Annotated in this window: 39 protein-coding genes and 3 tRNA genes; 15 read left to right on the top strand and 27 right to left on the bottom strand. The window is 65.4% G+C overall.

The features are described from left to right. Positions 1–169: 169 nt before the first annotated feature. From K1Y73_RS11300 to K1Y73_RS11260, 9 genes are all read right to left on the bottom strand, one after another. Complete coding sequence (locus K1Y73_RS11300) at positions 170–5,110, bottom strand: ATP-binding protein (RefSeq protein WP_225028399.1); 4,941 nt, start codon at positions 5,108–5,110, stop codon at positions 170–172. Continuing rightward, positions 5,107–6,921 (bottom strand): hypothetical protein, encoded by a 1,815-nt coding sequence (locus K1Y73_RS11295; protein WP_225028398.1) that lies wholly within the window; start codon positions 6,919–6,921, stop codon positions 5,107–5,109. The genes K1Y73_RS11300 and K1Y73_RS11295 overlap by 4 nt, the downstream gene beginning before the upstream one ends. Continuing rightward, positions 6,921–10,817 (bottom strand): protein kinase domain-containing protein, encoded by a 3,897-nt coding sequence (locus tag K1Y73_RS11290; protein WP_225028401.1) that lies wholly within the window; start codon positions 10,815–10,817, stop codon positions 6,921–6,923. The genes K1Y73_RS11295 and K1Y73_RS11290 overlap by 1 nt, the downstream gene beginning before the upstream one ends. 376 nt (positions 10,818–11,193) lie before the next feature. Then, on the bottom strand, positions 11,194–13,851 hold the full coding sequence (locus tag K1Y73_RS11285; RefSeq protein WP_225028397.1) for a DEAD/DEAH box helicase: 2,658 nt from the start codon (positions 13,849–13,851) through the stop codon (positions 11,194–11,196). Continuing rightward, complete coding sequence (locus tag K1Y73_RS11280) at positions 13,848–15,353, bottom strand: site-specific DNA-methyltransferase (protein WP_225028396.1); 1,506 nt, start codon at positions 15,351–15,353, stop codon at positions 13,848–13,850. The genes K1Y73_RS11285 and K1Y73_RS11280 overlap by 4 nt, the downstream gene beginning before the upstream one ends. A gap of 103 nt (positions 15,354–15,456) precedes the next feature. Continuing rightward, complete coding sequence (locus tag K1Y73_RS11275; RefSeq protein ID WP_225028395.1) at positions 15,457–15,879, bottom strand: type II toxin-antitoxin system VapC family toxin; 423 nt, start codon at positions 15,877–15,879, stop codon at positions 15,457–15,459. A gap of 3 nt (positions 15,880–15,882) precedes the next feature. Beyond that, complete coding sequence (locus K1Y73_RS11270) at positions 15,883–16,125, bottom strand: FitA-like ribbon-helix-helix domain-containing protein (RefSeq protein ID WP_225028394.1); 243 nt, start codon at positions 16,123–16,125, stop codon at positions 15,883–15,885. Further along, entirely contained in the window at positions 16,097–16,510 is a 414-nt protein-coding gene (locus K1Y73_RS11265; protein WP_225028393.1) for a hypothetical protein, read from the bottom strand. The genes K1Y73_RS11270 and K1Y73_RS11265 overlap by 29 nt, the downstream gene beginning before the upstream one ends. Before the next feature lie 5 nt (positions 16,511–16,515). After that, entirely contained in the window at positions 16,516–16,938 is a 423-nt protein-coding gene (locus K1Y73_RS11260; protein ID WP_164627909.1) for a helix-turn-helix domain-containing protein, read from the bottom strand. A 140-nt stretch (positions 16,939–17,078) separates the two neighbouring features. Between K1Y73_RS11260 and K1Y73_RS11255 the strand changes: the two genes are divergently transcribed. The 3 genes from K1Y73_RS11255 to K1Y73_RS11245 are packed head-to-tail and all read left to right on the top strand — an operon-like array spanning position 17,079 to position 18,710. After that, positions 17,079–17,351 carry a hypothetical protein gene (locus K1Y73_RS11255; RefSeq protein WP_225028392.1) on the top strand — a complete coding sequence of 91 codons (273 nt, stop codon included), beginning with the start codon at positions 17,079–17,081 and terminating at the stop codon, positions 17,349–17,351. A gap of 10 nt (positions 17,352–17,361) precedes the next feature. Continuing rightward, entirely contained in the window at positions 17,362–17,598 is a 237-nt protein-coding gene (locus K1Y73_RS11250; RefSeq protein ID WP_225028391.1) for a hypothetical protein, read from the top strand. Beyond that, positions 17,598–18,710, top strand: coding sequence for a tyrosine-type recombinase/integrase (locus K1Y73_RS11245; RefSeq protein WP_225028390.1), 1,113 nt, complete (start codon positions 17,598–17,600; stop codon positions 18,708–18,710). The genes K1Y73_RS11250 and K1Y73_RS11245 overlap by 1 nt, the downstream gene beginning before the upstream one ends. Before the next feature lie 31 nt (positions 18,711–18,741). On the opposite strand, the gene K1Y73_RS11240 is transcribed toward K1Y73_RS11245, so the two are convergent. The 8 genes from K1Y73_RS11240 to K1Y73_RS11205 all read right to left on the bottom strand — a co-directional run bounded on the left by K1Y73_RS11240 (position 18,742) and on the right by K1Y73_RS11205 (position 23,022). After that, positions 18,742–18,817, bottom strand: a tRNA-Phe gene (locus tag K1Y73_RS11240). 58 nt (positions 18,818–18,875) lie between these two features. Continuing rightward, positions 18,876–19,061 carry a DNA gyrase inhibitor YacG gene (locus K1Y73_RS11235; RefSeq protein ID WP_225028389.1) on the bottom strand — a complete coding sequence of 62 codons (186 nt, stop codon included), beginning with the start codon at positions 19,059–19,061 and terminating at the stop codon, positions 18,876–18,878. Further along, positions 19,058–20,110, bottom strand: coding sequence for a ribonuclease E/G (locus tag K1Y73_RS11230; RefSeq protein ID WP_225028388.1), 1,053 nt, complete (start codon positions 20,108–20,110; stop codon positions 19,058–19,060). Before K1Y73_RS11230 ends, K1Y73_RS11235 begins: the two co-directional genes overlap by 4 nt. Next, positions 20,107–20,682 (bottom strand): Maf family protein, encoded by a 576-nt coding sequence (locus K1Y73_RS11225; protein WP_225028387.1) that lies wholly within the window; start codon positions 20,680–20,682, stop codon positions 20,107–20,109. The genes K1Y73_RS11230 and K1Y73_RS11225 overlap by 4 nt, the downstream gene beginning before the upstream one ends. A 9-nt stretch (positions 20,683–20,691) precedes the next feature. Continuing rightward, on the bottom strand, positions 20,692–20,910 hold the full coding sequence (gene infA / locus K1Y73_RS11220) for a translation initiation factor IF-1 (RefSeq protein WP_045389309.1): 219 nt from the start codon (positions 20,908–20,910) through the stop codon (positions 20,692–20,694). Positions 20,911–21,066: 156 nt separating this feature from the next. Continuing rightward, on the bottom strand, positions 21,067–21,675 hold the full coding sequence (locus tag K1Y73_RS11215; protein WP_225028386.1) for a GNAT family N-acetyltransferase: 609 nt from the start codon (positions 21,673–21,675) through the stop codon (positions 21,067–21,069). Further along, a complete protein-coding gene (locus K1Y73_RS11210) occupies positions 21,672–22,082 on the bottom strand; it encodes a ketosteroid isomerase-related protein (protein WP_225028385.1) in 411 nt (136 codons plus the stop codon). Before K1Y73_RS11210 ends, K1Y73_RS11215 begins: the two co-directional genes overlap by 4 nt. Positions 22,083–22,179: 97 nt before the next feature. Then, positions 22,180–23,022 carry an SDR family oxidoreductase gene (locus K1Y73_RS11205; RefSeq protein ID WP_225028384.1) on the bottom strand — a complete coding sequence of 281 codons (843 nt, stop codon included), beginning with the start codon at positions 23,020–23,022 and terminating at the stop codon, positions 22,180–22,182. Positions 23,023–23,150: 128 nt separating this feature from the next. On the opposite strand from K1Y73_RS11205, the gene K1Y73_RS11200 reads away from it, so the two are divergent. Then, on the top strand, positions 23,151–23,555 hold the full coding sequence (locus tag K1Y73_RS11200) for a winged helix-turn-helix transcriptional regulator (RefSeq protein ID WP_225028383.1): 405 nt from the start codon (positions 23,151–23,153) through the stop codon (positions 23,553–23,555). Between the two features lie 19 nt (positions 23,556–23,574). Here K1Y73_RS11200 and K1Y73_RS11195 read toward each other — a convergent pair whose 3' ends face one another. The 7 genes from K1Y73_RS11195 to K1Y73_RS11165 all read right to left on the bottom strand — a co-directional run bounded on the left by K1Y73_RS11195 (position 23,575) and on the right by K1Y73_RS11165 (position 28,404). Then, entirely contained in the window at positions 23,575–24,054 is a 480-nt protein-coding gene (locus K1Y73_RS11195; RefSeq protein WP_225028400.1) for an arsenate-mycothiol transferase ArsC, read from the bottom strand. A gap of 1 nt (position 24,055) precedes the next feature. Further along, positions 24,056–24,535, bottom strand: coding sequence for a UPF0262 family protein (locus K1Y73_RS11190; RefSeq protein WP_225028382.1), 480 nt, complete (start codon positions 24,533–24,535; stop codon positions 24,056–24,058). Positions 24,536–24,644: 109 nt separating this feature from the next. Beyond that, entirely contained in the window at positions 24,645–24,977 is a 333-nt protein-coding gene (locus tag K1Y73_RS11185; RefSeq protein WP_225028381.1) for a hypothetical protein, read from the bottom strand. A 114-nt stretch (positions 24,978–25,091) separates the two neighbouring features. Further along, a complete protein-coding gene (hisD, locus tag K1Y73_RS11180) occupies positions 25,092–26,393 on the bottom strand; it encodes a histidinol dehydrogenase (RefSeq protein ID WP_225028380.1) in 1,302 nt (433 codons plus the stop codon). 69 nt (positions 26,394–26,462) lie between these two features. Next, positions 26,463–26,939: a DUF2948 family protein gene (locus tag K1Y73_RS11175; protein WP_225028379.1), complete on the bottom strand. Its 477-nt coding sequence runs from the start codon at positions 26,937–26,939 to the stop codon at positions 26,463–26,465. Next, complete coding sequence (murA, locus tag K1Y73_RS11170) at positions 26,939–28,207, bottom strand: UDP-N-acetylglucosamine 1-carboxyvinyltransferase (RefSeq protein WP_225028378.1); 1,269 nt, start codon at positions 28,205–28,207, stop codon at positions 26,939–26,941. The genes K1Y73_RS11175 and murA overlap by 1 nt, the downstream gene beginning before the upstream one ends. Before the next feature lie 8 nt (positions 28,208–28,215). Beyond that, entirely contained in the window at positions 28,216–28,404 is a 189-nt protein-coding gene (locus K1Y73_RS11165; protein ID WP_225028377.1) for a hypothetical protein, read from the bottom strand. Positions 28,405–28,504: 100 nt separating this feature from the next. Here K1Y73_RS11165 and K1Y73_RS11160 point away from each other — a divergent pair. The 11 genes from K1Y73_RS11160 to K1Y73_RS11110 all read left to right on the top strand — a co-directional run bounded on the left by K1Y73_RS11160 (position 28,505) and on the right by K1Y73_RS11110 (position 39,916). After that, positions 28,505–28,579 (top strand) — tRNA-Thr (locus K1Y73_RS11160). A gap of 274 nt (positions 28,580–28,853) precedes the next feature. Continuing rightward, positions 28,854–29,192 carry an STAS domain-containing protein gene (locus tag K1Y73_RS11155; RefSeq protein WP_225028376.1) on the top strand — a complete coding sequence of 113 codons (339 nt, stop codon included), beginning with the start codon at positions 28,854–28,856 and terminating at the stop codon, positions 29,190–29,192. Between the two features lie 29 nt (positions 29,193–29,221). Beyond that, entirely contained in the window at positions 29,222–30,763 is a 1,542-nt protein-coding gene (locus K1Y73_RS11150) for a DUF3131 domain-containing protein (RefSeq protein WP_225028375.1), read from the top strand. Between the two features lie 5 nt (positions 30,764–30,768). Further along, positions 30,769–31,920, top strand: coding sequence for an acyltransferase (locus tag K1Y73_RS11145; RefSeq protein WP_225028374.1), 1,152 nt, complete (start codon positions 30,769–30,771; stop codon positions 31,918–31,920). A 3-nt stretch (positions 31,921–31,923) separates the two neighbouring features. Next, positions 31,924–32,541 carry a glycosyltransferase gene (locus tag K1Y73_RS11140; protein WP_225028373.1) on the top strand — a complete coding sequence of 206 codons (618 nt, stop codon included), beginning with the start codon at positions 31,924–31,926 and terminating at the stop codon, positions 32,539–32,541. 32 nt (positions 32,542–32,573) lie between these two features. After that, entirely contained in the window at positions 32,574–33,746 is a 1,173-nt protein-coding gene (locus K1Y73_RS11135; protein ID WP_225028372.1) for a glycosyltransferase family 2 protein, read from the top strand. Continuing rightward, entirely contained in the window at positions 33,743–35,113 is a 1,371-nt protein-coding gene (locus K1Y73_RS11130) for a DUF3131 domain-containing protein (RefSeq protein WP_225028371.1), read from the top strand. Before K1Y73_RS11135 ends, K1Y73_RS11130 begins: the two co-directional genes overlap by 4 nt. A 1-nt stretch (position 35,114) precedes the next feature. Further along, positions 35,115–36,041, top strand: coding sequence for a hypothetical protein (locus K1Y73_RS11125; protein WP_225028370.1), 927 nt, complete (start codon positions 35,115–35,117; stop codon positions 36,039–36,041). An 89-nt stretch (positions 36,042–36,130) separates the two neighbouring features. Continuing rightward, positions 36,131–36,751 carry a response regulator transcription factor gene (locus K1Y73_RS11120; protein ID WP_225028369.1) on the top strand — a complete coding sequence of 207 codons (621 nt, stop codon included), beginning with the start codon at positions 36,131–36,133 and terminating at the stop codon, positions 36,749–36,751. Positions 36,752–36,852: 101 nt separating this feature from the next. Next, on the top strand, positions 36,853–37,368 hold the full coding sequence (locus tag K1Y73_RS11115; protein ID WP_225028368.1) for a molybdopterin-dependent oxidoreductase: 516 nt from the start codon (positions 36,853–36,855) through the stop codon (positions 37,366–37,368). A 10-nt stretch (positions 37,369–37,378) separates the two neighbouring features. Next, positions 37,379–39,916, top strand: a complete 2,538-nt coding sequence (locus tag K1Y73_RS11110) for an ATP-binding protein (RefSeq protein ID WP_225028367.1) — start codon at positions 37,379–37,381, stop codon at positions 39,914–39,916. 46 nt (positions 39,917–39,962) lie between these two features. Here K1Y73_RS11110 and K1Y73_RS11105 read toward each other — a convergent pair. The 3 genes from K1Y73_RS11105 to K1Y73_RS11095 all read right to left on the bottom strand — a co-directional run. Further along, positions 39,963–40,036: transfer RNA gene (locus K1Y73_RS11105), tRNA-Gly, on the bottom strand. A gap of 91 nt (positions 40,037–40,127) precedes the next feature. Beyond that, positions 40,128–40,817 (bottom strand): SGNH/GDSL hydrolase family protein, encoded by a 690-nt coding sequence (locus tag K1Y73_RS11100; RefSeq protein ID WP_225028366.1) that lies wholly within the window; start codon positions 40,815–40,817, stop codon positions 40,128–40,130. 135 nt (positions 40,818–40,952) lie between these two features. Next, positions 40,953–41,230 (bottom strand): TOBE domain-containing protein (locus K1Y73_RS11095; RefSeq protein WP_225028365.1); only part of this gene is annotated, 278 nt, incomplete at its 5' end.

Below are 41,230 nucleotides of genomic sequence, written 5' to 3'. Positions count from 1 at the left end.
TTCTCATTCGAATCTCCTCAGCTCACGCTACGAGAAAATTCTACTTATGCAGCCCCTTAACCATGGGGAGGATTACCCACTTGATCTGTCGGCGGCAAGAATGGCTCTGTGCCTCCCATAAGCCGGAGAGGCCGTTGGGAACGTTTCCGAACTCGTTTAAGAACCCCAGCTAGCCGGACAGACGTACAAAGTTTGGACGGCCTGCCGCCATGCTAAAGAACATAGCCGTGTAGGGTTCCAGGCCCTTCATGCGGTCGGTGATGCGGGTTTGATCTGCAGTTGAGGCGGCGTTGCGCGCGAGCGCTCTGGCGTCGGCATCCGTAACGCGCAGCGCCAGGTAGCTGCCCACCGCCTCGTACAGCGTCGGACTGAAGTCCTTGGCGCCTTGTGAGGCGAGCGCCAGTGCCACGCCGTACTTGCGGCATTCTTTTGCAAACTGCGGGATGAGCTTCAGCTTTGCGGCCCGATGCGCTTCGTCGAAGATGATCGCATGGGTCAGACGGCTCTGCACACCGCGACGGAACATATCCTTGTATAGGCTGTAAAGGACAAAGGAGCTGAAGGCGTTCTGCAGGATGTTGTTGGTGGTGGTGTGGACGCGCACCAGTGTGGGGCGGGGTTCTGCCAGCAGACTAGCGCGATCGCCCGCCGCGTCGAAGAAGCCGTAGTCGGCGAGTTCCTGCAACCTGGCCAAAAGGTTTGCGTTAGGCTTCTGCTTGGATCTGAGGATGTCGAAGAAGGCGCGGAAAGCAGGAGGGCCGGGCCGCTCGCCACCGTCCCGTGCTATTGCCCAGCCCTTGTCGTCGTAGCTTTGTTTGATGGCTTGGCGCATCTCCTCGAGCTGGATGTCGCCGAGGTCGGGAAAGATCGAGGCGAAGATGTCTCGCAGCGTGCCCGCCACGTCGACGTAGGCAGTTGGCCCAGCCCCATCCACCCGCAGCGGATTGAAGCCGAGGCCCGCGAAGTCTGTTGTGTGCAGGGGGCCGAGCACCTGGGTGAGCTTCTCGTCAATGTCGTCATGGAACGAGAAGACTATCGGCGCGACGCCAGCCTCAGCGAGCTGGCGGCAGATGTTGATGAGCGCGGTGGTTTTTCCCATGCCAGGTAGGCCAACCATCATTAGATGCGGATTCGAATTGATCGAAACACGCCACTCCACCGGCTCACCCCCCGGAGTAACGCCGAGCATGACATCGACGGCCTCCGCCGCTGGCGGTTCGTTAGGCGCGTTGCCCGGGGACTCATCACCCGTCTCAAGGGTTGTAGACTGGAGTGGTGGAACCGGCCTGGGCTGTTGCGAACGATCCGCATCGGGAAGGCTTGACACTCCTGTCGCGGGCGCACGGTTTGACGAGACATGCGGCACGTCACCGTCGGGCAGCAATCCGGGCCCGAAAAGGTAAAACCGGGCATCCTCGCCTCCGGGTGCGTATATCGGCTCGACCGTGCCCAAGCGATGCTCGGGGCAGAAAACGTAACCGATGTCGGGGCGTTCGACGTCTCCGAGTGCATAGACATCCTTGACGACGAGCGCATCGATCTCAGCGAGCAGACGCGCGTGGGCCTTTTCGCTCAAGCGGTGGCGCGCGGCGCGGTCGGCGTAGAAGCGCAGGAGCCGCGCAAGTTGCGAGCGGCGCGTCACGCGCTCAAGTCGAGCAAGTTTGGGGCCGAAGAACCAGTCGGTCCATCGCCGCCTGAGTTCGCTAGTCTGCCTGAGCATCTGCTCCAAGAGTCCGGCGTCGCGAGCAGAGCGAAGGTGTAGGCGATGCTTGACCTCCACGAAGCGGAACTCGAGCGGCCCCTTGGGAGGTACGAAGACGTGGATGAAATCGGCACGATGGTTGGTACCCTCACCGTCGGCTGCACGATCAGCGATAGGCGCGAAGTCGGCGATCTCGTCCACCGGCACAAGGAATCCTTGGGCGAGGTCGAGCCATGGACCGTCAAGGCCGCTGGCTCCTGCGCAGTTGGCTTGAACAAGCGCGAGCGCGATCAACTCGCCAGTTCGGCCCTGCGCATTGGCCAGGCGGATCGCCAGACGCCCACTCAAGCCCTTAAGATGGCCGATCAGGAAGCGGCTGTTGCGCGCACTGCCGCTCAGACCCATTGCGTTTAGCGCGTCGTCAACGAGGTCGCGGACAGCGTCGAGATTGGTGGTAGAAGTGACCAGTTGTAGCGAACCCATGTCAGCCCGCTCAGGTACCGCGTCAATGACGAAGCGCTCGTAAGCCTCGCTCCGGCTGCGCGGCGCATCAAAGTATTCAATGCCAGCGTTCCGATCGACCGTGATCACCCAGTCGGAGCGCTCGTGCAGGAGGTCTATCCGGTTCTGGCCGTCGGGAGATAGGCGAGTGACGAGCACTGGCCAGCTTTCAGCCCCGCCCCCGAGAGCCCGCGCTGTAAGCCTTGACACTGCGACATCCATCTTGCGCAGTCGGTCGCTAAGAGTTTGGCCGTCCGGCGCCCGTTCACCGGAGAGCTCGGGCGGCGACCAGACCATCCATTCCGGCTCACCTGAGAAGTTTGCGCGACGCTCCAGTACTTTCGCCAAGCCATATGCGTGCAAAGGACGCGCTTTGCCGAGTTCGGCGGTGGGCCGCGTTTCCAGCCGGGCTTCGAACACGTCGAAGATCATGCCAAGATGAGTTGCACGTACACCGGTCCAGCTGTCCTTGTCGTTTGACGTGGGCTCTGGCCGCTTAGCCCAACGCAGGCGCGGGACAAGAACGCCGCCCGAACGCGCGGCGGTCTCGACCATCCAGCGGTCGCCGACCTCCACGCCGCCACCCAAGCGCCGCCGCTGCCCAAGCATCGACAGAAACCGTCCCGACCCGCTCGACGTGCCGGGGTGGTATAGATCCAGCGTGAAGCAGAGCTGCGAGCCCGCCCCGCGCTCTTCGTCCTCCTCGCCACTTTCCGCGCTCAAGACTTGGCCCAAGGCGCGTGCGACGGTCATGCCGTCTCCGGGGCGCCAAGCCTGAATATTGACAAGGTCGGGCCGATCACCTGTTGCGCCTTCATGACAGCGCAGGAAATGGCGCACCTCGCGCGCGAGCACGGCCGCGCTCTCGGTGCCGATCGAAGGCGCCACCTCGCGCGCACCGCCGCCAAGACAAGCACCTAGCACGGCCACCGCGCCCTTCGGTTCAGGTTCGCCGTCGAGCGTCATGGCAACGGCGTGGAAGCCGAGCAGGTCCCCGAACAAGAAGGGCGGACCGCCGTCAATGCCAGGAAGAGCGAAGGGAAACTGTGACGAATCGATGGCCTTCAGCGCCTTCTGCAGGCGCGCGGGCTCCAAGCCGTCCTCGTAGCGAGCATAGGCCGCTAAGTTATCATAGAGCGCGCTCCAAGCGAAGCGAAGTGGATGAAGCGGCGTGACAAGCAGGCCGAGTGTGCGGCCACCGAGCGAACGCACCTCCACCGTGCCGTGAAGCGCTAGGTCGGGGTCTCCACCTTCCAATGCGGCCAACCAGCCGTTTACGTACTCGTCGGCGCGGCGCCACCCCGAGCCCTTAACGCGCCCAAGAAGGCCGAGTCGGCCGAGGTCTTCGGCAAGCCGCCGCGACACCTCGCAGACACGCCTCCACACCTCGACGCCGCAACTGCCCTGATCCAGAGCGACGAACTCGATCGAGCCCGCTGGCGTGCCGTCTGCGCGTACACTCTGCACCCATCGGCCGGGTGCGCCGCCCCGCGCCATCCAATCTTCCTCGACCTTGCGGATCAGGATCGGTCGTGCCACGCGTACTGCGCGGGCGCCGCCTTCACCCTTCCAGATGATGAAGCCCTTTTTGTCCTCGCTCCCTCGGTCTGCCTCTAGAACAGCCTTGTCGAAAGCCGTTCGCTCCTTGAGCGCCAACGCGCCTTCCACAAGCGTACGAACGATTTGGCCGGAGCCGGCAGCCGTCTCGGCGTCGGTAGTCACGCCAAATTCCAGCACGAACTCCTCGGTACGGACAGCCTCGACGCCCTCGGTGGCCACGGGAGCAATCTGAACCAGAGTCTCGAACTTCTCAGTGCCCAGCATCTCATCAAAATCATCGAGCGAGAACATTGCCTGTTGCTGCGGCTTGTCGCGGTGCACGACCGTTTGCTCTGCCAACTCTTCATCGCCCGCTAGCAAACTGACCCGGTATTCAACGCCGCTACCGGCAAGGGACGAAGGCTCGGTGGTCCAACGCACTGTGAGTTTCGCCTGATCCTTGGCAGGGGCCTGGCGATCCAAGAGCAACACCGGCTTGAGCGCCTCCTCGCTGGGCAGCTTGAGGCCGGACCAGGAATGCATGCCTCCGCTCGGCTTACGCCAAGACGCCAACTCAATCTTGAGCAACCCTTCGCCGGAGAAGCGTGGCTTAAGCGGCCCAAGCCAGAGTTCGGCACGATCAACCACGGCCGCTGCGACTTCTTCGGGCCTGCGGCCGGCGAGCGAACGCAGGAAGCGCTCGAGGGTCGCCACCTCTTCTGGCGAGTTGTCCAGCATCAGCGCACGGATCCGCTCACTCACGGTGCCAGAATCCTGTGGAAAGAGCAGTCGATCAGCCATCGCGGTGGAGAGATCAAGCTCAGCGGTGGTCGGAGCGCCCTCGCCCTCGACGGGCCACATGCCAATTCGCGCGAGCGCGCGGCGCTCGCCCTCAGTCGCCGCGGCGACTGCAAAGTCGAATTCCTGCCACGGCGTGAGTTTGCGCCGTCGGCCCAGCCGCTCGGCGCGCTTCATGGCTGCGTCTATTGTCGGCAGCCTACCCCACAGTGCTCTACGCGCATGGCGCTGCGCCGCCCTAAACAGCTCGACTTCACCGATCTCGCGGGCGGCACTGTAGATGCCGTCAAGGCCGGCGCCCGCACGTATCGTGTCGATAAGGAACACCATAGCATCAGCCTTGTCCTCGCGCCGCTCCACCGCTTGGTCCGCCGTGACCCGGCGATGGCCAGACATGTCCACCACGGCGTTGACCGTCCAGCCCGGAACGGCGAAGTGCTCCGCGTCGGCCAGCGCTTCGACCTGCTCAGATGGCAGGCAGCGCAGAAAGGCAACAGCACCCTCAATGGGCTCACCCAACAGCTCAGCGAGGGCAGCGGAAAAATGCTTCTGGTGCTCCGGCCCGATCATGCCTCTTCAGCCTCTTCCTTGACGTCGAACGCACTACCAAAACGCGCTTTGAGCTTCTTCATTCGCTCCGCGTCATTGACGCCGACGAGCAAGCCGAGGTCGCGAAGTCGCCGTTCCAGCATTCGCCGGTTGCGTGCAAGCGCCTCATTTGGCACGGTCATGTTTGGCGGCGAGCGGTCAACGTAGAAACCGTAACGCTCGCGAAGGATGTCCAGGAACTGCGGAAAAGAGAGCGGCTTGGGCTTACGGCCCTTGCCGTTTTGGCGAAGGTGCCGATGGACGAGATATTCGAGAACTGTGTTTGTGAGAACGAAGGAGAGGGCGTCCACTGTACGCCGCTGGCCCTTAGCCCGCTTGCCGCTCAAGACGATTTTGCGGCGGCGAGCCAACCCATTGATTTCGTCTGTCATCAAAGCTGAAGTAAGCGCCCCATATAGCTTATCGCCCCCGACCTCCTTCTGGGCAGCCTTGCTAAGCACTTCGGCAAGGAACCGTCCCCCTTGCCCCTTCTCTACCGAGGGCGCAACCATCTCACTGAACTCGGCTAGGTCTGCCTCCTCAACGCTGGCGGCACGAAGTTCAGAAACATAGCTGCGGAATGCTTTGTCTGCGTCGCGTGCCTCCTCGTGAACGCCACTGACGAATTCACCCAAGAGCCGTAGCCAATCCGATGCGTCAGGAGTGCGAGGTGGCAACCCGCCATCTTTCGCATCAGACTTATGCCGGACCCAGAAATCCAGTAGGCGGGCTTGCATGAGGATTGTTGGCAATCGGGTGAATGTCTGTCGTACGAGGTTGCCGGACTGCTCCGAAATATCGCGCAAGCCCGCGTCTGTTCCATTAGAGCAATCGCAGAAAATCGCGAGTGCTGCGTCTCCATCAATCTCGCCATCCTCGCCCCAGCGGGACATGATCGCCGCGGTGGAAAGCATTATCGCGCTCAGACCCACAGCAAAGCACGACTCCATCATCGCCAAGAGCGAGGCGCGCGGCGTTACATTGTTGCGCCCGTAGCAGTCAAAGAAGACGAGCAAATCTTCCCGGAACCGACCCGCCGCTATAGTCGCAATTGATCGCTGATTAGGGATCGTTCCAGGTTGACCCTTGCCAACTGCCTTAGCAGGGGCCTCGCCGCAGATTTGCGCCAAGCGCACCATCACAAGCTGGTCGATCCCCAATAGAACGGCCTCATCGAACTGATCGGACGTCGAACTGTTCTTAAACTCGCCGACCGTTGTCACACCTGGCGCGAAGGCTTTCAGTAGTTCGTTATCCTGAATTCGGGATCCGACCCTATGTCGACCGCGATCGCCGAATGACTCAACAGTATCGCCGTCAATTTGGTCATTTATCAACGCGGCGATCATTTCAGGAACGCCGCGCAGATTCCCTGTATCCCGTGGAAGATCGATCCAAGAAGCGAAATAGTGGTTAGGGAAACACCTTTGCACCTGCTCGCTGTGACCGTCCCGACGCCGCTGGTTTTCAAGAGCGGAAGTAAGCAACACATCTCCAAGGATTGATCGCGTGGTCTCGTCCTCGAAACCGGACAGCAATGGCTCCTGTGCCAAGCGGTCGGCTACACTGCGGATGGTTGGCGCGCCCTGCGGCGATGCGAAGGCGGAAGCAAACTTGCCCCGGCCGCGACGATGGCCCCAACGAAACAGATAGAGCACCATCGGCAATAGCGCGCCAACAGAAAATCCTTGCGGAGTGAAGGGAAAGACCGGCGTATAGGTGCTCGTCCAAACCTGCGAAGTCATGTGTCCGCCGAGCACGCTTTCTACTACTTTACGAGCGTCGCTTGCCACTATGCCTCCTGCCTAGTCATCACGATGGTCTGGCCCGCGCTGCGTTGCTCGATGCCAATCGCGAACACCGTGTCTTCCTCTGCCGGATTCCAGGCGCGGAGGGCGCGCTCGTCTTCCTGCGCGAGGCGCTGCGTGAACACGCCGAGGTTGGCGAAGACGTCGTCGGAGAATGCGTCCATGATCTGCACGCCATCGGCAAGGTCGATGAGGAGCGCGAAGAGTTCGAGGGAGACGTCTAGCCGCTCGGTGGGGCCGACGGCCGGGCTATAGCTCAGCCGAAGAAAGCGGTGCAGCGTTTCGAGCCCTTCGGGCGCAGCAACGCGCTCGGGCTCCAGCGTGAACCGCTCCAACGGCTTACTTACCCAAAACGCCGTTTCGGTCGGCGTGCGCGGCACGATGCGGACAGGAACCGTGTCCGAGGCGCGGAACGCAGCGTCGGGCAGTGTTTCCAGCCGCGACAGGCCCTCGCATAGCTTTGCCTTGATCCGAGTCTGCTCGGTTTCAGGCAGGAGTGGGAACTCGCGGAAGGTGGTGAAATGGCGTCCATCCTTAAGGGTGAGCGCGTTTCTGTCGCCACCCACCGCCTCAATCTGCCCGTCCGTCCAGCCGAAGTAGGCGCGGCGGCGCGCCATGCGCAATTGCGCAGGGTTGTGATGGGAGTCACGGAAACGGCGGGCTCCATGCGCAGGGTCAGGCGCTCCACGGCCACGCAGGTAGCGATCAACTTTGGCGTGAGCCTCGAGACCTGGGTCTAGCCGCGCCAGTTCACGCAAGAGCTCTCCCTGGCGCAAGGGAGATTCTGCGTCGAAAGCGTGGTCAGCAGGGTGGTGGAGAGAAAGACTAGGGTCGGAATGCAAATCCTCGCAGGAGTAAAGGCCGAACAGGATATAGCTCAGCGCTGCCTTCAACTCGCGCGCGGTAATGTGGACCTCGTTGCGCTGGTGTACGGCCTGCAGCGCCGCCGTGAGCCGCTGGCGCAGGAGTCGACCCTCATCCAGAATGTGCGGATCGCGGCTCGCGCCCATGAGAAGCGCGGAGCGCCGCATCGGGCAGCGCTCCTTTGCGGTGCACGTCTCGCACGGCAGCCAGATTTCTTGCGCGCGCTCAGCTCCGATCAGTCGACCAATCAGCTTGTCTACGAACTCGGCTTGAACACGCCCCGCCCTTTGATCCAAGCCGCCCACCAGCGAGCGCTCGTTTAGCACGATTAGGCGGACGTGGGGATCGAGGGCCGTACCGTTGCCGTCTAGCGCGGCGGTCAGTTGCTCTGTTAAGGGGCTGGACCGTCCGTCACGGGCAGCATCACTGTGGTCGATCCACTCAAGCAGCCGACCGTCGTTGACAGCAACCAAATGCGCGCGGCCGTCCGCCGGGGCGCCATCATGAAACGGCGCGAACAGCTCGTCGAGCAGCTCGTCGGCAGAGCGGCCGTTCCAGCTTGCGGCTCCGTCAAGGTTGATCTTTACCTCACGCCCAGCGAGTCGCCCATCCCAGACACGTTCTCGAGAAGGCACCTCACCCAATCCGAGCTTGCCCGCCAAGTGCTGGAGGAATGCTGTTTTACCGTCGCCGGCGTTTCCGCAAAGAATGACGAGCGAAACTTCGCCCTCTCGCACCGCTTCCTGCAGGGTCTCATCGAGACCGGTCTCGACATAGGTGTCAAGGGCGAACTCAGAGTCGAGGCCGCGCGTTTCCGCGTTTCCGAAGCGCGAGCCGGGGTACGCACAAAGGATATCCTTAACGCGGGGCACTACGTTTGGACGTAACGGTTCCAGTTCAACAGCTGGCAGGGGCCTCGATACCGATGCTCCGGAGGAAAGATCAGTCGTCTCGGCAATCCGCGACAGGGCATCCCGGGCGTCGACGAAGCGACGCTTCGGATCGGGATGGACGGCGGTATCGAGAAGCACCACTAATGAAGGCCAGCGCTCCCGCTCGTCGGTGGACCAGGGTAAGCTGGACTCTCCAACACTCAGCGGTGAACGTCCGGTGAGTGCATAGAATAAGCTGGCAGCAAGAGAGAACACGTCGTCAGACGGTCGCAGCGGGCCACCGTTGCGACGCTCTGGCGAAGCATAGACCACCGTTCCGGGCGAAGCGGCCGGAGCGCCAACCTGGCCGGTCAGATCATAGTCGATCAGGCACACGCGGCCATCATCCACTAAGATGTTACCAGGGCTCACATCGCCATGCACCCAGCCTTGAGCATGAAGCGATGCGAGCGCCGCGCAAAGGTCTTCAAACCAGCGTAATGCAAGCGTCGCCGCATCGCTCTCGCCAAAGAGCTCGGCCAAAAAGTCAAGTTCGCCTCGCCAAGCATCCAGCGGCTCGCCTCGTGTCCAGCGCAAGAGCGCCATCAACTCGTCCGCTTGCCACTCCGTACTGGTTTCGAGGACGTCCGATAACCCCTCGTGGGGCGCAAGCGAACGAACTTTCTTGTACGCCAGAAGCGCCTGTCGGCCAAGCTCAGGGTTGAAGGCCGTCTTGCCAACGAAGGTGCCGACCGGATCGGAACTCGATGTGTCGAGTTCTTCGAGCTTGAACGTTCGACCAACGCCGCCTTGTCCCAACGCCGCAACGACGCGGTAACGTTTGCCGCGCCAATCGAATTCGTGGCCTTCGTCCCACCGCGACGGCGGAACCTGCGCCGACTTGGGTTCCACCGAAAGCGCCATCCACACTTGTATTTCATCTGCGATCGTGTCGGCTGCGGGCCGCATGGCAGGGTCGGCTTCTAAACCACGGACCAAGGCTGCGCGTATCTCATCGGCCACGTCTGTTTCGTCCAAGGCCTCCGACAGTACCTTGCATAAGCTCCAAACATCAGAGGCCGGAGTTGCAGCCGCCATGCCGCCATGCCGCACTTCAGGGGCCGCGTATGGGCTGTCGATGAGTGCAGTTCCCAGCCCGATGGTCAACGCAAGCGGCAGGCGCGCCCATCCCCAGCCTGCAAAGAGCGGCGTTCCATCGCCGCGCACGCGGACATTAAGAGGATCGAGGCTGCGATGCACCAGCACCTCACCCGCAGGGTTGTCCAGCCTCTGAAGGTCGGCAAGCGCTTTAAGTGCCCTGACAGAAAAAGCGAGGCGGTCCGCGCTACTCCAGCCGACATCCTTTGCGAGCATCCCTACAGAGACGGCAGAGCTATCGGCGAGGGTGAAGAAAAAAACTTCCCCATCGTAGTTTGGTAGGGGCTGCCAGCTATCGACCAGACTTGGCAGGTGCGGTGACTTCTGGAAGCGTTGTACCACATCAAACTCACGCCTAGCATGGCGCAAAGTTGCTTCGGATTGCTCTAGCGCAGGAGCCGCAGAAAGGTCGTAGGTGTGAAGGACGACCCGGTCGCCGCTCGCTGGATCACGTGCGGAGAATACGCGCGCGAAGCGCTCATCAGGCGGAGAAAGCGGCTTCAGCTCGTCAAAGCGCGCCAGGCGGCGCGGCAAAGCGCTTACGACGTCCGATTGGCGTGGCGCCAGACCGCGGGCCAGACGCTCCGCCGACGTGCCGCTGCCGAACGCCACGTCCCTTACTAAGTCATCGATGTCCTTCACCGCGTAGGCGCGCACCCCAAGCCGCTCTGCCTGCTTCCCCCCGCGGCGCAGCGACCCAGCCTCGCGCGTGAACAAAAACGCACCAGGGATGAAACCGAGCGTCGGATCCATTGCCTTAAGGCGGCCAGCGACGCGCTTTGCCTTGGATGTTAGCAGCTCTGCATGACTGTCAGCGCCGCGCAGGGCTGCCCCGTCCCAGTGTTTGACCTCCACCACGACGCCGCCGCCGGGACCAAGCACGACCATGTCAATCTCGTCAGCTTGCCCGCGCGGATTAGGGTGCGTCAGGTTTGTGAGGACATAGGCCGTCCCCGTCCCATCTATTTTCGCGAGCGCGGCCTGCACAGCTCTTAATGCACGCTTTTCGCTTTCATTGGCGAAAGCCCCGCAAGGAATATGTGTGACCCGCAACTCCTACTCCCGCCTCAACCCATAAAAACAGTAGAACAGCCGATCTGTGCAGCGCAAGCCGGTGCGAGTTGCTGTCCGACAAAATGCCGCTGATACTCTTCCGCGCTCTATCCCGGCCGCATCCATGGTACACCCTGCATCTAACTCTAGTGGAGCCATTCTGAATTTCGCAAACGTGCTACCTTTGGGGGGATCAGGTTGGTCACTTGCGAAGTCCACGCTCATTGCCGGGGTGTTAGGAGCCGCAAGTCCGCTGTCGGACCCAAATCGGCAGTCGGTTGACCCTGCGGCGAGCAACCGACTGCCGCCTTTACCTTTCGCAAGCTTGCAGAATTTCCCGCCTAATCTCCCCTGGATCACCGTGCTCCATAGTCGCTATCAGGAACACCGCCTTACCGGTTGACGCACTTGCCCAAGCTTGGCCGATCCGCTCTTTCTCAGCGCTGTCTCGGCTTTCTTCGGGAGAACGGTCCTTGCCCTTGTACTCGACAACAAGCAGCCGCCCGTCCTCCAGCACGGCGACGAAGTCGGGAAAGAACCGGTCGGTCGATGTCGGCAGCGAGAAGGAGTTGCGGTGCTTCATCACGTTGCGCGTCCAGTACTTCAGGCCGGGCAGGCCATCGAGCACCAACGCGCATTGCTCTTCTTCGCCACCGTCTTTGCCGTCGAAGGCCGGCACCTCGTCTGGCCCCATGAAGTGTTTCTTGAACTTGAACTTTGTTCCCCGGTGCTTCGGAACATCGGCATACATGTCGTCGAAGAAGCGGAAGCCCTGTTCAAACGACACCTCTACCCTCGCGGCTGGGCCGAACAGGTTCAGCTGATAGACCTTATCCCGCTCCTTTTGCCGAAAGCCCCGGATCTTCTCGGCCAGCTTGCGCGCCAAGATGAACTTGCACCGCATCAGTTGCGAAAGCGCGATCCCCCGATCCCGCATCAGATGGGTCACCACATCGCCCGACCATGCCAGCAGTTCGGCCTGCGAAATCCACGGATCGCGTACCTTGCGGTCCAGCCATTGCACCAGGCCACCCGGCGTCCAGCCATCCACGTCCACATCCAGAAGCATTTGCTCGGACGTATCCCCGGCCGAGATCAGTAGGCGGTTGCCGTCCAGATCGATCTCGAACGTGTTCGTCGTCTCGACGATGCTGAACTCGGCCGGGCTCAGGCGGGCCGGATGATCGGCCAGCCGCCAGTCGTGATACTCCATGAAGACATCGGTATCGCCAAAGACCAGCTCCCCCTGCACATGCGCCATCAGACGGGGGATCACGAAGACCTCGCCGCGATGGGCGGGCGCGATCTCATGCGCATGCTTTGCCTCATACTCGGCGATCTTGTCGCGGAAGGCACCGTGGAACCGCTCCGGCGCCTGCGCGAACAGGGCCTCTTTCTCGCGCGGCTTCAGGAACCCGGTCAGCTGCAGCGTCGCGCGACCAGAGGCATCGGGCGTCACACTGATCTTGCCCGGCGCGGCGCGGGCGATGCCCTTGGCCTCTTCGGCCGTCGCCTCGATCTCGACTGTCAGGGTCGGGCGCGGGCGCTCCTGCCGCCCGAAGAGGCCATCCCCCAGCCCCGGCCGCTCGGCCTCGATGTTCGCCTCGGCCTCGGCCTCTTCGAACCCCATCTCGACCAGCTTGTCGCGCAGCGTGTTCGCTGCCTCCGCGAAACGTTTCGACACCAACCGCGCATAGGACTTGTTCAGCGCCGGTTCCTTGCGCCGCGTCGCATAGGGCATCCGCAGCACCCGGCCCAGAAGCTGCTCGGCATCTGTCGAAGACCGGATATTCGCCACCGAACAGAACACATAGGCAAAGGAACAGTCCCAGCCTTCCTTCAGCGCCTCGATGGTGATGACATATTCAATCTCGCAGGCCGGATCGAACAGATTGATCCCGTCCAGGTCCCGCTGCGACCCCGTCGCCACGGCGATCTTGCGTGGGTCGATGCCCTCGCTCTCGATCAGGTGCGCCTTCAGCACCTCGACCGTCACCTCCTCGCCCTTCTTCTGCGCCTGAAACAGCACGATCGGGCGGATATACCCCTCGCGGTCGCGGTCCGCGTATTCCTGCAATTCGGCCCGCTTCAGAATAGCCGAGTTCACGGCCCCCTGCCAGGTATCCGCCTCGTCCAGCATCACGGGCATCTTGATCATCTCTTCGTCCTTCAGCTCCTGCGCGGAAACCGAATGAAGGATGTTGTTGAACCCCCGGGGCGTCGCCGTGAACTCGATCAGCGCGGTCGGGTTGATCCGCTCATAGACCTCCTGGCTCAGATCCGATCCGGCCTTGTGCGCCTCGTCCATGATGACCAGCGGGCGGTGCAGGTGGCACAGGTTGGCGAAACTGAACCGGATGTCGCCCTTCATCGGGCCGTCGTCATTGCGCTGCAACCCCGGCGCATTGGGCGAGACGGTCGAGAAATGCGGCTCCAGCATCTCGTTATGGGCATAGACCTTGCGGCCATCGGTGTTCGTCACCCGCAGGGTCTGGATCGTGCCCACCACCACGCACAGGTTTGATCGCAGGTCCTGCGGCGTCAGCGCCGTGAAATCGCCGATGTCGAACACCCGCACGCGGCCGTCAAACGCCTCGTCCAGCACGCGGCGATAGGGGTGGCGGGGGTTCTTCAAGGCCTCGGCCGTCTGCGCCCGGATCGTGTTCGTCGGCACCAACCACAGGACCAGCGGAAAGTCCTTTTCCACCCAGGCATCCTTGGCCACCGTGATCGCGTGGGCCGCGAGGATCGTCTTGCCACCCCCCGTCGGCAGTCGCAAACAGACATAGGGCACATCCGGCAAAGCCTTGATCGGCCTATACCCCGCCGCATAGCCGCGCAGGCGGGCGGCAAGCTCCGGCTCGGCGGTCAGCGTCTCATAAGCCGCCTTCGGCCCGGTAATCCGCGCCTCTTCGAAAAACCGCCGCAACGTGGCAAGCGACGCGTCCTGATATTTCTTCAGCATCATTTGCGCGCCCTCACGTCATAGGGGGTCTGCTTGAAGGTGATGCCCTCGGTCCGCAAACTGGCCTCGGACAGGGCGGTGCGCTCGCCGTAAACCGTCAGCGAGCCTGCAAAGCCAGCCATCCCCTCGCGGATGCGGGCTAGAGTGGAGCGTGTCAACACGTTCCCGCCCGACACCGACTTGTCCCCCAGAATGCCGTTGTAAAGCAGCGCATATCCCCGCCCATCATGTGCCCCCAGGAACGGCTGCGGCATGGGTGGCGCGGTCCAGGGCGTGCCGGTTTCCGCAAACCAGACATGGGCGGCCAGGGTGGAAAAGCGGATATCGGGGCTGATCTGGCCATCTTCGTCAAAGACCGGCGGCCCAAGGCGATAGAAGCGGAAACCCCCACCGCCCTGCCAGTTCTGCGCCTTGGAGATACCGCCCTGTTCGCCGTCGATCACCTTTTGCAGACGCGGTACGCAATGGGTTACGGCATGATCCCCCATCTCGATCCCGATATAGCGCCGCCCCATTTTCTGCGCGACCGCCGCCGTAGTGCCCGAGCCGAGGAAGCTATCGAGCACAAGGTCGCCGGGGTTAGAAGAGATATGAATTATCCTGCCAATAAGTGGTTCCGGCTTGGGTGTGTCAAATGGCTGAATTCCAGAAAGGAGCTTGTTAAGGTGATCGCGTTTGGCTGACTGGTTCGTGCCCACCTCATCGCCCGCCAACCAAGTCCTAGGAGCAACACCTTCTCGGACGATTTCCTGATAGCGCTTGATGATCGGTAGGCGATTGCCATCTTTCCCAAAGTAAGTCCTGCCTTCGGCCCGCGCGAGAGCAAAGGTCTCCTCAGAAAACGCCCAGTATCGACCCTGCTTTGGAGTAACGACACGGCCGGAGGGTAAGGTAATAGGGAACCGTTGCTTTTCGGTTCCGCTCTTTGCCGTCCCGTCGTCCCCTTGGCGCCACGGGCCACGTGGATCGTTGTCTGGGTTGCGAAACCGCCCCGCCTGCACAGCGGTTCGCTCAATAAGGTTCCGCGTTGCACTCCATAGTTTGCGACTTTTTGCGAACAAGAGGATATGGTCGTGGCTTAGTGAAACGTCTGCGTCCCCTCGGCCGCCCTTGTCTTTTTCCCAAACGAAGTTAGCGACGAAGTTCCCTCTCCCGAATACCTCATCCATCATGACCTTCAGGTAGTGCCCTTCGCGGTCGTCAATGTTGACCCAGATCGAGCCATCCTCGGCCAGCAGCTCCCGTAGCAGTTCCAGCCGGGGCCACATCATGGCCAGCCATTGCGAATGCTCCAGATTGTCGTCGTAATGTTCAAATGCCGATCCGGTGTTGTAGGGCGGGTCGATGTAGATGCATTTCACCGCGCCTGCGTAATAGGGCAGCAGGGCCTTCAGCGCCTGCAGGTTGTCCCCCTGGATCAGCATGTTGCCCGCATCCCGGTCCCCCGCGCCCAGGTCGGGCACCTCTTCCAGCAGGCGATAGGGCACGCGTTCCGCCGCGCGCACAGCGTCATCCCGGGTCAACCATCGTAGGGTGGGCATTCTTCGCGGCCTTCTTCAAACGTTCAGGGACTAGGGCACTGAAATGGTTGGCTGTTCAGAGTCTGGCTTAAGGCGCATCCCACGGATTGATCACCGTCACACCGCACCCTTCGAAATCCTTTACGTTGCGCGTCGCGATCTGGGCACCCAGCCCATGCGCAATTGCCGCAATCTGACAATCCGCATCCGCAATAGGCCGCCCCGCCGCACGGCGCGCGGCGGCGATACCCGCATAGGCCTTGGCGGCCTGACTGTCGAAAGGCAGTACCCGGTCAGCAAAGTCTTCGTCGATCACAGCGTCAATCGCCGCCATCAGCCGTTCACGCCGCTGACCCGTGGGAAGGATGCTTACACCGGTGCGCAGTTCTGCTTCGGTGATGGCAGAGAGGAAGAGGGCGGAAGGGTCTTGGGTGCCGAACCACGAAAGGACGAGAGGGGAAGGTTCGGTTCGCATCAGCTCGGAAATCACATTGGTATCGACAAGGATCATGGATCACTCAAGCTCTGGCACAGCGCGCGGTGCGGTCCGCGTCACAGGCGGCAGGTCAAAGCCGCCAATCGCCGCGAACCGGTCATGGACCTGTTGGCCCAGATTCCGCGCCGGAAGCGGGCGCCCCACCACCTGGCGCAGGATTTCCCGCACCTCTTCTTCCATCGACCGCCCATGCTCGGCCGCCCGCACGCGCAGGCGGCGCTTCACGTCGTCGTCAAGGTTTCTGATGGTGATGCTGCCCATGCGTGACTCCCACTGCTTCCTGCAAGTTAGGCAATGATTGCACTGCAATCAAGCGATGCTTTCCGGTTGCGTGGGCCGTCTTGTCGAGTTGGCGCATCCGCCGCTGTAATCTGCGCTCGACACCAAGGGCCAGAGCGATCGCAGGGAGCAGCAGGGCAAAGAGCGCTCCCGCGACGACAGACAGTCCAACGGTCAGGACGGACTGATAGGTAAAAGGGGCAACAGGCAGCTCCATCAGATTGAGCCGAAGCCAACCAGCCATATAGATGCCGGCACTAGTCGCCGAAACCAAGTACAGCACCGAAAACACGCGCTTCAGGTCAAAATCGACGGCTTCCAGAACCGCCAGTCGTTGGCGGTTCCACCGCGGGGAGGCTTCCAGCACTCGTTTCACTCCGTGAGTAATTCTATCCAGGTATGGACGTCGTCCATCTCGATCGGCTTCCCCTGCAGGAACGACCGATACCAGCGAGCGGCGATCGCCCCCCGCTTTTCCGTCTTCAGCTTGATGCCCTGCTTGGCAAGGTAGGTGTCGAGCGCTACCTCGAACTCTTCCAGCGCCTTCAGGTCATGCTCGACCCGCGCCGAACGGTTGCCCAGCAGGATCCACATAAGGTCAACCTGAAACCGATCGTGCAGCGCTACCAGCGTCTCGACCGGCAGGCCGCGCTGGCCCTTTTCATAGCTGTGATAGGCCCGGTGCGACACACCCAGCGCCTCGGCCATTCCCGCCTGGGACAGGCCGATCTCGTTCCGCGTGATGGCGAGCCGCGCCCCCATGCTGGCAAACAGCTCGGATGTTTTCTGCGACATCCGCGTTACCCGGTTGACGTCGATGCAACTTCGCGCAAGTATCGCACAAAATGACGTATTCGACATGTTTCCACATTCTGACCACGTCAGAATGTGCATGGCAAGCGATTCCGTGCGTAACCCCACAGGAGACCGCCTCTATGGCCCAAGAACCCCTGCTTTCACCCAAGGAACTCAGCCAGGCCGTCGGCATCAGTGTCACGCAGATTCGTGCGCTGATGAACGAGGGGCGGCTCGAATACCTCGCGATATCCCCAAAGACCCGCCTTCTGACCATGAGCGGATGGGAGAAGTTCCGGCAAACTGCCACGCGGTCAGCGGGGCACACAGGCAACGATGCAAACAATCAGACTGCTGCCCATGCCGACGGTCAACCGGTCAGGCAGGCAGACATGCAAACCGGCAAAGAATGAGGCAAGGCCCATGTCCACGACCAACCTCAACATCAGCGTGATCGAAAAGCGCATGTTCAAGGAGACGGAGGCGGCCAGCTACGCGGGCCTGCCCGTCAAACACTTCAAGATCGCCTGTCCGGTTCAGCCGATCCAACTGCGGCAGGGCGTGATGCTTTGGGACAAGCGCGACCTCGATCTCTGGATCGACGATGTGAAGACCGGCACACAGGCCACCACGCACGACGCGATCCTGGCGCGCCTCTGATGACAGTAGTGCGCATTAAGGGCTTCAAGATCTTCAAGGATCGCTACGGTCGGATGCGCTGCTACCACCGCGAGACCGGCCAGAAGATTGACCTCGTGAAAGCCCCGCTCGGGTCGGCCGCCTTCTTCACCGAATGCGAGAAAATCACGGCCAGTGCAGAGGCGAACAAGGCCAAGGCACCGAAGGTCGGCACGCTGGGCGGGCTGATCCAGTCCTACTACGAGACCGAGCATTTCAAGAACCTCGCCCCCGCGACGCGGCGCGACTATCGGCAGTGCGCCGATTTTCTGGAGCCCATCCGCGACACCTCTATCCACACGATCGACACGCCGCTGGTCGCAGGCATCCACGACAAGGCCGCCCAAAAGATCGGCTGGCGGCGCGCGAACATGCTGCGGACCTTCCTGAGCGAAGTCTTCCGTTTCGCCATCCCCAAGGGCCTGATCTCCGCCAACTTCGCCACGGGCGTGATCCCGAAACCCCGTCCCGCCAAACTCGCCTATGCCAACCGGCCGTGGGAGCTGGAGGAGTGCGACATCGTTCTCGAACACGCGCCGCCGCATGTGAAGGTGGTTTTGGCCGTGCTGATGAACACCGGCCTCGATCCCTCCGACGCGCTGAACCTAAGGCGGGACCAGATCGATGGCGAAACCATCTGGGGCGTGCGGGGCAAGACCGGCGTCGAAGTCGCCATTCCCATCGGCCCGACGTTGCATGCGGCCCTGAAACAGGCGCCGCAGCACGATGCGCCCGCCCTGTTGGCCAACTCACGCGGCGAGCAATGGACCTACAACGGATTCTCCACCGTCTGGCACCGCTTCAAGACGGGGTTGGAGGCCGAGGGGCTGATCCAGCCCGGCCTCACCCTCAAAGGCCTGCGTCACACCGTGGCCACCACGCTGCGCGAGGCGGGGCTCGATGAACGCCGCATTGCCGACCTCTTGGGGCAGAAAACCCTGTCCATGGCGCGGCACTATTCGCGCTCCGCCAACCTTGCGGCGAAGAACCGCGAGACGATGGCGACTCTCGAAACCGAAAACGCGCGGCGGGCGCGGATTGTCAAACCTTCCGCCAAAAGCGTCAAACCCGAACCGAAAGGGAAATCGGAATGAAAACAAAAACTAGCGATTTCAGGGATTTAAGTGGTGCCCAGAGCCGGAATCGAACCAGCGACACGCGGATTTTCAATCCGCTGCTCTACCAACTGAGCTATCTGGGCACCGTTTGGTGGGCGGGTGATACTGAATGCCCGGGGGGCTGTCCAGAGGGAAATCGCCCTATTGTCGCGGGTTTGTCACAGGCGGCGCGGCAAAGGCATCTGCGGGCGCGTCCGGGTCTTCGGCATCGCCCGGAATCGCATAGCCGCCGCCCAGCCAGCGCGCCAGATCCACATCGGCACAGCGCCGCGAGCAGAAGGGGCGGTAGCGCTGTTCGGGCTCTTTGCCGCAGATCGGGCAGGTCATGACAACACCCCCTCCAGCAGCGCGGCCAGCGGCAGGCGGTCGCGGCGGCGGGTCAGTTCGTAAAGGCCAATCGCGGTCCAGCCGGCCAGCGTCACCTCGCCCTCGGCCTTGAAGGCGGCCTTCATCACCTGGTCCAGGATATGGCGGTCGCGCTTCGGCAGGGGGGCGAAATCCACCACCACCTGACCGCCCAGGCCCCGCAGCCGCAATTGCCGCGACAATTCCCGCGCGGCCGCGACATTCACCTTCAGCGCCGCCGCAGGCGAGGTGTCGGGGCCGGTGTTCACATCGACCGCCACCAGCGCCCGCGTGGGTTCGATCCACATATGGCCGCCGCCCGGCAGATCGACGCGCGGCGCGGCCAGCGCCTCCAGCGCCTCGGTCACGCCATGCGCCTCGAAGGCGCCCTCACCCTCGGCCAATTCGTCGGGGGCGGGATCGGTCCAGTCGCGTTCGGCCAGGGTATGGGCCGAGGGCCCATCCAGCAGCAATTCCGGCGGGCCCTGCAGATCGGTCAGCAGCGCCTCGGTCAGCGCGCGCAGATCCTGCAGTTCGGCCGCGATCTCGTCTTCGCCGGCGGCATCGCAGGCCGAGCGCAGGATCAGCCCCAGCGTCGGGTCGGCGCCCGCCATCAGCCGCTCGGCCAGGGCCGACAGATCGGCGCGCGCGGCCTCGTCGCGGATCCGGCGCGAGATGTTCAGGCCGGGCGCGCCCGGCGTCAGGATGGCAAGGCGGGACTTGAACAGAAGCCGGGTGGTGACGGGCAGCGCCTTGCCGGGCTCGGCCGGGCCGGTCACCTGCACCAGCAGCCGCTGGCCCGGTGCCACGCCCGAGATCTGGCGCAGAAAGCCCGAGGCCCCGCCAGGCAGTTTCACGAAAATGCCACCCTGCCCCTTCATCGGCCGGTCGGCGATGGCGCGGTAGATCGCGCCGGGCATCGGCTCGTCGCCCGCAGGGTCGATCGCCAGGTCTTCCAACTGCCCGTCGACCATCAGCGCCGCCGCCTCGCGGTCGCCGAACCGGTCCAAGACCAGAACCCGTCCCTTCATGCCTGCCTCCAGACCGGATAGCCGGCCGCTGTCAGAAGGGCCGCGGTTTCCGCCACCGGCAGACCCATGATGCCGCTATAGGAACCGCTGATCCAGGGAATCAGCGCCCCCGCCAGGCCCTGAATGCCATATGCGCCGGCCTTGCCCTGCCAGTCGCCCGAGGCGAGATAGCCATTCAGCTCGGCATCCGAGAGCCGCTTCATCTTGACCGCAGACAGGCTTTCGCGCGCCCAGATCCGATCGCCGCGCCGCACCGCGACCGCGGTGATCACCTGATGCCGGCGCCCGGCCAGAAGGGTCAGGAATTCGGCCGCCTCGGCCGCGTCGCGCGGCTTGCCCAGGATGCGGCGGCCCAGCGCCACGGTCGTATCGGCGCAAAGGACGATATCCTCGGGGCCTGCCGCCACGGCCTTGGCCTTTTCCCGCGCCAGACGCGCGGCATAGGGCCGGGGAAGCTCCCCCTTGCGGGGGTCTTCGTCGATGTCGGGGGGCAGGATCGCGTCGGGCACAAGGCCCATCTGCGCCAGCAGCTCTTTCCGGCGCGGGCTGGCGCTGCCGAGGATCAGGCGCAAGGCGAAAGCTTACTTGAAGCGATAGTTGATGCGGCCCTTCGACAGGTCGTAGGGGGTCATTTCCACCTGCACCTTGTCGCCCGCCAGAACCCGGATGCGGTTTTTGCGCATCTTGCCTGCCATCGTCGCGATCAGTTCATGGCCATTGTCAAGCTCGACCTTGAACGTCGCATTCGGCAGGAGTTCCTTCACGACGCCCGGGAATTCGAGAATGTCTTCCTTGGCCATGGTCACTCCGAAAGGGGGTTGGCCCGCGGAAACCGCAGGCTTTCATGGCCGGGGATATGCGCCCCGCCACGCGGATTATCAAGGGGAATCTTGCCGCTGCGGCAAAGCGGCCGGCCAGTGTCGCAGGAAGGCCGCCCGCAACGCCTGCGGGGCCGCCTAAAGCGCGCGCAGCCAGAATTGCAGCGGCTTGGCGCTTTGCGCGCTGTCGCCGATGTCGCGCCAGTTGAATTCGGCGAAGACCCCCGGCAGCGGCGCATAGCCCCTGCCCTGCCAGAACGCATCATTCGTGCGCACCTGGGCGGGGCGCAGCGGATGATCTTCGGGCCGTTTCACCGAACAGAAGGCCATATGCGTCCGCCCCAGCCGCCTTGCATGCGCCTCGCGCAGGTCGAAGAAGCGATGGCCCAGACCGCGGCCGCGATAGGCCGGCAGCAGCACCGATTCCGCTGCATAGAAGATCTGCCCGACCGGCAGACCGATCTGGCGCAGCGGGCCCGCGAATTCCTCGGCATGGTCCTCCATCGGCGTCCCGGTCGAGGCGCCGATCAGCCGCGCGCCATCGAAGGCGCCCACCAGGATCGCATCCGGGCTGTCGCGATAGCTTTGCAGATAGTCCCGCTCATATTCCAGCGTGCCATCGTAGAGATAGGGCCAGTCGCGGAAAACGGCGATGCGCAGCGCCGCCACACCATCCAGCGCAGCTTCCAGATCGGCGCCGGTCAGGACGCGCACCTCGATACCGGCGCCGTCCTGCGCCTGGCTCATGCCGAGACCTGCGCGATCCAGTCGTTCAGGTTGTAGAAGGTGGTGACGCGGGCGATCTTGCCATCCTTCACGTCGAAAAACCCGCCGGCCGGCAGCACATAGCGCTGTCCCTTCGCCTCGGGCAGGCCCGGATCGGTCTGCAGATATTCGCCATGAACGACGAATTCCGCCGCGGCGCGGCTGCCTGTGTCATTGGCGAAGATCACCATATCCTTCAACTGCTCGCGGTAGCTGACGCCCATATGGCCGCAGAATTCGGCGAATTTCGCCCGGCCCAGGCGGTGGGGGCCTTCATTCACCCGATGCTCGACATCGTCGCTCACGCAGGCAAGCATGCCCTCGGCATCGCCGGCATTGAACGCATCGTAATAGCGCTGGATCAGGGCAAGGGTCGTGTCGCGGCTCATGTCAGTCTCCGTCAGGCTTGACCTTCTGACTAGCGCGAAGAGCCGCCCCCCGCCAAGGCGGCAGGGGACGTTTCCGGGTTCGAATCCGACTTTTGGATTACAGCGCCTTCACCGCGGCGGCGACGGTGTCGGCCATCGGCGTGGTCGGGCGGCCGATCAGGCGCGACAGGGTCTTGCTGTCGTCAAAAAGCGCGCCGCGCCCCGAGCAGGCATCGGAATCGGCCAGGATGGCGGCAAAGCCCGCCGGCAGGCCGAACCCTTCCAGCGCCTTGGCATAATCGGCCTGCGGCAGGCTGACATAGGCCACGGGCTTGCCCGAGGCCGCCGCGACTGCCGCCGCCAGATCGGCGCCGCTATGGGCCGTGTCGCCGGCCAGTTCGTAGACCTTGCCTTCATGCGCCGCGTCCAGCGCCGTGACGGCAATCGCCTCGGCATAATCGGCGCGGCTGGCCGAGGAAACACGCCCCTCGCCCGCGGCACCAAGAATGGTGCCGAACTGGATCGCCGGGCCCAGCGCGCCGGTGAAATTCTCGGTATACCAGCCATTGCGCAGGATCGTGGTCGCAAGCCCGCTGGCCTTCAGCGCCGCTTCGGTCTCGATATGGTCCTGCGCCAGCAGCATCGGCGAGGCCTCGCCCTTCAGCAGCGAGGTATAGACGATCCGCCCCACGCCCGCCGCCTTGGCCGCGGCAATCGCCTTGCGATGCTGGCCGGCGCGGTCGTTGAAATCATTGGACGAAATCAGCACCAGCACGTCCACGCCCGTCAGCGCGGCCGGATCGGCGGCGGCATAGTCGAAGGCGCGGGTCTCGACCCCCAGATCGGCCGCCTTGGCCGGGCTGCGCGCCAGCGCGATGGGGGAAGCGCCGCGGGCCTTCAGGGCGGCGATGGCAAGCCGGCCCAGTTGGCCGCTGGCTCCGGTAACGGCGATGGTGGTCATGGGGAACTCCTGTATCCGATTGGCCCGTGGCCTTGGGCCTGGGGGCGATGTGCAATGGGGGTTGACTCGCACGACCGCTTACGAAATGGAAGTACGCACGTTTTTGTTAGCTTCGTAAGGATCGGCAGATGACCATCGCAACAGACGCACAAGAGATGGTGGCGCGTTGGCAATCGGCCAATGTCCTGGCGGCGGATTGCCCGTCGCGTCAGGTGTTGCAGCATCTGACCAGCCGCTGGGGGGCGCTGGTGATGATCGTCCTGGCGACCGGCCAGCACCGCTTTTCGGAATTGCGCCGCCAGGTGCAGGGCATCAGCGAGCGGATGCTGGCCCAGACGCTGCAGGATCTGGAGGCGGATGGCTTCGTGCTGCGCGTGGCCCATCCGGTGGTGCCGCCGCATGTGGATTACAGCCTGACGACGCTGGGCGAAGAGGCCGCGGCCCATGTCATGGGGCTGGCGCGCTTTGTCGAATCGGCGCTGCCGCGGGTGAAGATCGGGGCGAAGGATCCGGCCGGGACCGAGGCGGCCTGAGGCGGCCCGAGGCGGCAGGTCAGTCTTTCTCGGGCTCGGCTTCGGTCTCGGACGGCGGGCCGAAGCGGTCCAGCATGCGGCCGCGGATCTGGTCGCGCGCCTGGCGATAGGCGGAAAGCTTGGCCTCGCGCGTTTCGCCCAGGCCGGTGGGGTCCAGGATCGGCCAATATTCGACGTCAAGATGGTGATAGCGGGTCAGTTCCAGCGCCTGGCGCTGGCTGGCGGGGGACAGGGCGACGATCAGATCGAACTGACCCAGATCGTCGCCCCATTCCTGCATCTCTTCGAACGAGCGCGACCGGTGCCGGTCGATCTCGACCCCGATCTCCTTGCAGACGGCAACCGAGAAGCCGTCGACCTCCATGTCGTTCTTGACCCCGGCCGATTGCACATAGACGCGGTCGCCGTAGAACTTCTTCATCAGCCCCTCGGCCATGGGCGAGCGGACGGCGTTGTGGTCGCAGCAGAACAGAACGGACTGCGGGAGCGGACCCAAAATCTCAGCCCCAGTGCAGCACGCAGATCAGGGTGAACAGGCGCCGCGCCGTGTCGGTATCGACCTCGGCCTTGCCCGACAGCCGGTCCTGCAGGATCGCGGCACCCTCGTTGTGAATGCCGCGCCGCGCCATGTCGATCGCCTCGATCTGGCTGGGGGGCAGGCGTTTGACGGCGTCGAAATAGCTTTCGCAGATCTGGAAGTAATCCTTCACCACCTGGCGGAACGGGCCCAGCGACAGATGGAATTCGCCCACGCGCGCGCCGTCTTCGGTGGCGATGTCGAAGACCAGCCGGTTCTCGCGGATCGCCAGATGCAGCCGGTAGGGGCCGTCGGGCACCGCGCGCCCGTCGCGCAGCGGCAGGCCGAAGCGGTTTTCCTCGAGCAGATCGAAGATCGCAACGCGGCGTTCCTGTTCGATTTCCGGCGTCGGCCGGGCCAGGCCCTTCTCGTCGATCTCGATGTGACAGATACGGTTGCTCATCCGGCGGCCCTCCTGAGCCCCGTCCTTGATGCCTTAGCCATCGGGCACAGGCAAGCCCGCCACAGGCATGCACGGCCCAGTGCGGCCAGGGGTAAGGTGCGCGGCGCGGTCAGTTGCAGCTGCCAATTTTGGCCACCTGATAGGTGGTCTTGCCCAGAACCGGCGTTCCATCGGCCAAAGCGCCGGGCGGGACCGGCTGCAACGTGACCTGCAGGCGGCAGCCATCGCCGGTGATCTGCCATTCCGGCTGGCCTTCGGCCGTGGTGCCCACGAATTCCAGCGCACTCAGCGGATAGGGCGGCAGGGCCTTGGCCACGGCATCATCGGCCAGGATCGCCTGGATCTGCTCGATGCTGTCGTAATAGCCCGACAGCGCCGCCACGGCGGGATGGGCCAGCAGTGCGAAAGCGGCAGCAGCAAGGGGCGCGCATTTGGGGATCATCGGATCTTGACCTTGTTACCTGACAGAAAGGATCGGACCCGTCCTCGGTCCGCGGGCCCAGGACTTATTGCCGAGCCCGCGCTGCCATGCAACCCGCCGGCCGCCAGCGGCGTGTTAGCCGTTCAGCCGGTCAAGCCGCGCCTTCACGCTCAGCCCATGCGCCTGCAGCCCTTCCGATGCGGCCAGCGCCTCGGCCGCGGGGCCGATTGCCTTCAGCGCCTCGGGCGTCATCCGCGCCAGCGTGGTGCGTTTCATGAAATCCAGCACGTTCAGCCCCGAGGAAAACCGCGCCGAGCGCGCGGTGGGCAGAACGTGGTTCGGCCCGCCGACATAATCGCCGATGGCTTCGGGCGTCCAGGGGCCCAGGAAGATCGCCCCGGCATGCAGGCACTCGGCCGCCACCGCTTCGGGATCTTCGGTCAGGATCTCCAGATGCTCGGGCGCGATGCGGTTCGACAGGGCGGCGGCCTCGGCCAGGTCGCGCACGGTGATCACCGCACCATTCTGCACCCAGCTTTCGCGGGCAATGGCCTGGCGCGGCAGGGTCTGCAGCCGCGCCTCGACCGCCTGCGCCACGGCCTGACCGAAATCGGCATCGGGGGTGATCAGGATCGCCTGGGCGCTGACGTCATGCTCGGCCTGCGACAAAAGGTCGATGGCGACCCAGTCGGGGTCCTGATCGCCGGTCGCGATCACCAGCACTTCGGATGGCCCCGCGATCATGTCGATGCCGACCCTGCCGAAGACCCGGCGCTTGGCGGCTGCCACATAGGCATTGCCCGGCCCGGTGATCTTGTCGACCGGCGCGATGGTTTCCGTGCCATAGGCCAAGGCCGCAATCGCCTGCGCCCCGCCGATCCGGTAGATCACATCCACCCCGGCCAGTTGTGCCGCCAGCAGCACCAGCGGGTTGACCGCACCGCCCGGCGTCGGGCAGGCGATCACCAGCCGCTCGACCCCGGCCACCTTGGCCGGAATGGCGTTCATCAGCACCGAAGACGGGTAAGAGGCCGTGCCGCCCGGCACATACAGCCCCGCGGCGGAAACGGCCGTCCAGCGCCAACCCAGGGTTGCGCCCGCGGCATCGGTCCACCGCGCATCCTCGGGCCGCTGCCGGTCGTGATAGGCGCGGATCCGCTCGGCCGCCAGTTCCAGCGCCGCGCGTTCCGCCGCCGGCACCCGCGCCACTTCGGCGGCGATCTCGGCCGGGGAAAAGGCCAGCGTCTGCGGCGTCAGGTCCAGCCGGTCAAAGCGCGAGGTCAGCGCGATCAGCGCCGCATCGCCGCGCGCGCGCACATCGGCGATGATCCCGGCCACGGCGGCATCGACATCTTCGGCCTCTTCGCGCTTCATGCCCAGAAGGGCGGTGAAATCGGCCTCGAAGCCCGGATCGCGGGTGGAAAGGAAAAGCGGCATCGCCTGCCTCCGTCTGGAACCGCCCCCCCGATAGCGCGGGGGCTGCGCGGCGTAAAGCCGGGCGCGGGGTTAGACGCCGTGGTCGGGCCGGTGGCGCGAGGGCGCGAGATAGGGTTTCGAGACGTCTTCCAACACCAGATCCAGCGCCTCGACCTCAAGCGCGATGGCGCCGTCGCCGGCCAGGACCAGCGTCAGCCGCCCTGCACCATCGGCCCCGGCCGCCCAGTCCAGCGCCAGGACCGACAGGATCAGGTCGGGATCCTTGCGGTCGATGCCCTGGCTGCGCACCGCGGTGACGCCTGACACCGTCAGCAGACTGCGCACCCGTTCGAAGGGCCGGCCCTGCCGTTCGGCCTCGGCCCCGTCTTCCCAGCGGAAGCGGTTCACAAGCGCCGCAAAGCGGCGGCGGCGGACGTCCCAGCGCATTTCGGTCACCGGCAGGACGGCATCCTGCACCAGGGCCGAGATCACCGGCAGATCGTCCGCCTCCTGCGCCATCAGCCGCAGCGGGCCTTCCTCGCCATCTTCGAAACGCGCATCCGCCATCAGCCGGCAATCCGTTCGATCTTGGCCCCGCAGGCCGACAGTTTCTCCTCGACCCGCTCATAGCCGCGGTCCAGGTGATAGACCCGGCTGACCACGGTTTCGCCCTCGGCCGCCAAAGCCGCCAGAATCAGGCTGACCGAGGCGCGCAGATCGGTGGCCATGACCGGCGCCCCGCGCAGCTTCTCGACACCCGTCACCGTGGCATGGCCGCCATGCACGTCGATGCGCGCGCCCATGCGGATCAGTTCCGGCGCATGCATGAAGCGATTCTCGAAGATCTTCTCTTCCAGCACGCTGACCCCGTCGGCGGTGCAAAGCAGCGCCATCATCTGCGCCTGCAGATCGGTCGGGAAGCCCGGAAAGGGTTCGGTCACCACATCGACCGCCTTCACCCGGCCATTCTTGCGGCTGACCGTCAGGCCGCGCGCGGTTTCGGTGACCGAGACGCCCGCCTGATCCAGCTTTTCGGCGAAGGCGCCCACCAGTTCCAGCGTGCCGCCCAGGCATTCCACCTCGCCGCCCGCAATCGCCGGGACCAGCATATAGGTGCCCAGCTCGATCCGGTCGGTCACCACCGGATGGGTCGCCCCGCCCAGCCGGTCAACGCCCTGGATGGTGATCGTATCGGTGCCCTCGCCCTCGATCTGGGCGCCCATCTTGCGCAGGCAGCGGGCCAGATCGACGATTTCCGGCTCGCGCGCGGCCTGTTTCAGCACCGTCGTGCCCTTGGCCAGCGTGGCGGCCAGCAGGGCGTTTTCGGTCGCGCCGACCGAGACGAAGGGAAATTCGACGACTGCCCCCTTCAGCCGCCCGCCCGGCGCCTTGGCATGGACATAGCCGTCGCGCAGATCCAGATCGGCGCCCATCGCCTCCAGCGCTTTCAGATGCAGATCGACCGGCCGCGCGCCGATGGCGCAGCCGCCCGGCAGCGACACGACCGCCTCGCCATAGCGCGCCAGCAATGGGCCCAGCACCAGAATCGAGGCGCGCATCTTCCGCACGATCTCGTAATCGGCCTTGCGGCTGGTGATGTCATGGCTGGACAGCGCCAGCACCAGCCCGTCCTGCAGCCCCGCCACTTCGGCGCCCAGCGATTGCAGAAGCTGGGTCATGGTGCGGATGTCGGACAGCCGCGGCGCATTGGTCAGCGTCAGCGGTTCCTCGCTGAGCAGCGTCGCGGGCATCAGCGTCAGGCAGGCATTCTTGGCCCCCGCGATCGGAATCGTGCCCGAAAGCGCGCCATTGCCCCTGATCAGAATCGAATCCATTCGCTGCCTCACTCATCCGCGCCGTGATCGGCGTCTTCATCGGTTTCCGGGGTCGTTCCCGCGGCCCTTGCCCGGGCCTGGGCCTTGCGCCGCGCCATATTCGCCTTGAGCGCCGCCTTCAGCCGGTCTTCGCGCGTCGGCGTGCCGGCGGCTTTGCCCGGGCGGGCGGACGGGATCGGGCCTTTGGTCTCGGGCATGGCACGATCCTTAGCGCAAGGGGCGAGGCCGGTCCAGAGGACGGCGAAAAGGGGGTTGCAGAGGTCGGACTTTGCGTCTATCTCCGCCGCCACCAACGGCGCTGCAGTAGCTCAGTGGTAGAGCACTCCCTTGGTAAGGGAGAGGTCGAGAGTTCAATCCTCTCTTGCAGCACCACCATCCCCCCTTGCGATTCTGAAGCCAAGGCCCCCCGCGGGCGGGCTGTGCGTTTGCGCCCGCTTTCGCCTGCAGACCCCCGCCGCCACGGCCCCGCCTGCTGCCCCGCCCCCCTTTGCGACATGCCAAGGGGGTGGCCCCTATCCTGACGGATAGGCGCGATCCCCCTTTGCCCATTAACGCTTTTGCCCTGCCCCGGTGCATCAAGGCTGCATGGAAACGGCCATGCGATCCGATCAACCGGACCAGGCCAAGACGCAGACAGGGGACGACAATGATCCGACTGGAAGAAACCGCCTCGGCCGTCACGGTGATCGCACCGGATGCCGCCGGACTGACCGCGATGACCGCCGGAGAGTTCCGCCGCCGCGTTCTGGCGCTGATCGAGGGCGGCCAAAGCCGCTTCGTCATCGACCTGCGGGAAGTTCAGGATGTCGACAGTTCGGGCATCGGCACGCTGGTCGGCCTGCTCAAGCGCATCGGGCTGCGCGGCGAGATGATCCTGTGCGGACCCAGCGAGAAGGTCGCGCAGATTTTCCGGCTGACCCGGATGGATGCGATCTTCCCGATCCAGCCCGACAGCGCCGCGGCCCTGCGGGCCCTGGCCGCTTGATCGCGCCATCGCGGCAGAAGGAAAGCATCATGGCCCGAAGCTTGCAGAATTCCGCCCTGGCGCTGGCCCTGATCGGGATCGGCGTCGGCCTGCCGGTCGCGCTGGGCGCGCTTGCGCCGCCTGCGGCTTCGGGCCCTGCCCTGGCGCTGCTGCCGGGCACCGCCCCCGCGCCCCCCTTCGGCCGCCATGGTCCGCTGACCCAGGACGAACGCGCCGTGGCCGAGACTGCCTGGTCCTATTTCGTCGCCGCCTACCAGCCCGAGACCGGCCTGGTGAATGCGGTCGGTGATTACCCGTCAACGACGATGTGGGACACGGCCTCTTACCTCTCGGCGCTGGTCTCGGCCCATGATCTGGGGCTGATCGACCGCGCCGAATTCGACCGCCGTGCGACCAAGCTGCTGGCCACTCTGCACGGGCTGCGCCTGTCGCAGGGCAAGCTGCCCAACAAGGCCTATAACACCAAGACCGCCGAGCGCGTCGACTATGCCAACACCCCCGGCGATCTGGGCTATTCGGCGCTGGATCTCGGCCGGCTGCTGATCTGGCTGAAGATCGTCAAGGAACGCTACCCCCATCTGGGCAACCAGGTCGACGCGGTGGTGCTGCGCTGGAACTTCTGCGACGTGATCTCGGCCGAGGGGCAGCTGTTCGGCGCGACGGTCGGCAAGGATGGCAAGACCAAGTCCTTCCAGGAAGGCAGGCTCGGCTATGAGGAATATTCCGCCAAGGGCTTTGCGCTTTGGGGCTTCGACACCACCGAGGCCTCGAAAGCCGAACCCTATCAGATCATTCCGATCGAAGGGGTGGACGTGCCGGCCGATGGCCGCGACCCGCGCCTGTTCCACAGCCAGAATTACGTCGTCAGCGAGGGCTATATTCTGGAGGGGCTGGAGCTGAACTGGGATCTGCCCAATGACCGCTCGAACCAGCCCGGCCTGGCCTCGGATGGCTGGCGCGCCGATTTCGCCGACCGGATCTATCAGGTGCAGGAGCGCCGCTTCCAGCACAGCGGCATCCTGACCGCCCGGTCCGAACACCAGGTCGAGGGCGCGCCCTATTTCGTCTATGACGCGATCTTCGCCGATGGCTATGCCTGGAACACGCTGGATCCGGCCCAGGGCTATGCGCCCGACCGGGCGGCGGTGTCGTCGAAGGCGGCCATCGGCATGTGGGCGCTGTGGGAAACCACCTATACCCAGCTGCTGTTCGATCACGTCGCCCATCAGGGCACGGCCGGAAAGGGCCTGGACGAGGGCGTCTATGAAGATGGCAGCGGCCCGATCCCGCTGCAGACCGCCAACAACAACGGCATCATCCTGGCCGCCCTTCTGTACAAGGTGCAGGGGCCGATCCTGCAATATCGCAATGACCAGCCGCAGATCTGGGATCTGGCCGGCGCCGGCACCGGCCAGCGCAAGGCCCGCTGCCAGCCCGAACCCAAGGCCCGGGTCCAGGCCGCGCCGCTGCCGCCCGCGCCCTGCCCCGAGGCCGGGTCCGACCCGGCGCTGGCCGCCACCGCCTATTGCCGCCCCCCGCGCGCGCCCCGCCGCCGCCTGTTCCGGAAGTGACCCCGATGTCCGCCCAAGCCCGCCCTCGCATGGTCTGGTTCGACGCGAACCGCGTCTGCGCCGCAATCGGTGTTGTGCTGATCCATTGCACCGCCGATTTCGCCGGCGGCGCCTTCCCCAAGGCCACGGCCGAAGACCGGCTGGGCCCGGTGATCGGCCGCGCCATCGCGGAATTCTCGGGCTCGGAGATGTTCTTCCTGTTCTCGCTGTTCCTTCTGGCCTTCAAGCTGGACCGCCGCCGCCCCGGCTATGGCGCGGCCCTGGGCGATCAGGCGCGCCGGCTTTTGGTGCCGTTTGCCTTCTGGCTGGTGTTCTACGCCCTGTTCCGCTTGGTGAAAGCGCAGGAGTTCGGCTATGCGCCGGCGATCTGGGCGCAGCTTGGCCAATGGCAAAGCTGGGCGGGCTATGCGCTTTTGGGCAATGCGCAATATCACCTGCATTTCCTGCCGACCCTGTTCCTGCTGGTGCTGTTCTTCCCCGTCATGCGGCTGGGACAGCGCTATCCGCTGTTCGGCCTGCTGCTGCCGGTGACGCTGGGCGTGATGCAGGGGGTGCAGGGCTGGATCTGGACCCTGCCGGTCGAGGGCCTGGCGCGCGAGATGCTGCTGCGCGGGGCCAAGGTCATGGGCTATGTCGGCTATGGCTTTGCCGCCTTCGCGATCTTCGGCCTGTGGAAAGACGGCCTGCCGCGCGGCGAAAGCCGGCTGCTGCGCCGCGGCGCGATCTTCCTGGCCGCCACCGCCTTCCTGGCCACGCTGCCGCATTTCTGGGCCGCGCTGCAAAGCGGCAGCTGGGGCGGGCGCGAGGGCGGCGGCTTCTGGGGACATTACCTGATGCCGCTGGCGATCTTCGCGATCTTCCTGGGCGCGCAATATGCCGACTGGTCGCCCCGCTGGTCGCGTCTGGCGAAATACACGTTCGGCATCTACCTGATGCATCCGCTGGTGATCGACCTTTTCGATGTCGCGGTGCATGCGGCCGGCCTGCCCCTGTCGCCCACGGCCCTGGTCGCCGCCCGCTTCGCCTTCGCCCTGCCCGCCACCGCCGCCCTGGCCGTTCTGACCGGCCGGATCCCCGCTTTGGCCTGGACCATCGGCCTGGGCCCCCTGCCCTGGGCGCCGCGGGCAGCCGCGCGCCCCCGCCTGGCCGAGGTCTGAGCCATGGATGACTATTTCCGCCGCTTCGAAGACCGCCAACCCCCCGCCCCCATCGCCTATTCGCCCTGGCGCGAGGCGCTGTGGCAGATGCTGGCCATGGCGACGCTGGTCACCGGCCTGTGGTATCTGCACTGGCGCTGGACCCAGTCGCTGAACCCCGAGGCACTGTGGTTCGCGCTGCCCCTGGTGCTGGCCGAGACGCTGGCCTTCATCGGGCTGGTGCTGTTCGTGATCAACCTCTGGCAGGACCAGCCGGTCGAGATCAAACCCGCCCCCGCCCGCTATGGCGACGTGGCCCCCGGCGTGCCCGATGCGGCGCGGCCGATCACGGTCGACATCTTCCTGGCCACCTATTCCGAAGACCCCGAACTGGTGCGCCTGGGTATTGTCGACGCCAAGGCCGTGACCTATCCGTATCCGATCGACATCCGCATCCATGTGCTGGATGACGGCCGCCGCCCCGCCATGCGCGCGGTCTGCGCCGAGGAAGGGGTGAATTACATCACCCGCGCCACGAATGAAGGCTTCAAGGCCGGCAATCTGCGCAATGCGATCGAACAGACCTCGGGCGATTTCCTGGTGATCTGCGATGCCGATACGCGGCTGTTCCCGACTTCCTGACCCATACGCTGGGCCATTTCCGCGATCCGAAAATGGCCTGGGTGCAGACCCCGCAATGGTTCTACGACCTGCCCGAAGGCACGCGCCTGCCCGAGGTTCTGGGCCAAAGGCTTGGCCGCGCCGGGCGCTGGCTTGGCCGCGGCACCGAGGCGGTGCTGGGCCAGATCACCCTGGGCCGCGATCCTTTCGTCAACGATCCACGCATGTTCTACGACGTGATCCAGCGCCGCCGCACCGCCGCCAATGCCATCTTCTGCTGCGGCGCGGGCTCGGTCCACCGGCGCGAGGCGGTGATGGAATCGGCGCTGCGCAGCTTTGCCGCCGCGGTCGAGCGCCGGGTCCGGGCCGCCGAAGAGGCCTATACGCTGGAAACCCGCGAACGCCATGTCGCGCCCGAACTGCTGGCCGCGATGCGCGCCGATGCCGCGATGACCGAGATCCTGACCCCCTATCGCTTCCATGTCTCGGAAGACATCTACACCTCGATCGAGCTGCATTCCGACCGCGAGCGCGGCTGGAAATCGGCGCTTCAGCCGACGGTGGAAAGCCGGATGCTGTCGCCGCAGGATCTGCAGGCCTGGATGGTGCAGCGGTTCAAATATGCCGGCGGCAGTCTGGACATCCTGTGGAATGACAACCCGATCTTCCGCCGCGGGCTGACGCTGCGCCAGAAGCTGATGTATGGCTCGACCTTCTGGTCCTATCTGGGCGCGATCTGGAACCCGATCTTCCTGGCCGGCCCGGTGATCTACCTGTTCACCGGCATCTCGCCCGTCGCCGCCTATTCGGCCGCCTTCTTCCTGCATGCCGTGCCCTTCATGGTGCTGATGGAGCTGGCGATGATGGTCGGCACCTGGGGCGCGGGCGGATTTGCCGCCAAGGCCAGCTATATCTCGTTCTTCCCCATCGGGTTGCGGGCCATCGCAACCGTGCTGCGCGGCCGCAAGATCAGCTTTCCCGTCACCCCCAAAGACCGCCGCTTCGGCTGCTGCCTGCATCTGGTGCGCCCGCAACTGGCGGTGATCCTGCTGACCCTGGCCGCCGCGCTTTGGGCCGGCACGGCCGAGGCGCTGGGGATCGGCAACCATTCCGCCTCGGGCCTTCTGACCAACCTGGCCTGGGGCGCCGTCAATTGTCTGGCCATGGGCACGATGCTGCGCGCAGCCCTTTGGCACCCCGATGATCTGCAAGGAGACCAGCCGTGACCGCGCTTTTCCACACTGCCCGCAGCGCGCCCGCCCGCGCGTCCTCGCCCGCCTCTTCCCCCTCGCCGCTTCTGCTGGCGCGCAGCCATATCGCCATGGTGCTTGGCCTTCTGGGCGGGCTGGCGCTGGTGTTCTGGCTGGAAGGCATCGACCTGTCGCCCCGCCCGGCCGCCGATGCGATGGCGCCGTTTCAGGCCGAAGCCCCGCTGCCCCTGGCCCGCCCGCGCGCCCTGACCGCGTCCGAACAGGCCGCCGCCGCCATCGCCTGGCGCTATTTCCAGAACAACATCTCGCCCCAGACCGGGCTGGTCGCCTCGGTCGATGGCTATCCTTCCACCACGATGTGGGAAACCGGCGGGCTTCTGGATGCGATCCTCTCGGCCGAGCGGCTGGGCCTGATCGGGCCCGACGAGGCCGAGGCGCGGCTGACGCTGGCGCTGGATAGCCTGCTGCATCTGCCGCTGACCGAGGCGGGCCTGCCGAACAAGGCCTATGACATCCGCGACCTTGCCATGGTCACCTACAAGAACGAACCGAGCAAGGCCGGCATCGGCTGGTCGGCGCTGGATCTGGGCCGGCTGATGGCGGCGCTGACGGCGGTGCGCGCCGCGCATCCCGATCTGGCGGGGCCGGTGCAGGCGCTGATCGGGCGCTGGGATCTGGCGCAGCTGCTGGTCGCGGGCGAGTTGACGGGCGGCACGATTTCCCAGACCGGCACCATCGCCTATCAGGAAGGCCGGATCGGCTATGAACAATATGCCGCCAAGGCGATGCTGGGCTTCGCGCTGGATGCCACGGCGGCGCTGGACGTGACGGGCCAGCTGGTTCCGCGTCAGGCGCAGGGCATTGCCGTGCCGGGCGACAGCCGGCTGAACAAGAACCAGGTGCCGGCGCTGGTCACCAGCGAGCCCTATCTGCTGGACGGGCTGGAATTCGGCTTTGACGCGCGCTCGCATCTGCTGGCCTCGCAGCTGTACCGCGCGCAGGAACGCCGCTTTGCCGAAACCGGCATCCCCACCGCGGTCTCGGAAGGCCATATCACCGAGGCGCCCTATTTCGCCTATGCCACCGTCTGGGGCGGCGGGCAGGATTGGGCGGTGCTGACGCTGGACGGCACACGGATGGACAGCCGCCGCACGCTGAGCACCAAGGCGGCCTTCGGCTGGGATGCGCTGTTCGACACCGCGTATACCGCCCGGCTGGTCGATGAGGTGGCGGCGCTGAACGATCCGGCCCGCGGCTGGATGGAAGGCCGGTACGAGGCCGACGGCACGCCGAACAGCGCCATCACCGCCAATACCAATGCCATGGTCCTGACCGCGCTGGCATATCGCGTGGCAGGCCCGCTGACCCGGATGGAGAAGTAAGATGCGCCGCCGCCTGATGGTCCTTGGCCTTGCCCTTCTGCCCGGCCTGGCCCTGCTGCCCAGCCTGGGCTCCGCCGGCCAGGTCTGCCCGCCCGCCCGGCTGGACCGCCCGCTGCCCGGGGTCGAAGCGGTGACGCTGGACCAGGTCTCGGTGTCAAGCGCGGGCTTTCCCGGCGCCTGGCAAGAGGGGGTGATCGGCGCCCAGGCCCTGCCCTACCGGCTGTTCGTCGATGGGTCAGGCTCGGTCGCCAAGGATCTGCGGCTGCGCGGCTGGCATGTGGATTTCAGCTGCGATCTGACCGGGAAAACCTGCCAATATCAAAGCCATGACGGCGCGCCCGAAGCGGCGATGGCCGCGGCGAAGGCCATCGGCGATTGCCTGATCGCCAGCCCGCCAAAGCCCCGGCCGCGCCCGGCGCTGCTGGCGAAACCGGCCACCGCCGCGCCGCTGCCGCCTTTCGAGCGGGCCGGGACTCTGCCCACGGCCAAACCTGTGGCGCCCGTGGCGGCCAAGACCAAAACGGCGCCTGCGCCCAAGCCGAAAGCTGCCGAGAAACCCCCAGAGAAGGCGACAGCCAAAGCGGCCCCGGCCCCCGCACCGGCCCCGGCCGAAAAGGCAGCAGCCAAAGCCCCGCCTCCCCCGTCCTGCTGGGTCAAAGCTCTGCCGGACGAACCCGCCGGGGCGCGATTGCAGCGGCTGTTGCTGCTCGCTGGCTTCGATCCCGGCCCGATCGACGGCCAGCCCGGCGCCCGCACCCGCGCGGCCCTGCGTGGCGCCTTGGGCGACACGGCCGATCCGGCCGCGACCAAGGCCAATATCGCGGCGCTGCAGCGCCTGTTGTGCCCGCGTCCAACGGCCCAGGGCGGCGGCGCCGCCGACAAGCCCGGCGCTGAGGGCCGCAACACCGGCGCCGGCACATGCTCTTGACACTCCTAGGTTGCAGACTTGGCCGCCGATCTGCTAACCTGAAAGGAATTCAGGCCCCTGCGCATCGCGCCAGGACAGGACGTTGCTGCATGCGCATTCTTTTGGCCGACGATCAGGAACTGGTGCGCGAAACCATCGCGGCCTTCCTGCGCAGCGAAGCGGATATTTCGGTCGAGGTCGCCCGCGACCTGCCGCATGCGGTCGAGACGCTGCGCGGCTCGGCCCCGTTCGACCTGATCCTGCTTGACTACATGATGCCCGGGATGAACCGGCTGGCCGGCCTGCAGGCCGCCCGCCAGGCCGCGCCCGGCGTGCCGGTGGCGATCCTGTCGGGCGCCGCTCCGCAGGTGCTGGCCGAACAGGCGGTCGCGGCCGGTGCGGCGGGCTTTCTGCCCAAGACCATGACCACCCGCTCGCTTCTGGCGGCGATCCGCTTCATGGCGGCGGGCGAGATCTATGCCCCGCCGCCGGCCCCCGGCGCCCGCCCCGCCCCTCATGCCGCCGCCGAGCCCGGGCAGGCGCCGCTGACCGCGCGCGAGATGGATGTGCTGAAACGGCTGTGCCAGGGTCTGGCGAACAAGGAAATCGCCCGCGACCTGGGCCTGCAGGAAGTGACGGTCAAGCTGCATGTGAAGACGCTGTATCGCAAGATCGGCGCGCGCAACCGCACCCATGCGGTGGTGATCGCGCGCGAGATGGGCGTCGCCTGACCCCCGCACCCCTATCCTTTCGGAGTAGGCGCCTATCCCGAGGTCCCGAAGCAATTCCCCGGGCGGAATGGTAGAACAGCGGAAAGACAAGGAGACCCTCGATGAAAGTCTTTCTTCGCACCCTCTTGGCGCTGATCCTTCTGACCGCCGGCATGTCGGGCCTTGGTCACAGCGAACCGTTCGGCCCGCCCAAGGGCGCGGTGGTGCTGACCGTCACCGGCCAGATCGCCGCCAAGAACACCGAAACCGGCCTGGCGCTGGATGCCGAACAGCTGGCCACGCTGCCCCAGACCAGCTTCACCACCACCACGACCTGGACCGATGGGCCGCAAACCTTTCAGGGCGTCCTGCTGAAGGATCTGATCGCCGCCCTGGGCGCGACCGGCAGCACGATCTCGCTGCGGGCGGCCAATGACTATTCGATCATCATGCCGATGGCCGATGTGAAGGAAGACGGCCCGCTGCTGGCCTATCTGATGAACGGCAAGCCGATGTCGCTGCGCGACAAGGGGCCGATCTGGATGGTCTATCCCTATGACCTGAACGAGGCCTTCCGCACCGAGGAAACCTATTCCCGCTCGATCTGGCAATTGGTGCTGATCGACTTCGGGGCCTGAGCCTGCGCCCATGGCCCCGCCTTTCCCGCCCTTTGCCACCCTGGCCCGTGCCGCGCGGCCTGTCCTGATCGTCGTTCTCTGCGGCACGCTGTTGCTGCTGGGCGCCCTGGGGCTGCGGATCCAGTCGGCGCTGGTCAGCCTGCGCAGCGAAGCGACCGACAACCTGTACTGGAACCTGTCGCAGCTGGAAGTCGATCTGGTCCGGCTGAGCGAAGAGATCCGCGTCAATGTCGCCGATCCTGCCGCGCCGCTGGACGAATTGCGCCGCCGCCATGACCTGTTCTACAGCCGCGCGCAGAATGTGATCCATGGCAATGGCCTGACCCGGGCGGGGCTTGAGGATCTGTCGCAGTCGCTGGGCCGCAATCTTGAGGCCTATCTGGCCAGCGAAACGCCGCTGATCGACGGGCCGGATGCGGTGCTGCGCCAGAACCTGCCCGCCATGGCCGGCCGGCTGGTGCAACTGCGCGAGGATATCCGCCAGACCTCGATCCGGCTGATCGAACGGCTGGCGCGGCTCAGCGACGAACGGCGCGCGGCGGTGGCCTTGCTGGTGCAGCAGATGGCGCTGGCAATGGCCACGACCATCGGCCTGCTGATCAGCCTTCTGGCGCTGGTGATCCTGTTGAACCGCGCCGCGATCCGCGAAGGCCGGATGACGGTGCAGATGTCGCGCCAGCTGAAGGCCACGGTGGATTCGGCGCTGGATGCGATCGTCGTGGTCGATGATCACGGCCGGATCATCCAGTTCAACGCCTCGGCCGAAAGCACCTTCGGATATGCCCGCGACGAGGTGATGGGCCATCCCGCCTCGGGGCTGCTGATCGCCGAGGACCTGATCGCCGAAGCCGATGGCGGCGGGGCGGCCCGGCTTGGCGGGATGGACGATCTGCGCCTGGTCGATGCCGGCCGCTTCCAGACCCAGGCGCTGCACCGGACCGGAAGGGCCTTTCCGATCGAACTGTCGATCTCGTCGGCCGAGGGCGACGAGGGGCGGATCTTCATCGCCTTCCTGCGCGACATCTCGGCCCGGCGGGCGGCCGAAACCGCGCTGACCCGCGCAAGGGACGAGGCGCTGGCGGCCGAGAAGACGAAGACCGAATTCCTGGCGGTGATGAGCCACGAGATGCGCACGCCGCTGAACGGCGTCATCGCCTCGCTGGAAATCGCCAGCCGCAAGGCCAGCGACCCCGAACAGGCGCGCTTCATCGCGCTGGCGCAGGAGTCGGCCAATCTGCTGTTGCGCCATGCCAATGACGTGCTGGACATCACCCGGATGGAAGGCGGCGGCATGCGCTTTGCGGCCGAAAGCTTTGATCTGCAAAGCCATCTGTCGGATCTGGTCGAGATGGTGCGCCCGATCTGCACCGAACGCGGCATCGCGCTGGACTTCCAGATGCTGACCCCCAGCGCGCGCCTGTGCGGCGATCCGTTCCGGCTGGGGCAGATCGTGCAGAATTTCCTTTCGAATGCGATCAAGTTCGTGGGCCAGGGCCGCATCACCGTCGAGGCCGAGGCCAATCCGCTGGAAGACGGGCGGCGCGAGGTCGAGATCCGGGTGATCGACACCGGCCCCGGCATCGCGCTGGCGGATCAGGAGCGGATCTTCCAGGATTTCGTGATGCTGGACCCGTCCTTCCACCGCGCGGGCGGCGGGGCCGGGCTGGGTCTGGCGATCTCGCGCCGGCTGGCCGAGGCGATGGGCGGCGCGCTGGGGGTGGAAAGCGAACCCGGTCAGGGCAGCTGCTTCTGGCTGCGCCTGCCCCTGCCGCTGGCCGCGGTGCAGGCAGCCGCGGAACCGCTGCAACCGGGCGGCCCCGCCCTGCCCGCCCAAGATATTCTGGTCGTCGAGGACAACGCGACCAACCGGGCGGTGCTTGAGGAAATGCTGCGCCATCTGGGCCAGCGCATCGTTCTGGCCAGCGATGGCGCCAAGGGCGCGGCCGAGGCGGCGGCGCGGCGCTATGACCTGATCCTGATGGACATCTCGATGCCGGTGATGGACGGGCTGGAGGCGACGCGGCTGATCCGGGCCGACGGCGCCTCGCGCGCGGCGCGGATCGTCGCGGTCACGGCGCATTCGCTGCCCGGCGATCTGGACAGGTTCCGCGCCGCGGGCATGGACGATGTGCTGGTCAAGCCGCTGTCGCATGCGGCGCTGCGGCAGATCCTGGTGGGGCGCGCCCTGCCCGAAGACCGGCCCGAGGCGATGCTGCTGGACCGTGGCCGGATCAGCGATCTGAAGATCGCCGTCGGGGCCGAGACCTTTGCCCGGCTGGCGCAGGGCTTCCTGCGCGATGCCGAGGCCCAGGCCCAGCGCGTGGTGCAAGAGGCCGGGCAGCCCGGGACGGACGCAGACCTGGCCGCGATCTGCCACGAGGCCAGCGGCGTGGCGGCGGTGTTCGGCGCGCAGAAGCTGCAGGCGCATCTCTCGGGGGCGGAACGGGCGCTGCGCGACGGTCAGGGCCAGGCGGCCCGCGCCCGGCTGATCGCCGAAACCCTGCCGCTTTGGGCGCAGACCCGCGCAGCGGTGGCAGATTTGCTGTGACCGCAGCCGCAAAGGGCGGCACGCAGGCTGCATCGGTAATGAAATCTGGAGCGGGCGACGGGAATCGAACCCGTGTCTCTAGCTTGGAAGGCTAGGGTCTTACCATTACACAACGCCCGCTCGGGCCCGAACTAGCTAAGCGCGATGCCGGGCGGCGTCAAGCCATGGCCCTGCATCGCGCGCAGCGCCCGCCGCCGGGCCGGGGCGCCGCTTAGCCCTCGACCGCCGACAGCCGTTTCAGAATGCGCAGCGCGATCTCGCGGCTGCCCTTGGCCGAGGGGTGAATCAGGTCGCGGGCATGGAAAGACCTGTCCTTCCAGGGCACCAGATCCTGCAGCGAGACGAAGAAGAACCCGGGATCCAGCCCTTCCAGCAGCGCAAGCCGCCGGTCCAGCTCGTTCCCGGCCGGACCGCAGCCTTTGATCGGGGTCTGCACCCCCGGATTGCGCAGATAGCCCACATACAGCACCCGCGCCCCGCGCTCGCGCAGCGCCTTGACGAAGGCCGGAATCTCGCCCGCGCGGCCGTCTTCGGAAATCAGCCGGTCCAGCATGTGGCGGCAGGCGCTGCAGGCACAGCCGAACAGCAGGTCATTGCCGCCGCCATTCATCACCACCCAATCCCAGTCGCCCTCGCGATATTGCCGGGAAATCCGCATGCCGGCCTTGCCGCTGACCGGCAGCGCATAGAAATAGCGCGCGCCGATCACCGATCGGTCGGTCACCTCTTCATCCAGCCCCGCTTCCAGAACCTGGCCGATCGACCGGCCCGAGGCGCGGTTCCAGGCCATCATGGAATCGCCCAGAAGCAGGATCTTCGAAGAGGAATCGCCCTGGGGCACGGGTTCACCGCAGGCCGCAAGACAGGCCAGCGTCAGGATCAGAAACAGATTGCGCAGCACAAGAAAGGTCCGTGATCGGGCCCCCGCCCGGATGAGAAACTGCCTGCAAGTCCCGCGTCTGGCAACAGATTCGCGACATGCCGCCCGCGGCGTTGCCGAAAAGCGGCACTCGCCCTGGCGCCGGACCTGGCCGGCCTAGCGGCCCTGCCCCACATTCTCCTGCGCCACCGATACCGCCTTCAGCACCGCATAGACCGGCAGGCCGGGCTTCAGGCCCAGCGCCGCGACCGAGCGGCGGGTGACCCGCGCCAGGATCGCCGCACCCCCGGCCTCAAGCCGCACCAGCGCGCCGGGGCCATCTCCGAGACGGATCTCCTGCACCAGCGCGGGCAGCACGTTCAGCGCCGAGATGCGGGCGGGCGGGCGGCGGCCAGAGGCGCTGCGTGCCGCGGCGATGGAGGCGGTGAGCGCCG

It is taken from the genome of Xinfangfangia pollutisoli (assembly GCF_020179405.1).
In the GTDB taxonomy this organism is placed as follows: Bacteria; Pseudomonadota; Alphaproteobacteria; order Rhodobacterales; family Rhodobacteraceae; genus Pseudogemmobacter; species Pseudogemmobacter pollutisoli.
This window is presented reverse-complemented; position numbering and strand designations above follow the sequence as displayed.

Coding starts and splice junctions, on each gene's coding strand:
- K1Y73_RS11300 (WP_225028399.1), bottom strand. CDS start 5,110: ATGATCGGGCCGGAGCACCAGAAGCATTTTTCCGCTGCCCTCGCTGAG.
- K1Y73_RS11285 (WP_225028397.1), bottom strand. CDS start 13,851: ATGATGCTGAAGAAATATCAGGACGCGTCGCTTGCCACGTTGCGGCGG.
- K1Y73_RS11275 (WP_225028395.1), bottom strand. CDS start 15,879: ATGATCCTTGTCGATACCAATGTGATTTCCGAGCTGATGCGAACCGAA.
- K1Y73_RS11270 (WP_225028394.1), bottom strand. CDS start 16,125: ATGGGCAGCATCACCATCAGAAACCTTGACGACGACGTGAAGCGCCGC.
- K1Y73_RS11260 (WP_164627909.1), bottom strand. CDS start 16,938: ATGTCGCAGAAAACATCCGAGCTGTTTGCCAGCATGGGGGCGCGGCTC.
- K1Y73_RS11255 (WP_225028392.1), top strand. CDS start 17,079: ATGGCCCAAGAACCCCTGCTTTCACCCAAGGAACTCAGCCAGGCCGTC.
- K1Y73_RS11250 (WP_225028391.1), top strand. CDS start 17,362: ATGTCCACGACCAACCTCAACATCAGCGTGATCGAAAAGCGCATGTTC.
- K1Y73_RS11245 (WP_225028390.1), top strand. CDS start 17,598: ATGACAGTAGTGCGCATTAAGGGCTTCAAGATCTTCAAGGATCGCTAC.
- K1Y73_RS11235 (WP_225028389.1), bottom strand. CDS start 19,061: ATGACCTGCCCGATCTGCGGCAAAGAGCCCGAACAGCGCTACCGCCCC.
- K1Y73_RS11230 (WP_225028388.1), bottom strand. CDS start 20,110: ATGAAGGGACGGGTTCTGGTCTTGGACCGGTTCGGCGACCGCGAGGCG.
- infA (WP_045389309.1), bottom strand. CDS start 20,910: ATGGCCAAGGAAGACATTCTCGAATTCCCGGGCGTCGTGAAGGAACTC.
- K1Y73_RS11215 (WP_225028386.1), bottom strand. CDS start 21,675: ATGAGCCAGGCGCAGGACGGCGCCGGTATCGAGGTGCGCGTCCTGACC.
- K1Y73_RS11210 (WP_225028385.1), bottom strand. CDS start 22,082: ATGAGCCGCGACACGACCCTTGCCCTGATCCAGCGCTATTACGATGCG.
- K1Y73_RS11205 (WP_225028384.1), bottom strand. CDS start 23,022: ATGACCACCATCGCCGTTACCGGAGCCAGCGGCCAACTGGGCCGGCTT.
- K1Y73_RS11200 (WP_225028383.1), top strand. CDS start 23,151: ATGACCATCGCAACAGACGCACAAGAGATGGTGGCGCGTTGGCAATCG.
- K1Y73_RS11190 (WP_225028382.1), bottom strand. CDS start 24,535: ATGAGCAACCGTATCTGTCACATCGAGATCGACGAGAAGGGCCTGGCC.
- K1Y73_RS11185 (WP_225028381.1), bottom strand. CDS start 24,977: ATGATCCCCAAATGCGCGCCCCTTGCTGCTGCCGCTTTCGCACTGCTG.
- hisD (WP_225028380.1), bottom strand. CDS start 26,393: ATGCCGCTTTTCCTTTCCACCCGCGATCCGGGCTTCGAGGCCGATTTC.
- K1Y73_RS11175 (WP_225028379.1), bottom strand. CDS start 26,939: ATGGCGGATGCGCGTTTCGAAGATGGCGAGGAAGGCCCGCTGCGGCTG.
- murA (WP_225028378.1), bottom strand. CDS start 28,207: ATGGATTCGATTCTGATCAGGGGCAATGGCGCGCTTTCGGGCACGATT.
- K1Y73_RS11165 (WP_225028377.1), bottom strand. CDS start 28,404: ATGCCCGAGACCAAAGGCCCGATCCCGTCCGCCCGCCCGGGCAAAGCC.
- K1Y73_RS11155 (WP_225028376.1), top strand. CDS start 28,854: ATGATCCGACTGGAAGAAACCGCCTCGGCCGTCACGGTGATCGCACCG.
- K1Y73_RS11150 (WP_225028375.1), top strand. CDS start 29,222: ATGGCCCGAAGCTTGCAGAATTCCGCCCTGGCGCTGGCCCTGATCGGG.
- K1Y73_RS11145 (WP_225028374.1), top strand. CDS start 30,769: ATGTCCGCCCAAGCCCGCCCTCGCATGGTCTGGTTCGACGCGAACCGC.
- K1Y73_RS11140 (WP_225028373.1), top strand. CDS start 31,924: ATGGATGACTATTTCCGCCGCTTCGAAGACCGCCAACCCCCCGCCCCC.
- K1Y73_RS11135 (WP_225028372.1), top strand. CDS start 32,574: ATGGCCTGGGTGCAGACCCCGCAATGGTTCTACGACCTGCCCGAAGGC.
- K1Y73_RS11125 (WP_225028370.1), top strand. CDS start 35,115: ATGCGCCGCCGCCTGATGGTCCTTGGCCTTGCCCTTCTGCCCGGCCTG.
- K1Y73_RS11120 (WP_225028369.1), top strand. CDS start 36,131: ATGCGCATTCTTTTGGCCGACGATCAGGAACTGGTGCGCGAAACCATC.
- K1Y73_RS11115 (WP_225028368.1), top strand. CDS start 36,853: ATGAAAGTCTTTCTTCGCACCCTCTTGGCGCTGATCCTTCTGACCGCC.
- K1Y73_RS11110 (WP_225028367.1), top strand. CDS start 37,379: ATGGCCCCGCCTTTCCCGCCCTTTGCCACCCTGGCCCGTGCCGCGCGG.